The organism is Sedimentitalea arenosa (assembly GCF_016428585.1).
Classification (GTDB): Bacteria; Pseudomonadota; Alphaproteobacteria; order Rhodobacterales; family Rhodobacteraceae; genus Sedimentitalea; species Sedimentitalea arenosa.
The window spans coordinates 509,737-565,728 of record NZ_JAELVR010000001.1; the positions used below are offsets into that span (position 1 = coordinate 509,737).

Annotated in this window: 53 protein-coding genes (2 of these 53 cut by a window edge); 25 read left to right on the top strand and 28 right to left on the bottom strand. The window is 65.5% G+C overall.

The window, feature by feature from the left end:
• Positions 1-86: the 3' portion of a hypothetical protein gene (locus tag JF290_RS02435; RefSeq protein WP_233155082.1), read on the top strand. It extends 235 nt beyond the left edge of the window; only the last 86 of its 321 coding nucleotides appear in the window; its start codon lies beyond the left edge, outside the window; its stop codon occupies positions 84-86.
• A gap of 6 nt (positions 87-92) precedes the next feature.
• Here the strand turns inward: JF290_RS02435 and JF290_RS02440 are convergent, their stop codons facing one another.
• From JF290_RS02440 to JF290_RS02455, 4 genes are read right to left on the bottom strand one after another with little or no spacing between them, the layout of a single operon-like run.
• Positions 93-1,685: an ATP-dependent DNA ligase gene (locus JF290_RS02440; RefSeq protein ID WP_199023133.1), complete on the bottom strand. Its 1,593-nt coding sequence runs from the start codon at positions 1,683-1,685 to the stop codon at positions 93-95.
• Positions 1,682-2,695: a ligase-associated DNA damage response exonuclease gene (locus tag JF290_RS02445; protein ID WP_199023134.1), complete on the bottom strand. Its 1,014-nt coding sequence runs from the start codon at positions 2,693-2,695 to the stop codon at positions 1,682-1,684. The genes JF290_RS02440 and JF290_RS02445 overlap by 4 nt, the downstream gene beginning before the upstream one ends.
• A gap of 49 nt (positions 2,696-2,744) precedes the next feature.
• Entirely contained in the window at positions 2,745-3,719 is a 975-nt protein-coding gene (locus JF290_RS02450) for an alpha/beta hydrolase (protein WP_199023135.1), read from the bottom strand.
• Positions 3,719-4,009, bottom strand: coding sequence for an SCP2 sterol-binding domain-containing protein (locus JF290_RS02455; RefSeq protein ID WP_199023136.1), 291 nt, complete (start codon positions 4,007-4,009; stop codon positions 3,719-3,721). Before JF290_RS02455 ends, JF290_RS02450 begins: the two co-directional genes overlap by 1 nt.
• A 72-nt stretch (positions 4,010-4,081) precedes the next feature.
• Between JF290_RS02455 and JF290_RS02460 the strand changes: the two genes are divergently transcribed.
• The 6 genes from JF290_RS02460 (at position 4,082) to JF290_RS02485 (ending at position 11,049) form a co-directional block, all read left to right on the top strand.
• Positions 4,082-4,651, top strand: coding sequence for a tetratricopeptide repeat protein (locus tag JF290_RS02460; RefSeq protein WP_199023137.1), 570 nt, complete (start codon positions 4,082-4,084; stop codon positions 4,649-4,651).
• Positions 4,652-4,677: 26 nt separating this feature from the next.
• Positions 4,678-7,608: a helicase-related protein gene (locus JF290_RS02465; RefSeq protein WP_199023138.1), complete on the top strand. Its 2,931-nt coding sequence runs from the start codon at positions 4,678-4,680 to the stop codon at positions 7,606-7,608.
• A gap of 2 nt (positions 7,609-7,610) precedes the next feature.
• A complete protein-coding gene (locus JF290_RS02470; RefSeq protein WP_199023139.1) occupies positions 7,611-7,991 on the top strand; it encodes an RNA-binding S4 domain-containing protein in 381 nt (126 codons plus the stop codon).
• Positions 7,992-8,155: 164 nt separating this feature from the next.
• Entirely contained in the window at positions 8,156-8,494 is a 339-nt protein-coding gene (fdxA, locus tag JF290_RS02475) for a ferredoxin FdxA (RefSeq protein ID WP_199023140.1), read from the top strand.
• Positions 8,495-8,776: 282 nt separating this feature from the next.
• Positions 8,777-9,286 carry a CarD family transcriptional regulator gene (locus JF290_RS02480; RefSeq protein ID WP_199023141.1) on the top strand — a complete coding sequence of 170 codons (510 nt, stop codon included), beginning with the start codon at positions 8,777-8,779 and terminating at the stop codon, positions 9,284-9,286.
• A 131-nt stretch (positions 9,287-9,417) separates the two neighbouring features.
• Positions 9,418-11,049 (top strand): MFS transporter, encoded by a 1,632-nt coding sequence (locus JF290_RS02485; RefSeq protein ID WP_199023142.1) that lies wholly within the window; start codon positions 9,418-9,420, stop codon positions 11,047-11,049.
• Between the two features lie 6 nt (positions 11,050-11,055).
• Here JF290_RS02485 and cobS read toward each other — a convergent pair whose 3' ends face one another.
• Positions 11,056-11,823 (bottom strand): adenosylcobinamide-GDP ribazoletransferase, encoded by a 768-nt coding sequence (gene cobS, locus JF290_RS02490; protein ID WP_199023143.1) that lies wholly within the window; start codon positions 11,821-11,823, stop codon positions 11,056-11,058.
• A gap of 79 nt (positions 11,824-11,902) precedes the next feature.
• On the opposite strand from cobS, the gene cobT reads away from it, so the two are divergent.
• Positions 11,903-12,919 carry a nicotinate-nucleotide--dimethylbenzimidazole phosphoribosyltransferase gene (gene cobT, locus JF290_RS02495; RefSeq protein WP_199023144.1) on the top strand — a complete coding sequence of 339 codons (1,017 nt, stop codon included), beginning with the start codon at positions 11,903-11,905 and terminating at the stop codon, positions 12,917-12,919.
• 9 nt (positions 12,920-12,928) lie between these two features.
• Here cobT and JF290_RS02500 read toward each other — a convergent pair whose 3' ends face one another.
• Positions 12,929-14,806: a monovalent cation:proton antiporter-2 (CPA2) family protein gene (locus JF290_RS02500; RefSeq protein ID WP_199023145.1), complete on the bottom strand. Its 1,878-nt coding sequence runs from the start codon at positions 14,804-14,806 to the stop codon at positions 12,929-12,931.
• A gap of 33 nt (positions 14,807-14,839) precedes the next feature.
• Entirely contained in the window at positions 14,840-15,295 is a 456-nt protein-coding gene (locus tag JF290_RS02505; RefSeq protein ID WP_199023146.1) for an Lrp/AsnC family transcriptional regulator, read from the bottom strand.
• A gap of 144 nt (positions 15,296-15,439) precedes the next feature.
• On the opposite strand from JF290_RS02505, the gene hppD reads away from it, so the two are divergent.
• Positions 15,440-16,534, top strand: coding sequence for a 4-hydroxyphenylpyruvate dioxygenase (gene hppD, locus JF290_RS02510; protein ID WP_199023147.1), 1,095 nt, complete (start codon positions 15,440-15,442; stop codon positions 16,532-16,534).
• Positions 16,535-16,625: 91 nt separating this feature from the next.
• Here hppD and JF290_RS02515 read toward each other — a convergent pair whose 3' ends face one another.
• Complete coding sequence (locus tag JF290_RS02515) at positions 16,626-19,001, bottom strand: hypothetical protein (protein WP_199023148.1); 2,376 nt, start codon at positions 18,999-19,001, stop codon at positions 16,626-16,628.
• 144 nt (positions 19,002-19,145) lie between these two features.
• On the opposite strand from JF290_RS02515, the gene JF290_RS02520 reads away from it, so the two are divergent.
• Positions 19,146-19,853 (top strand): SIMPL domain-containing protein, encoded by a 708-nt coding sequence (locus tag JF290_RS02520; RefSeq protein ID WP_199023149.1) that lies wholly within the window; start codon positions 19,146-19,148, stop codon positions 19,851-19,853.
• Between the two features lie 38 nt (positions 19,854-19,891).
• On the opposite strand, the gene JF290_RS02525 is transcribed toward JF290_RS02520, so the two are convergent.
• A complete protein-coding gene (locus tag JF290_RS02525) occupies positions 19,892-21,184 on the bottom strand; it encodes an O-acetylhomoserine aminocarboxypropyltransferase/cysteine synthase family protein (protein ID WP_199023150.1) in 1,293 nt (430 codons plus the stop codon).
• A gap of 192 nt (positions 21,185-21,376) precedes the next feature.
• On the opposite strand from JF290_RS02525, the gene JF290_RS02530 reads away from it, so the two are divergent.
• A complete protein-coding gene (locus tag JF290_RS02530; protein WP_199023151.1) occupies positions 21,377-21,979 on the top strand; it encodes a hypothetical protein in 603 nt (200 codons plus the stop codon).
• Between the two features lie 73 nt (positions 21,980-22,052).
• Here JF290_RS02530 and JF290_RS02535 read toward each other — a convergent pair whose 3' ends face one another.
• From JF290_RS02535 to JF290_RS02545, 3 genes are all read right to left on the bottom strand, one after another.
• A complete protein-coding gene (locus tag JF290_RS02535) occupies positions 22,053-23,057 on the bottom strand; it encodes a hypothetical protein (protein WP_199023152.1) in 1,005 nt (334 codons plus the stop codon).
• A 150-nt stretch (positions 23,058-23,207) separates the two neighbouring features.
• On the bottom strand, positions 23,208-24,161 hold the full coding sequence (locus tag JF290_RS02540; protein WP_199023153.1) for a dihydrodipicolinate synthase family protein: 954 nt from the start codon (positions 24,159-24,161) through the stop codon (positions 23,208-23,210).
• Positions 24,158-26,272: a xanthine dehydrogenase family protein molybdopterin-binding subunit gene (locus JF290_RS02545; RefSeq protein WP_199023154.1), complete on the bottom strand. Its 2,115-nt coding sequence runs from the start codon at positions 26,270-26,272 to the stop codon at positions 24,158-24,160. The genes JF290_RS02540 and JF290_RS02545 overlap by 4 nt, the downstream gene beginning before the upstream one ends.
• Positions 26,273-26,373: 101 nt before the next feature.
• Between JF290_RS02545 and JF290_RS02550 the strand changes: the two genes are divergently transcribed.
• A complete protein-coding gene (locus JF290_RS02550) occupies positions 26,374-27,168 on the top strand; it encodes an aspartate dehydrogenase (RefSeq protein ID WP_199023155.1) in 795 nt (264 codons plus the stop codon).
• Positions 27,165-28,109 carry a LysR substrate-binding domain-containing protein gene (locus JF290_RS02555; protein ID WP_199023156.1) on the top strand — a complete coding sequence of 315 codons (945 nt, stop codon included), beginning with the start codon at positions 27,165-27,167 and terminating at the stop codon, positions 28,107-28,109. Before JF290_RS02550 ends, JF290_RS02555 begins: the two co-directional genes overlap by 4 nt.
• Here JF290_RS02555 and JF290_RS02560 read toward each other — a convergent pair.
• The 4 genes from JF290_RS02560 to JF290_RS02575 form a co-directional block, all read right to left on the bottom strand.
• On the bottom strand, positions 28,106-29,365 hold the full coding sequence (locus JF290_RS02560) for a TRAP transporter large permease (RefSeq protein WP_199023157.1): 1,260 nt from the start codon (positions 29,363-29,365) through the stop codon (positions 28,106-28,108). The genes JF290_RS02555 and JF290_RS02560 overlap by 4 nt on opposite strands.
• Positions 29,362-29,892: a TRAP transporter small permease gene (locus JF290_RS02565; RefSeq protein WP_199023158.1), complete on the bottom strand. Its 531-nt coding sequence runs from the start codon at positions 29,890-29,892 to the stop codon at positions 29,362-29,364. Before JF290_RS02565 ends, JF290_RS02560 begins: the two co-directional genes overlap by 4 nt.
• A gap of 67 nt (positions 29,893-29,959) precedes the next feature.
• Positions 29,960-30,940 (bottom strand): TRAP transporter substrate-binding protein, encoded by a 981-nt coding sequence (locus tag JF290_RS02570; RefSeq protein ID WP_199023159.1) that lies wholly within the window; start codon positions 30,938-30,940, stop codon positions 29,960-29,962.
• A gap of 46 nt (positions 30,941-30,986) precedes the next feature.
• Entirely contained in the window at positions 30,987-31,529 is a 543-nt protein-coding gene (locus tag JF290_RS02575) for a 3-hydroxyanthranilate 3,4-dioxygenase (protein ID WP_199023160.1), read from the bottom strand.
• 232 nt (positions 31,530-31,761) lie between these two features.
• Here JF290_RS02575 and JF290_RS02580 point away from each other — a divergent pair, with 232 nt between their 5' ends.
• The 3 genes from JF290_RS02580 to preA all read left to right on the top strand — a co-directional run bounded on the left by JF290_RS02580 (position 31,762) and on the right by preA (position 35,249).
• Positions 31,762-32,400, top strand: coding sequence for a cupin domain-containing protein (locus tag JF290_RS02580; RefSeq protein ID WP_199023161.1), 639 nt, complete (start codon positions 31,762-31,764; stop codon positions 32,398-32,400).
• 138 nt (positions 32,401-32,538) lie between these two features.
• Complete coding sequence (locus JF290_RS02585; protein WP_199023162.1) at positions 32,539-33,879, top strand: NAD(P)-dependent oxidoreductase; 1,341 nt, start codon at positions 32,539-32,541, stop codon at positions 33,877-33,879.
• Positions 33,880-33,944: 65 nt separating this feature from the next.
• On the top strand, positions 33,945-35,249 hold the full coding sequence (gene preA / locus JF290_RS02590) for an NAD-dependent dihydropyrimidine dehydrogenase subunit PreA (protein WP_199023163.1): 1,305 nt from the start codon (positions 33,945-33,947) through the stop codon (positions 35,247-35,249).
• Between the two features lie 37 nt (positions 35,250-35,286).
• On the opposite strand, the gene JF290_RS02595 is transcribed toward preA, so the two are convergent.
• The gene (locus tag JF290_RS02595; RefSeq protein WP_199023164.1) at positions 35,287-36,324 is read right to left on the bottom strand and encodes a hypothetical protein; all 1,038 of its coding nucleotides are present in this window, start codon (positions 36,322-36,324) and stop codon (positions 35,287-35,289) included.
• A gap of 123 nt (positions 36,325-36,447) precedes the next feature.
• Complete coding sequence (locus JF290_RS02600; RefSeq protein WP_199023165.1) at positions 36,448-37,059, bottom strand: TetR family transcriptional regulator C-terminal domain-containing protein; 612 nt, start codon at positions 37,057-37,059, stop codon at positions 36,448-36,450.
• 165 nt (positions 37,060-37,224) lie between these two features.
• Here JF290_RS02600 and JF290_RS02605 point away from each other — a divergent pair, with 165 nt between their 5' ends.
• The 6 genes from JF290_RS02605 to JF290_RS02630 all read left to right on the top strand — a co-directional run bounded on the left by JF290_RS02605 (position 37,225) and on the right by JF290_RS02630 (position 43,885).
• Positions 37,225-38,475: a Zn-dependent hydrolase gene (locus tag JF290_RS02605; protein WP_199023166.1), complete on the top strand. Its 1,251-nt coding sequence runs from the start codon at positions 37,225-37,227 to the stop codon at positions 38,473-38,475.
• Between the two features lie 86 nt (positions 38,476-38,561).
• Positions 38,562-40,016 (top strand): dihydropyrimidinase, encoded by a 1,455-nt coding sequence (gene hydA, locus JF290_RS02610; RefSeq protein WP_199023167.1) that lies wholly within the window; start codon positions 38,562-38,564, stop codon positions 40,014-40,016.
• An 80-nt stretch (positions 40,017-40,096) separates the two neighbouring features.
• Positions 40,097-40,882 (top strand): ABC transporter ATP-binding protein, encoded by a 786-nt coding sequence (locus JF290_RS02615; RefSeq protein ID WP_199023168.1) that lies wholly within the window; start codon positions 40,097-40,099, stop codon positions 40,880-40,882.
• 96 nt (positions 40,883-40,978) lie between these two features.
• Entirely contained in the window at positions 40,979-41,893 is a 915-nt protein-coding gene (locus JF290_RS02620) for an ABC transporter permease (protein WP_199023169.1), read from the top strand.
• Between the two features lie 91 nt (positions 41,894-41,984).
• Positions 41,985-42,830: an ABC transporter permease gene (locus JF290_RS02625; protein ID WP_199023170.1), complete on the top strand. Its 846-nt coding sequence runs from the start codon at positions 41,985-41,987 to the stop codon at positions 42,828-42,830.
• Positions 42,831-42,895: 65 nt separating this feature from the next.
• Positions 42,896-43,885, top strand: a complete 990-nt coding sequence (locus JF290_RS02630; protein ID WP_199023171.1) for an ABC transporter substrate-binding protein — start codon at positions 42,896-42,898, stop codon at positions 43,883-43,885.
• Positions 43,886-44,002: 117 nt separating this feature from the next.
• Here the strand turns inward: JF290_RS02630 and JF290_RS19675 are convergent, their stop codons facing one another.
• The 9 genes from JF290_RS19675 to JF290_RS02670 form a co-directional block, all read right to left on the bottom strand.
• Positions 44,003-44,131: a hypothetical protein gene (locus tag JF290_RS19675; protein ID WP_255625653.1), complete on the bottom strand. Its 129-nt coding sequence runs from the start codon at positions 44,129-44,131 to the stop codon at positions 44,003-44,005.
• Positions 44,128-45,408 (bottom strand): c-type cytochrome, encoded by a 1,281-nt coding sequence (locus tag JF290_RS02635; protein WP_199023172.1) that lies wholly within the window; start codon positions 45,406-45,408, stop codon positions 44,128-44,130. Before JF290_RS02635 ends, JF290_RS19675 begins: the two co-directional genes overlap by 4 nt.
• A 4-nt stretch (positions 45,409-45,412) precedes the next feature.
• Positions 45,413-46,627, bottom strand: coding sequence for a formate dehydrogenase subunit gamma (locus JF290_RS02640; protein ID WP_199023173.1), 1,215 nt, complete (start codon positions 46,625-46,627; stop codon positions 45,413-45,415).
• A gap of 79 nt (positions 46,628-46,706) precedes the next feature.
• Positions 46,707-47,300, bottom strand: coding sequence for a formate dehydrogenase FDH3 subunit beta (gene fdh3B, locus JF290_RS02645; RefSeq protein ID WP_199023174.1), 594 nt, complete (start codon positions 47,298-47,300; stop codon positions 46,707-46,709).
• A gap of 13 nt (positions 47,301-47,313) precedes the next feature.
• Positions 47,314-50,277: a formate dehydrogenase subunit alpha gene (locus tag JF290_RS02650; RefSeq protein ID WP_199023175.1), complete on the bottom strand. Its 2,964-nt coding sequence runs from the start codon at positions 50,275-50,277 to the stop codon at positions 47,314-47,316.
• A gap of 110 nt (positions 50,278-50,387) precedes the next feature.
• Positions 50,388-50,579 (bottom strand): twin-arginine translocation signal domain-containing protein, encoded by a 192-nt coding sequence (locus tag JF290_RS02655; protein ID WP_199023176.1) that lies wholly within the window; start codon positions 50,577-50,579, stop codon positions 50,388-50,390.
• A 62-nt stretch (positions 50,580-50,641) separates the two neighbouring features.
• Positions 50,642-51,253, bottom strand: a complete 612-nt coding sequence (locus JF290_RS02660) for a TorD/DmsD family molecular chaperone (protein WP_199023177.1) — start codon at positions 51,251-51,253, stop codon at positions 50,642-50,644.
• Positions 51,254-51,874, bottom strand: a complete 621-nt coding sequence (locus JF290_RS02665) for a DUF3306 domain-containing protein (RefSeq protein WP_199023178.1) — start codon at positions 51,872-51,874, stop codon at positions 51,254-51,256.
• Positions 51,871-52,398, bottom strand: a complete 528-nt coding sequence (locus JF290_RS02670) for a DUF3305 domain-containing protein (RefSeq protein ID WP_199023236.1) — start codon at positions 52,396-52,398, stop codon at positions 51,871-51,873. The genes JF290_RS02665 and JF290_RS02670 overlap by 4 nt, the downstream gene beginning before the upstream one ends.
• Positions 52,399-52,699: 301 nt before the next feature.
• Here JF290_RS02670 and JF290_RS02675 point away from each other — a divergent pair, with 301 nt between their 5' ends.
• Positions 52,700-54,655 carry a 4Fe-4S binding protein gene (locus tag JF290_RS02675; RefSeq protein ID WP_199023179.1) on the top strand — a complete coding sequence of 652 codons (1,956 nt, stop codon included), beginning with the start codon at positions 52,700-52,702 and terminating at the stop codon, positions 54,653-54,655.
• Here the strand turns inward: JF290_RS02675 and JF290_RS02680 are convergent.
• Positions 54,649-55,377 carry a hypothetical protein gene (locus JF290_RS02680; protein ID WP_199023180.1) on the bottom strand — a complete coding sequence of 243 codons (729 nt, stop codon included), beginning with the start codon at positions 55,375-55,377 and terminating at the stop codon, positions 54,649-54,651. The genes JF290_RS02675 and JF290_RS02680 overlap by 7 nt on opposite strands.
• A gap of 70 nt (positions 55,378-55,447) precedes the next feature.
• Here JF290_RS02680 and JF290_RS02685 point away from each other — a divergent pair, with 70 nt between their 5' ends.
• Together JF290_RS02685 and JF290_RS02690 are read left to right on the top strand one after the other, a co-directional pair.
• Positions 55,448-55,642, top strand: a complete 195-nt coding sequence (locus JF290_RS02685; RefSeq protein ID WP_199023181.1) for a DUF6494 family protein — start codon at positions 55,448-55,450, stop codon at positions 55,640-55,642.
• Positions 55,643-55,645: 3 nt separating this feature from the next.
• Positions 55,646-55,992: the beginning of an Mrp/NBP35 family ATP-binding protein gene (locus JF290_RS02690; protein ID WP_199023182.1), read on the top strand. Its footprint extends 715 nt past the window's final position; only the first 347 of its 1,062 coding nucleotides appear in the window; it begins with the start codon at positions 55,646-55,648; the stop codon falls past the right edge of the window.

Sequence of the window (55,992 nt, forward strand, 5' to 3'; positions counted from 1 at the left end):
CCGTCGAGGCGGGTGATCGGACCTGCACCGTCAGGGCGCGGGGGATCCGCGGCAAAGCCCTCGGCCTGACCGCCAGCTGCGGCTGACCGCTCTCAGCCGTAGAGGGCGAGCAGCGCTTTCAGGTCGTCCAGCGTGTTGGCCTCGCTCACCGGCTTGTCGCGCCGCCAGCGCGACATGCGTGGAAAACGCAGCGCGATGCCCGACTTGTGGCGCGGGCTGGCGTGGATGCCCTCGAAGGCGATCTCGAACACGTGCTCCGGCGTCACCTGCCGCACCGGTCCGAAGCGTTGCAACGTGTTGCGGCGCACCCAGGCCGTGATCTCGCGGAACTCGACGTCGGTCAGACCCGAATAGGCTTTGGTGAAGGGCACCAAGTCGTCGCCGTCACGCACAGCGAAGGTGAAATCGGTGAACAGGTTCGCCCGGCGGCCATGGCCGGATTGCGCATAGATCATCACCGCGTCCACCGTAAGCGGGTCAAGCTTCCACTTCCACCAATCGCCTTTCCGGCGGCCGGCAAGATAGGGGCTGTCCAAGCGCTTCAGCATCAATCCCTCGGCGCGGTTGTCCCGCGCCGTAGTGCGAATGCGGGCCAAGTCGGGCCAATCGTCGAACGCGATCAGGGGTGGCAGCCGCAGCGCGTGCTGCGTGGTCGCGGCGGCCAGCAACCGTTCGAGCTGCGCGCGTCGTGTGCTGTAGGGCTGGTCGCGCCGGTCGACCCCGTCCCATTCCAACGCGTCATAGGCCGCGAAGACGACCGGAGCCTGCCGCAACAGCGATTTCGGCAGGTTCTTGCGTCCGATGCGTTTCTGCAGGGCGTTGAAGGGCATCGGGCCATCTTCGTCCCAGGCCATGATCTCGCCGTCCAGAACCGTGCCGTCGGGCAACAGGTCGACCGCCCGTGCCAGTTCCGGGAACCGGTCGGTCATCAGTTCTTCGCCGCGCGACCATACGAAATGCTGCCGGTTGCGCACGATCAGCTGGCCGCGGATGCCGTCCCATTTCCACTCCGCGGACCACTCCTGCGGCGATCCGAGCGCATCCGGCGCACCCTCGATCGCATGGGCGAGGTAGAACGGGTAGGGGCGCGACAGGTCCCCGCCCAGGTCATCGCCCAGGATCAGGTCGTGAAAGCTGACCGTATCGGGTGTCCAGTTGCCCATCAGTCGGTGTGCCAGTTCCGAGGCTTCCTTGCCGGTCGCCTCGGCCAGCGCGCGGGTCATCAGTTTCTGGCTGACACCAATCCGGAACCCGCCTGTCATCAGCTTGTTGAACAGAAACCGTTCGGTCGGTGTCAGCTGCTCCCAGGCGGCGAGAACCAGCGGCTTGCGCTCGGGCTCCGGCCGGGCGGCGATCTCCTTTAGCACCGTGATCCAGTGGGTCAGGGGATGGTCGCTGGTGCGGGTCGGCGGGGGCAGGATCAGTGCGATGGTTTCGGCCAGATCCCCGACCACCGGATAGGCCTCCTCGACCAGCCAGAGTGGCAGCCCGGCTCGCTCGGCGGCCCATTCGCGCAGCCGGGTCGTGGTCACTGCACGTTTCGGCCGCCGACCCGAGAACAGCGCGATCGTCCAGAGCCTGTCCTGCTCGGGCGCGGTGGCGAAGTACTCCGCCAGTGCTGCGACCTTGACGGTGGTTCGCGTGGTCTGGTCGATGCGGTTGAAGAGGGTGGCGAAGGCCTTCATGACTCCTCGCTATCCTGCAGCGTTTCGCCTTCGTATTCCGTGGGAACCACGTCTGCATCCAGGCCGCCCTCGCGCAGCCATCGCGCGAAGATATCCGTGTAACCATGTGTCACGTATATTTTTTCCGCACCTGTCGCGGCGATGGCCTGGTTCAACCCGTCCCAATCCGCGTGATCCGAGATGACAAAGCCCCGGTCGGCGGCGCGCCGCCTGCGGACACCGCGCATCTGCATCCAGCCGCTTGCGAACCCGGTCGATACTGGGCCGAAGCGACGCATCCAGGCTCCTCCCAGGGCGCCCGGCGGAGCCAGCACAATGGCGCCCAGGTGATCCTTGGTTTTCGTGTCGGGCGTTACCTGCGCCGTCGGCGGCAGCCGCAAGCCCTGGTCGCGCAGGACCTGCGTCGTCGCTTCGATCGCACCGTGGGTCAGGATCGGTCCGATGTCCTCGGTCAGGAGCGACAGCACCCGTTGCGCCTTGCCCAGGGAGTAGGCCCCGAGCACTGGCGTCACGCCTCGATCGACCGAATTGCGCCACCAGTCCAGCAACTCGCGCGCCACAGCGTCCTGCGCAGGCCAGCGGAAGACCGGCAGACCGAAGGTGCTTTCGGTTATGAAAACATGGCAGGGCACCGGGCTGAACGGTTCCGACAGGCCATCTTCGATCGTCTTGTAGTCGCCCGATGCAACCCAGCATTCGCCGTCAACCTCGACCCTGATCTGGGCCGATCCGGGCACATGGCCCGCTGGGTGAAACGAAACCGTCGCATCGCCGATCCGCTGCGTCTGCTCATACGCCACGGTTTGGAGCCGGATCTTGCCCAGCCGGTGCCGGAGCACCGGTGCCGCGCTGCGGGTTGCCAGATAGGAGGCGTGCCCCGGGTGCGCATGATCTGCATGGCCGTGGGTCAGTAGCGCCCGTTTGACCGGACGCCAGGGATCGATGAAGAAATCGCCCGCGGGGCAGTAAATGCCCCTGTCGGTAAATGTCAGAACCGGATCGCGCGTCATGCCGGTCAGGGTAGCGCGCCGTGCGGCGCTGACCACATGGCGTCGTGGATCAGGCCGAAACGGCCGTATCGCGCTCTCGCACGTCGCCGGTGTTGAACAGGTGTTCGATCCGGTCGAAGACGTGGCCGCGGATTTCGGGCGTCTCCATCAGCACCTCGTGCCGGGCGCCGTCGATCACTTCAAGCTGGCCGCGCGGCCAACGATCCATGCGGCTGCGCACCGCGTCGCAATCGACGATCGATTCGCCCGCGCCGAGGAAGGTGATGCAGGGGATATCGGGGGACGCCCGGCGCGACAGGGCGCGGCATTCCATCAGGCTCTCGCGCAGCCAGACCAACGTCGGGCCGCCGATTCCCAGTTCGGGATGCGCCTTCATCTGGTCCTGCATCAGCCGGTACATCTCGGGGTCTGTTGTCAGGCTGTTGCCGTCGAATTCCTGCGCCAGCACATAGCTTTCATAGCGCGTCGTCGGCGGCAGGCGCGAGCCCATCCCGACCATCGGCGCCACATGCGAGAGAGCCCAGCCAAAGGGTTTCAGCGCTGGCGACATGTAGATGCCCCACATCGGTCCGGTAAAGACGCAGGATTGAACCGGGAGTCCTTCCATCACTGCGCGCAGGCCGATTCCGCCGCCCATCGAATGCCCGATCATGTGGAACGGGCGCGGCAGGTCCACGTCGCGCGCCAGCCGCATCGCCGCGGCGATGTCGCGGTGATAGTCGCTGAACACGTCCACATGGCCAAGTCGCACGTCGTCCAGAAGCCGGTCGGACAAGCCTTGTCCACGCCAGTCGATGATCAGCGTCGCAAACCCGCGCTCTGCGAAGGTCTCGGCCAGCATTCCGTATTTCTCGATGTATTCGGTACGGCCGGGAAACATCAGAACCGTGCCGCGGGCGGTGCCGTCCGGGCGCCAGATGGCGACCCGAATCCGCACGCCATCGGAGGCGCGCAACCAATAGGCGCGCCCACCTTTGGGCACGCCGACCATGTCGTCAAACAGCGGCGCCTCCGAGCGTGTCATCAGGCGAGAACGGCTGCCAGTTTCATCGCCATGCCCATGTCGCCGTCAACCGACAGCTTGCCGGACATGAAAGCGCTGGTGGGGTTCATGTCGCCTTCGAGGATGGCGCGGAACGTGTCGGCATCTGCGCTCAGGGTCACGTCCGCATCGTCGTCGGACACCCGCGCGCCCTCGCTGGTCATCACGATCGAGCCTTCGTCGGCGATCGCGAATTTGGCGACACCATCGAAATCGGCTGCGGACAGTTTGCTGTTCAATTCGGCCGCGGCCTGTTCAAGAAATTCGCTCATGTTCACTCTCGTTGCTATTTGACACGCTCGTGTCTGGAAATCACTGCGCATCGCGTTACACTACAAATCGATATGAGCGTTATCCATCCCATCCGCAAAGGTATCGTGGCGGCAATTGTCGCCATAGTAATGAATTCCATACCTTTGGCCGCCCAAAACGCCGATTCCCAAGACGAGGCCGAATTGCTCGCCGCCCTGTTGCAGGCGGATTCGGCCGAGGCCAAGCGGCTCGAGCGACAGTTGCAGCGGCTGTGGTCGCGCAGCGGATCGGCATCCATGGATCTTCTTCTGAAGCGCGGACAGGATGCGCTGGAAACCGAGGACTATACCGCCGCGATCGAACATCTGACGGCCCTCACGGATCACGCGCCCGATTTCGCGGAGGGCTGGAACGCGCGGGCATCGGCCTTTTTCCATTCAGAAAGATATGGCCTCGCGCTGTCCGATCTGGAAACCGCGCTGTCGCTGAACCCCAACAACTACACCGCGATCTTTGGACTCGGCACCATTCTCGAGGAACTGGGGCAGGACGACCTGGCCTTTCGTGCCTATGAACGGGCCAAGTCTATACATCCCCACTTCGAGGACGTAACCAAGGCGATGGACCGGCTGCGGTCGGATGTCGAAGGCGAGTCACTTTAGGTCCCGACAGGGGCGGGGGGCACATCGTGACCGGGTCACACAGGGTGGCGGCCGTTCTCGGGCCGACCAACACGGGCAAGACGCATTACGCCATCGAAAGGATGCTGGGCTACAGGAGCGGGGTGATCGGCCTGCCCCTGAGACTGCTCGCGCGCGAGGTCTATGATCGGATCGTGGCCATTCGCGGCCCCTCGGTGGTGGCGCTGGTCACCGGAGAGGAACGGATCGTGCCGCCGCGCACGCAGTACTGGGTGTGCACCGTCGAGGCGATGCCAGAGGGCATGGGCTGCGATTTTCTGGCGGTGGACGAGATTCAGCTCTGCGCCGATCCCGAGCGCGGCCATGTCTTCACCGACCGATTGCTGCGCGCCCGCGGCCGGCACGAGACCCTGTTCCTTGGCAGCGACACGATGCGCGGTCCGATCGCGGCGCTCGTGCCCGAGGCGCAGTTCCAGCGTCGCGAGCGGATGTCGCAGCTGACCTATGTCGGAGCGAAGAAGGTCAGCCGGATGCCGCCGCGCAGCGCCATCGTCGGGTTCTCGGTCGAAAACGTCTATGCGATCGCCGAATTGATCCGCCGCCAGAAGGGCGGCGCCGCGGTGGTGATGGGGGCGCTCAGCCCGCGCACCCGAAACGCTCAGGTCGATCTCTACCAGAATGGCGAAGTGGATTATCTCGTCGCCACGGATGCCATCGGCATGGGGCTGAACCTCGATATCGACCACGTGGCGTTTTCCGCCCTGACCAAGTTCGACGGACGGCGGATGCGACCGCTGGCGCCCAACGAGTTGGCCCAGATCGCCGGAAGGGCGGGTCGCGGCATGTCCAATGGCACCTTCGGCGTCACGGGCGAAGCCCGCCCGCTCGAGGAGCCGGTGGCGCAGGCGATCATGGAACATCGCTTCACACCGCTGAAAAAACTGAACTGGCGCAACGCGGCGCTTCAATTCGGCTCGGTCGCGGCGCTGATCCACGCGCTCGAAATTTCGCCGCAGGACGAAATACTGGTCAAGGCGCGCGAGGCCGACGACCTGTCAGCGCTGAAGTCGCTGGCCCAGGTCGCCGAGGTCGCGGCCCGGGCCTCGTCGCCCGCTGCCGTACGCCTGCTGTGGGATGTCTGCCGCATCCCCGACTTTCGCGGCATAAGTCACGCGGAACATGCAGGGCTTCTGGAAGTTATCTTCGGACATCTGCACGAGACCGGGCATGTGCCCGACGACTGGCTTGCGCGCCAGATCAAGCGGATCGACCGGGTGGACGGCGACATCGACGCGCTCAGCAAACGGCTCGCCTATATCCGTACGTGGACCTATGTGGCGCAACGCAAGGGCTGGACGCGTGACGAAAGCCATTGGCGCGGACTGACCCGCGCTGTAGAAGACAGGGTGTCGGACGCGCTGCACGACCGTCTGACGCAGAGATTTGTGGACCGGCGCACATCCGTGCTCCTGCGCCGGCTCAAGCAGAAGGAGGCCCTCTTGGCCGAAGTGAATGACAAGGGTGAAGTGACCGTCGAAGGCGAATTCGTCGGACGGCTTGAAGGGTTCCGCTTTCTCGCGGACAAGTCCGCCGCCGCCGGTGCCGAGGAAAAGGCCGTGAAATCCGCCGCGCTGCAGGCGTTGGCGCCGCACTTTCATCTGCGCGCCGACCGTTTCTACAACGCGCCGGACACCGAGATCGACTTCACCGAACAGGGTGGTCTGATGTGGGGCGACCAGGCGGTCGGAAAGCTGGTCGCGGGTTCCGATGCTCTGAAACCGCAGGTCGAGGTCTTCGTCGATGACGTGGCGGGACCGGAAGTTGCCCAGAAGGTGCAGCGCCGGTTGCAGCATTTCATCGACCGCAAGGTCGCGGCCCTGTTCGAGCCGCTGCTGACGCTGCAGCGCGACGAAGAGCTTTCAGGCATTGCGCGCGGCTTCGGTTTCCGGATGATCGAGGCAATGGGTATTCTTCCCCGGTCCGAGGTGGCGCAGGAGGTCAAGGATCTCGACCAGGATGCGCGCGGCGCGTTGCGCAAACACGGCATCCGCTTCGGCCAGTTCACGATCTTCATGCCGCTGCTGCTGAAACCCGCGCCGACGCGCCTGCGCCTTGTGCTCTGGTCCTTGATAAAGGGTCTGCAGGAGTTTCCGGAGGCGCCGCCGCCGGGTCTTGTGACCGTGCCGGCGATCCAAGACGCGCCCAGCGGCTATCACACGATGTGCGGCTATCGCGCGGCCGGGCAGCGGGCGGTGCGGATCGACATGCTGGAACGGCTCGCCGACCTTTTGCGCGCGCAGGACAGCAGGGCGGGGTTCGAGGCGAAGCCCGACATGCTGTCGATCACAGGGACGACGATGGAACAGTTCGCCGACCTGATGCAGGGGCTGGGCTACAAGGCGGAGCGAGGCGAGCGGATAAAGGCAAAGCCGGTCGATCAGCCCGCCACAGAGACCCCGGTGGTGTCCGATGACACGCCGGTGATGGATGTGGCCGATGCCGAGACGACCCCTCCTGTGGTCCCGGTTCCCAACGTCGAGACCCCGCCTGCAGTCGATACACCGGCCGAGGTGGAAGCGATTGCCGATCAGGGCGCGGCACCGGTGGCCGAAGACCCTGCCGAGACCGTCGCCCAGGAAGATTCGCTACCCGAAACCAGTGACGCGACCGAGCAGCCGATCGGCGCACCTGCCGATGCCGATGGGGCGACGCAAGCCGAAACCGAGGTGTTCTATACGTTCACCTGGGGTCGCACGGTGCAGGGCGGCCAGCGTGGCAAACCCGCACAGGGTCGTGGCAAGCCTCAAGGCAAGGGCAAGCCGCGTGGCAAGGCGGGCAGCCCGAAAGGTGGCAACCGGCAGGGCGAGCGGGGCCAGACCTCCAAATCGTTCTCCGCACGACCGCCGAAGCCCGAGAAGAAGATCGACCCCGACAATCCCTTTGCCGCCGCGCTCATGGGTTTGAAGGACGGCAAATAGGCGTGGCCGAGACGCCACCGGTCAAGCTGCGGCTGGACAAGTGGCTCTGGCAGGCGCGGTTTTTCAAGACCCGCAGCCTTGCCGCCCGCCTAATTTCGGATGGCCATGTGCGATTGAATGGCGCGCGCGTGACCAAGACCGCGCAGGCGGTGGCCGTCGGCGACGTTCTGACCTTTGCGCAGGCCCGCCGGATTCGTGTGATCCAGGTCGCTGCGATCGGCACGCGGCGTGGCCCGGCGAGCGAGGCGCAGGAACTTTATCTCGATCTTTCGCCGCCCGAGGACCGGGCCGAGACGCCTGACCGGGTCGGCGCACGCCCGACGAAGAAGGATCGCCGCGCGGTCGATGCCCTGCGTGCCACCGGTCCGGGCGAGGAGGGGTGAGCAGCCGAGGCGTTCGCGTTTCGCCCGCGATGTCGAAACCGCGTTCCACGCGACGCGCGCGGCAAGGACCGCGCGTCTGTTCTGCCCCTGAGGTCGATTGACGCCTTGAAGAACGGGGTTGGCTGAACTAGCTAATCCTCAACTTCTGACATCGAAAGCGGACCATGACCTATATCGTCAATGACAGCTGCATCGCCTGCAAATACACCGACTGCGTGGAAGTCTGCCCGGTGGATTGTTTTTATGAAGGCGAGAACATGCTGGTGATCCATCCGGACGAATGCATCGATTGCGGAGTCTGCGAACCGGAATGCCCCGCCGATGCTATCCGCCCGGACACAGAGCCCGACATGGACAAGTGGGTCGAATTCAACCGCAAGTATGCCGAGCTTTGGCCGGTGATCATCACCAAGAAGGATCCGCTGCCCGAGGCGGAGGAGCGCGACGGCGAAACCGGCAAGCTCGAGAAGTATTTTTCCGAAGCTCCCGGCGAGGGCGGTTGAGCGATTCGCTCCCGTGCGCGGATGCAGCCCTATTTGCAACGGGCTAAATGACAGGAAATTAACGGTTTTGCGAAGGTTGACCCTAGGTCAGCTTTCGGAAGGCCGTTTTTTGTGGTATGATCTTTTTCGCAAATGAGTTCTTAGACCGAAAACCTCCACGGATGTCGCCCATGCTGACTTGTATGGGGCGGCTCTTTGGTGCCGGACGTTAGCCTGACAGGGCCCAGACCAACCCCGTCGGGACGATTGCCGACTGATCCGGTCGCAAACAAGGAAAACGGAATGACCAAGACCAAGAAGCTCGATTTTCGGCCCAACGAATATGTCGTGTACCCGGCGCATGGCGTCGGACAGATCGTCTCGGTGGAAGAGCAGGAAGTCGCCGGCATCAAGCTCGAACTGTTCGTCATCTCCTTTGAAAAGGACAAGATGACCCTGCGAGTCCCGACCCACAAGGCAAGCGAGATCGGCATGCGGTCGCTCAGCTCTCCGGATGTCATCACGAAGGCGATGACCACGTTGAAGGGCAAGGCCAAGGTCAAGCGGGCCATGTGGTCGCGCCGGGCGCAGGAATACGAGCAGAAGATCAATTCCGGCGACCTGATTGCCATCGCCGAAGTTGTCCGCGACCTGCACCGCACCGACGATCAACGCGAGCAGAGCTACTCCGAGCGCCAGCTCTACGAAGCTGCGCTCGAGCGTCTGACTCGTGAAGTCGCTGCTGTGGGCGGTGGCGACGAGACCCTTGCTGCCCGGCAGGTTGACGACGTGCTGACCTCGCGCGCCGCCTGATCTTTCCGCCCCTCGATTCAGGATTTGGGCCGTGTCTGTACAGGGCGCGGCCTTTTCCGTTTTCTGTAAAGCCCTTTGCCGTTCACGAACTCCGCCTCTAGATTGCGTCGCAAGGACAGAGGATCGCGGACATGGAAGACGGCGTCGCACGGGGATGGTTCGACAGGGTGGTGCTCGATCTCGGGCGCCAGATGCGTTGGACGTTCCTGCCGCCCCTGATGGTCTATTTCTCCTACGGGATCTCGGGCCTCACCGCGATCGTGGGCACTTTCTTCGTCAAGGACTACCTCGGGCTTTCGGCCTCGTTTCTTGCCGGTCTCGCCTTCTGGGCCGGACTGCCCTGGGCGCTCAAGATGCCGCTCGGCCACTTGGTCGACCTGATCTGGCGCTACAAATCGCTGCTGATCTACATCGGCGCCGGACTGATCGGGGCGAGTCTCTTCATCATGTACCTTCTGATCACCGACCCGGTCGGGATGGAGGCGATCCTGCCGATCCCGGCCTGGTACGTGATCAGCGTGATGCTCGCCCCCTGCGGTTATGTTCTGCAGGACGCAGTCGCCGACGCCATGTCGGTCGAAGCGGTGCCGACGCTGGATTCGCATGGTGAAGCGATCCCGGAAGAGCGGTCCAAGGCGATGCACACCACGATGCAGACGCTGGGCCGGTTTGCGCTGATCAGCGGAACGGTCGCGGTGGCGGTTCTGAACATCGTGATGTTCTCCGGTGCCGACCAGTTGGCCGAGGCGGAAAAGGCCGAGGTCTATGCCCGGATCTACATGATCGCGCTGGCGATCCCGCTGATCTCGATCTCAGGCGTCGTTCTGGCGTCGTGGCAACGCCACGGTCTGCGCCGCCGCTTGCAGGATCTGGGAAAAACATCTGACGAGGTCGAAGCCGCGCTCGGCCGCCCGGAGGAGGAGGTCAAGCCGAACCATTGGTATTTCACCGGCGGTCTGATCTTCGTGGCGCTGAGCCTCACCATCGGTCTGTCCGACATCGCTTATGGGCAGGAGATCGTGTTTCTCGGCTCGATGGCGGTGGTGCTGTTCCTCATGCGGCAACTGATCGCGGTGCTCGACCGCGACAAGGCGCGGATGCTCGTGGGAACCGCGATCATCATCTTCGTCTTTCGCGCTGTGCCCTTGCCGGGGCCGGGGGCGACGTGGTTCGAAATCGACGTCTTGAAGTTCGACGAGCAGTTCCTGTCGGTGCTGTCGTTGATCACCGCGGTGCTCACGCTCGTGGGGATCATCCTTTTGCGCCCGATGATGGCGACTCGCCCGATCACCAGCATCGTCATCCTGTTGACCGTTGTCGGCGGGATCCTGTCGCTTCCCAATATCGGGCTCTACTACGGGTTGCACCACTGGACTTCGGCTATGACCGGCGGGGTCGTGGATGCCCGGTTCATCGCCATCATGGACACGATGGTTGAGTCGCCCCTGGGGCAGGTGGCGATGATCCCGATGTTGGCCTGGATCGCGCGCAACGCGCCGCCCCAGCTCAAGGCGACCTTCTTCGCGGTCATGGCCTCGTTCACCAATCTCGCGCTGTCGGCGAGTGCGCTCGGCACCAAGTATGTCAACGAAACCTACACGATCACCCGCGAGGTGCGCGATCGCGCGAGCGACGCCATCACGGTCCCGGCCGATTACTCCCAGTTGGGCTGGTTGTTGATCACTGTCGCGGCGCTCGGTGTGCTGCTGCCACTCGCCACCATTGGTATCGTGCAGCGCTCGCGGCTGCGTACGACCGATTGACTTTGCTCACTCGGGCAGAGCCGCCAGCAGCCCAAGCAGAACGGCGATCTCGGCGAGCTGCTGTGATGCGCCGAGGATGTCGCCAGTCTGTCCGCCGATGCGCGCCCGCGCCAGAAGCGCCAAACCGGCGACCAGTGCCGCGGCGCTCAGCACAGGCGCGATGATCGCCATACCCAGCAGCAGCGCGGCGCTGCCAAGCGCCAGCACGAGCCCTGCCAGAACAGCAGGGCGCGGTGGCGCTCCGACGCTGCGCGACAGCCCATCGGCGCGGGCGTGGGGCAGGGCCGCCATTATCACGGGCATTGCGGCGCGCGACAGCATCGCCGCCGCGATCACAGGGGCCGCGCCGAGCGGTAGAAGCAGCGTCAAGGCGCTCCACCGCAAACCAAGAGACAGGATCAGCGCCAGCACGCCATAGGTGCCGATTGCGCTGTCTTTCATGATTTCAAGCCGCCGTTCCCGGCTCCAGCCGCCCCAAAGCCCATCTGCCGTATCGGCAAGCCCGTCCTCGTGCATCGCTCCGGTCAGCAGGATCTGCACCGCCAGGCACAACCCGGCTGCCACCGTCGCGGGCAGGCCCAACGACAGTGTCCCAAGGCCGACGCTTGCCGCCAAGACACCCGTCACGGCCCCCACCGCCGGGAAGGCCCAGACCGCGCGGGCCTGACTGGCAAAGGCGCTCTGCGGCAGGGACGGCAGGGGCAGTCGTGTCAGCAGCGCCAGCGCCACGGCGACATCCATTGGCACCCGGCGGACAGGGTCGCTTTTTCCCATGACTTGGCTTCTCCGGGGCTTGTGGCGGGCGGTGCGTCGGTTAAACACCGGGGCCTGACGCGATGCAACGAGGCTTTCCATGCTCCCCGACCTGACCGATCTGACGACCCTGCGCCGCCTGCTGTCCGAAGCCCCCGCACCTGACGATGCTGCGCGGCAAGGCGCTTCCGAGCGCAACGGTCAATTGACCAAGCCGCCGGGCGCGCTCGGACGGCTGGAGGATCTGGCAATCTGGTATGCCGGCTGGCGCGGCGATGCCCGTCCCCAGATCGAGTCGCCGCAGGTCATCGTCTTCGCGGGCAATCACGGGGTCACGGCGCAGGGCGTGTCGGCCTTTCCAGCCGAAGTGACGGTGCAGATGGTCGCAAATTTCGAACAGGGCGGCGCGGCGATCAACCAGTTGGCCCGCGCGGCCGGCGCGCGGATGGACGTGCACGCGCTCGATCTCGACAACCCCACCGCCGATTTCACCCAGGCCCCTGCGATGAGCGAGTCCGAATGCCTTTCGGCCTTGCGCAAGGGATGGGAGGCGGTCGACCCCGATTGCGACCTGCTGGTCGTCGGAGAGATGGGGATCGGCAACACCACCTCCGCCGCCGCGATCTGCCATGCGCTGTTTGGTGGATCGGCATCGGACTGGACCGGACGCGGCACAGGGGTCGATGACGCGGGTTTGACGCTCAAGACCGACGTGGTCGCGCGGGGTGTCGCCCTGCATGCGCGCAATCACGCCGATGGGCTCGACATCCTGGCGCGGCTCGGCGGACGGGAACTGGCCGCCATGGCGGGCGCCATCGCGGCGGCTCGGGTGTTGCGCATTCCGGTCCTGCTGGACGGGTTCATCTGCAGCGCCGCTGCCGCCTGTCTCAACGCGGTGTCGCCATCAGCGCTGGATCACGCACTGGCGGGCCACCTGAGCGACGAAGCCGCCCATGCAGCGCTGTTGCAGCAGCTCGGCAAGGAGCCCCTGTTGGCTTTGGGGATGCGGCTCGGCGAAGGGTCGGGCGGGGCGCTTGCGATCAACATCCTGAAGAGTGCGGTCGCCTGCCACAGCGGCATGGCCACTTTTGCCGAGGCCGGTGTCGCCGGCGGCTGAGGCCGGGCTTCAGGCTGGCCGTTTGTCGTCCTCGCTTTCGCGGTTCAGGAGCGCAACTTCCAGCTCCTTTTCCAACTCGCGCGCGCGCGCGATGTAGGCTGCGTTCTCGCGCGCCGGAGTGTTGGGATCCCAGACCTGTGCCAGTTGCTGAACGGCATAGCGGTCATGGGCATAGAAGGTGCGCTCGGCGCTGTCGGCCTCGAATTCGCTCAGCCCGACATTCTCCAGCACGTAGCGCCCGGCGCGCAGGCTGGCGTCGAATGTCTCGCGTACGATGTCGTCGGCCCCGGCGCGGTAGAGGCGGTAGACATGGCTTCGGTCATAGGCACGCGCGATGATGTGCAGGTCAGGCCGTTCCCGCCGTGCATAAGTGACCAACCGTGTCACCGCGTCCGGGTCGTTCATCGCCGCGACCAGCACCCGCGCCTTGGCCAGCCCGGCGGCGTTCAGCAGTTCGGGCCGCGTCGGGTCACCGAGAAAGCTCTTGAAACCGAACCTGCGCATCAACTGGATCGTTTCCATGTTGCTGTCCAGAACCACCGTCTTGAACCCGCTGGCCTGTACCAGGCGATTGACGATCTGGCCGAAACGGCCGATGCCCGCGATGATGACCGGCCCCTGTTCGTCTATGTCATCGGCCTCGTGATGCGCCGCGCTGTCCTTCATCCGGCTCGAGATGAAATCGTAGATGATGAAGAGAAGCGGCGTGATCAGCATCGACAACGCGATGACCAACAGCAGTTTCTCGGACACAGCGGTGGGAATCACGCTCTGCTGCACGGAAAACGCGATCAGCACAAAGCCGAATTCCCCGGCCTGCGCCAAGCTCAGGGTGAACAGCCAGCGATTGCGGCCCTTCAACCCGAAAGCCCGGCCCAGAACGTAGAGGATCACGCCCTTGGCCAGGATCACCAGGAGCGCCAAGCCGATCAGGTCGCCCGGCTCGTCGAAGAACAGCGAGAAATTGATACCCGCGCCGACCGTGATGAAGAACAACCCGAGCAGCAGCCCCTTGAACGGTTCGAGGTCACTTTCCAGCTCGTGCCGGAATTCGCTGTTGGCCAGAACGACCCCGGCGAGGAAGGCACCGAGTGCCGGCGAGAGGCCGACCAGCGTCATCAGGAACGAGATGCCGACCACGATCATCAGTGCGAGCGCCGTGTACATCTCGCGCAGATGCGCGGCGTGGATATAGCGGAACACGGGCCGGGTCAGATAGATGCCGGCCAGCACCACGGCCGCGACCGCCGCGATGGTCACGAGCGTAACGCCCCAGCCCGGCAAGCCTTCGACCAGCGACATCGAGAGGCCGTGCCCGTCTCCATGCTCGCCGACACGGTTTATCGAGCCGTCGGTGTTGATCTTGGCGACCGGGGCCGTCGCCAACAGCGGCAGGAATGCAAGGATCGGGATCACCGCGATGTCCTGTGTGAGCAGGACCGAAAACGCGGAGCGCCCGCCGCTGGTTTGCATCAGGCCCTTCTCGGACAGGGTTTGCAGGACGATCGCGGTCGAGGAGAGCGACAGCGACAGACCGATGGCCAGCGACACAGACCAGCTCTGCCCGGTTGCCATGGCCGCCCCCATCAGCGCGATCGTGCTGACCGCGATCTGAAGCCCGCCAAGCCCGATCAACCGGTGCCGCATGTCCCAGAGTGCCCGCGGGTCCAGTTCCAGACCGATCAGGAACAGCATCATCACGACGCCGAACTCGGCGAAGTGTTGCAGGTCCTGGGTCTCGCTTCCGACCAGTCCCAGCACCGGACCGATTATGATCCCTGCCGCCAGGTAGCCGAGCACCGAGCCCAGCCCCAGCCGTGCCGCGAGCGGCACGGCGATCACCGCGGCGGCAAGATAGATCGAGGCCTGGTAGAGGAATGTTTCCATTCTGGACAATCCTTGTGGAGCGGAGAGAAGGGCTCAGGTCGGCAGCGGCGCGTCGCGTTTCAGTTGATCCATGACGATCTGGCTTTGAACCCGCGCAACCGCAGGGTGGGGCAAGAGCACGTCATGGATCAAGGCATTGAGTGCCGGAAGGTCCTCGCAATAGACGCGGAGAAGGTAGTCTGCCTCTCCCGTCATCGTCCAGACGCTGGTGATTTCGTCCCGCGTGCGCATCAGCCGTGCAAAGCTGCTGGATTGTTCCGGCCCGTGTGTTCCGAGTTGCACCTGGATGAATCCCTGCACCGTCAGGCCCAGGCGCAGCGGGTCGAGCCGAGCAGAATAGCCCTGGATATAGCCATCGGCTTCCAGGCGCTGCCGCCGCCGCCCGGCCTGGCTGGCCGACAGGTTCAGCATCTCGCCGAGCTGTTGCGCGGTCAGGTGCGCGTCCTTCTGCAGGGCGGCCAGCAACCGGGTGTCGATCGAATCCAGCATCCGCGGGAAACTTCCTCATATTCTCTTCCGTGCGCGCGAAACGCGCGTCAACCCGACAGATTTCCAGAAAGAATGCGCAGAAATCGCGCCGAACCACGTCTATATGTAACAGAGCGAACAGTATCGGCAACAGGAGACGTGACCATGGGCCCATTTCCGCATAACGCACCGAAATCCGTCATCAGCGACGAGAATCCGGCGGGGACCGACGGGTTTGAATTCGTGGAATTTGCCCATCCTGAGCCCGAGGAACTGCGCACGCTGTTTGCCCGCATGGGCTATGCGCTGGTCGGGCGGCACAAGACCAAGGCCATCGAATTGTGGCAGCAGGGCGACATCACATATATCCTGAACGCCGAGCCGGACAGCTTTGCCGCGCGCTTCGTGGAGGAGCATGGCCCGTGCGCGCCCGCGATGGGTTGGCGCGTGGTCGACGCACAGCACGCTTTCGAACATGCGGTGTCCAAGGGGGCGGAGCCCTACGAGGGCGACGACAAGACGATGGATGTGCCTGCGATCAAGGGCATCGGCGGGTCGCTTATCTATTTCATCGACCAGTATTACGAGACCAGCCCCTATAACGAGGAATTCGACTGGCTGGAACAGTCCAAGCCGCGCGGCGTGGGATTCTATTACCTCGATCACCTGACCCACAACGTGTTCAAGGGCAACATGGACAAGTGGTTCCGGTTCTACGGCGACCTGTTCAACTTCAGGGAAATCCGCTTCTTCGATATCGAGGGCAAGTTCACCGGTCTGTTCAGCCGCGCGCTGACCTCTCCCTGCGGTCGGATCCGCATCCCGATCAACGAGGACCGTGGCGAGACCGGTCAGATCGTCGCCTATCTCAAGAAGTACAATGGCGAGGGTATCCAGCACATCGCCGTCGGAACCGATGACATCTACGACAGCACCGATGCGATTTCCGAAAAGGGCATCAAGTTCATGCCTGGACCGCCCGACGCCTATTACGCGCTCAGCAAGGAGCGGGTCGCCGGCCATGACGAACCGTTGGACCGGATGAAGAAGCACGGCATCCTGATCGATGGAGAGGGCGTAGTCGATGGGGGCGAGACCAAGATCTTGTTGCAGATCTTCAGCAAGACGGTGATCGGTCCGATCTTCTTCGAATTCATCCAGCGAAAGGGCGATGACGGGTTCGGCGAGGGCAACTTCAAGGCGCTGTTTGAGAGCATCGAGCAGGAGCAGATCGACTCCGGTGAGCTGAAGGCCAGCTGATTCCGAGGTAGGGAGGGCAGGGCCGAACAGGCCCTGCAAGGGAGAGCGCCGCGGAGCCATCGGGCTGCCGCGGCGTTTTTCCGTTGTGGATCTAGCTGCTGGGTATCTTCAGCGTCATGTTGCGCCCGCCCTTCTGGTAGCGCAGTTCGCTGTCGCCGATCGCGACGATACGGCCGCCATCCACGTTGTCGCCGACCTGCACTTTCTTGTAGCGGCCGCTGGGCAAGCGTATCAGCGCGCGGCGGTTCGACGGCGTGCCATAGACGCCGATCAGGTTGATCTGGCGCAGGTTGATCGCGTTGTTCACCGTGGCCTGGCGCGCGACCGAGGCCGATGACGGGATGCGCGGTGCGACGGTGCGCGGTGCCACCGTCGCCGTTGCGGCGCTGGCGACCTGTTCGGACGGGCCCGAGCTACGCTGACGGGCCTGTGCCACCTTGGCCCCGAAATTGGAGGGCCGTCCTTTCGGAGTACGTGAGACGACGATGGCTTGCGCCGTCGGGGTTTCGTCCTGCTCGGCCTCACGTTTGACGGTTTCCGGACGCAGCTTGGGGCGAAGCCCGGCCAGTTCGGAGCGGGTCAATCCGCCGAGCTGGCTGCGTTCGGTCAATTCGGCCAGGTTCTCCGGGCGCGTTTGCGGGCGGAACGCCGCGAGGCGGTCACGCTGCGCATCGATCTCGGCCTCGGGGTTGGTTTCGAAACGCGTCGGCGTTTCGGGGGGCACGACCGGCGGGCGCCCGAGAAACACCAGCACCCCGTCCGGGTTCAGCGCGCCTTCGGTGCTGGGGCGGACCAGCCCGCGCTCGTCGAGGTCGAAGGCGGTGCCCGCTTCGGCGGGAGACGCGACCGATGCGGGCGACTGGTCTGTGTCGAGCTGTGCGACCGGGGGCAGGGCGACCGCGTCGGTCGAAAGATCGCGGCGGTCGATCGACACGTCGTAGAGCTCGTTCAACTCGGCACCCTCATGGGGCTGAGGCGCCTCGGGAGCACGCGACCAGATTCCCGTCGCGGCATAGAGCGACTCCTCGTCCATCGCGGCCTGGGACTCGGGCGCGTCGATCTCCGCGTCGGGCTCTGGCGCGATCTCGGTTTCGGCTCCGGGCAGCAGCGCCGTACGGTCGTCCGCGTCGTCGGGGGCCGCCACACCGGGCGCAACGTCCGCTTCCGATCCGGCATCGGTCATGTCGGGTGCAGTGGTCAGAACTTCGGGGGCCTGGATCGTCGGGGGCGCGACGGTGGCTGTCTCTTCGGGCGCGCCACCGAACAAGGCCGAGATGCGGTCATCCATGAACAGGGCCGACCAGGCGGCGACCGCGGCGAGGAAGATCAGCAGCCCGATGGTCAGGTAGAGCCCGAGATGACGTGGTTTGCCGCCGACCTCGGGCTTTTCCCGCGCCCCGAAAATCGTCATCCGGTCGCTTTCGGTCTCCGTTTCGAATGTCTGCGGCGGCGGTGCGGGCACAACGTTCTTCGTCGCGCGCGCGCTTTTTGGGGCACTGGTTTCGCGCGGCTTGCGGCGGCTGAGGAACCTCGCAGCAAAGGACGGTTCCGGGTCTGTCTGCTTGTCGACCTTGGGACTGTCCGCGACCGGGCTCGCCAGGGGAGAGCCTGGCGTGGTCTTTGCGGTTTCGGCGTCGTCCGGCTCCTGCGGCGTCAGGGTCTTCAGCACCGGGGGCGGATCGTCGCGCCGTGCTCCGGCTAGGGGCGGCGCGATGCCGGAGTCGTCTGGCTTGCGTCGGCGGCTTGCAAATCCGGCCGAAGGTTCGGGTGTCACCTCCTGTTCCGGATCGGGCGCGTCGGAAAGCGGAGCTTCCTCGGGTTGATCGGGCGTGTTATCGGCGATCGCCGAGTCCGGGTCGGACTTGTCGTCTGTGAGGGTCTCCTGTGTTTCGACCGGCGGTTCCGAGGCGGGCCCATCCGGCGCAGGCGCGGTCTCCGTCGCTGGGCCGATGATCTCGATCGGGTCGTCGCCGCGGTCGATCAAAGCGGCATCGCCAATGACGTCGAAGACCGGCTCGCCCTTGAACATCGCTTCTTCGGGCATGGCGACGAAGCTGACCGGTTCGAATCCGTGGGTGCGCGCGAAGGACTCGGCTTCTTGCAGCGTCTCGCGTGCGACTGCGGCGATATGGGTGTCGCCGTCCGCGTGCGACAGGTCGAAGGCTAGGTCGGCCACATCATAGGGGGTCGCGCCCTCCAGGGCCGCGCGGGCCATTTCGCGCCGAGTCTCGCCGAGGAACGACCCCGTCTGGATGGTGAGATAGCGAATCTGATCGTTCGGGATCACGATCTTGCAGCGCACCGGCTCGCCCGCCAGATCGACGGCATGCGCGCGCAGGGCCTCGATTTCGGCGGTCAGATCCGCGACGTCCAGGGTGACCTCGCCGATAATGCGCCAGCCGTCCACTGCGCGATGCAGCAGGGTGATGCCTTGAAAGGACAGGGACAGCGCGAAATTTGGTTTCATTCAGCCGGGTTCGAAACAGAGCGCAAACATGCGCGAAGTCTAATGCAGCCGTTCACCAAGGGAAAGCGAAAGACAAATTCATGCCTTGCCGATCTGGGTCGCCGACGAGCACAGTGCAGAGACATGATCGAGAGGAGCAGGAATATGGGTCTGAAACCACGTGATTTGCTGGCCAGTGCACTGATAAGTCTGGCCCTTGCGGCCCCGGCATGGGCCGATTCCGATGAGCGGCGTATTGCCGTTACGGGCGAGGGCCGCGTCGAAGCGGTGCCCGACATGGCGAGCGTGACGTTGGGTGTGACCAACGAGGCGGAGGAGGCCGGGGATGCGATGCAGGCCACGTCCGACGCGGTGTGGCGAATCCTCGATCGCCTGACAGAAATGGGACTGGAATCGCGCGACGTTCAGACCAGCCGCTTCGCGCTCTCCCCGGTCTGGTCGAGACGGACGGAGTCAGACAGCGATCGACCGCGCATCACCGGCTTTACTGCCAGCAACATGGTCATGGTTCGGGTTCGGGATCTCGACCGACTGGGCGCGCTGCTGGATGCGGTCGTTTCCGATGGGGCCAACGATTTCAATGGCCTGTCCTTTGGAGTTCAGGAGTCGGATGCACTCCAAGACGAGGCGCTGGCCGCTGCGGTCGCCGACGCGACGAAGAAAGCGCGACTGCTGACGGACGCCGCTGGTGTGACGCTTGGTCCGGTGGTCTCGATCACCGAGCAGGGCAGCGGCGCACCGCGCCCGATGATGATGGAGATGGCTGCCGCGCGCGACTCAGGTGCACCGGTCGCCGCCGGCGAGGTCACTCTGTCGGCCTCGGTCTCGATGGTTTTCGCCATCGAAGACTGACGGTCGGGGGCCGCGAGGAAGCGGCCCCATCCATTGGGTCAGCTGCTGGCCTTGGCCAGCGCCTGGTCGAGATCGGCGATAAGATCATACGCGTCCTCGATCCCGATCGAGATTCGCACCATGTTCGGTCCCGCGCCAGCGGCTTCCTGCTGCTCGGGCGTCAACTGACGGTGCGTGGTGCTGGCGGAATGGATCACCAGCGACCGCGTGTCGCCCAGGTTGGCGACGTGGCTGAAGATTTCCAGCGCATTCACCAGTTTGACGCAGGCATCATAGCCGCCCTTGACCGCGAAGGTGAACAGACCGCCCGCGCCCTTGGGGCAGATCGTCTTGACGCGGTCGAAATAGGGAGAGGACTCCAGCCCGGCATACGTCACGGACTCGACTCGCGGATCGCTTTCGAGCCAGGTCGCCACCTTTTCGGCGTTCTCGACATGGCGCTGCATCCGCAGGCTCAGCGTTTCGATACCCATCAGCGTGTAGTGCGCCGCCTGCGGATTCATGGTCATCCCGAGGTCACGCAGGCCGATGGCGATCCCGTGGAATGTGAAGGCGAGGGGGCCGAAAGTCTCGTGGAATTTCAGACCGTGATAGGCGGGTTCCGGCGCGCTCAGAGAGGGAAACTTGTCGTTCGCGGACCAGTCGAACTTGCCCGAATCCACGATGCAGCCGCCGGTGACGGTTCCGTTTCCGGTCAGGTACTTGGTGGTCGAATGCACGACCAGGGTCGCGCCGTGTTCAATCGGGCGGCAGAGGTAAGGGGTGGCGCTCGTGTTGTCGACGATCAGCGGAATGCCGGCGGCATCCGCGATGCCCGCAATCGCGTCCAGATCGGTGATGTAACCGCCGGGATTGGCGATGGATTCACAGAACACGGCGCGCGTGTTGTCGTCGATCGCCGCCTTGACCGCATCGAGATCGTCGAAATCGACGAACTTGGCTGACCAACCGAACCGCTTGATGGTCTGGCTGAACTGCGTGACGGTGCCGCCATAGAGCCGTGTCGAGGCGACGATGTTCATGCCGGGCTGCATCAGCGCGAACAGCGCCATGATCTGAGCGGCATGGCCCGACGAACAGCAAACCGCGCCGACGCCACCTTCGAGCGTCGCAAGTCTTTCCTGCAGCACGGCGACCGTCGGGTTGGTCAGACGCGAATAGATATAGCCGACTTCCTGCAGGTTGAAGAGTGCGGCGGCGTGATCGGCATCCCGGAACACGTAGGCCGTCGTCTGGTAGATCGGCGTTTGCCGCGCGCCGGTCGCCGGATCGGGGCGGGCCCCGGCATGGATCTGAAGCGTGTCAAAGCCGTAGGTGGGGCCATCGGTCATGGTTTGTCTCTCCCAAAGGTTATCGGTTTCGCCAAGACCTATGCGATTGGCCCGTGGCTGACAACTGCGTGCATCATCGGCGGCGCGTTGACACGAAATCTAAACGTTTTGCTCGCATGCATTGTTTGCAACTATGTTGACAGATAGTCGTGATCAACATACAAGAAACCTATGTTATAAAAGGAGGCCAACATGGCCAGAAAGCCAAAGAAAACAGGTTCCGCAGCACCTGAAGTCGCGGACGAACAGGGCGGCGCGGCGGCACCGAGCCGTCGGCAGGAGAAGCGTCAGCGGATCGCCGAAGCCAACAAGATGACGTTCATCTTGGAAACCGAAGTGCGCAAGTTCATGGCCGCGGAAGCCAAGGCCGCCGGCATGGACCTGGCGCCCTATCTGCAGAAGGTGGTCGAAAACCACGTCATGGCCAATGCCCCGGCGGGCGACCCGCTGGCCGAGCGGCTGCGCGCAAAACGGGCGGTGCTGGACTATGCTGTCGACCTGGCGCGCAAGACCGATGAAGAGGGTGCGTTCGATGAGCATTTCATCGGCAATGTCTTGAAAAAGGCGGCGCAGGACGAGACCTTCACACGGCTTTACGCGCAGGCCACCAGCACAAATGACGAGAATCCCAAGCGTGCCGCCCGTGCACGGGCACCGTTGAATCAGCAGCTGGGACGCCTGATCAAGCGTGCCGCCGGCGCGAGGAGCAAGCGCGACGAAAGCGGCAAGATCATGCGGGCGCAGGTGCAGGGCGAAATCCTCAGCACCTATACGCTGCTCGACAAGGCCGCCTGAGGCCGACCTGTAGTCATCGAACTCGGAAAGGGGTCGCCGTCACTCGGCGACCCATTCTTTCTTCGGGGCGGTTTCAGCGGATCCAGTAGCCCGCCGCCTTGATCCGGTTGCGGATCGCCTGCTCGCGTCTCGGCAGGGCCGAGCGGTCGAACATCGCCCGCAGTTTCGCGCCGCGTCCCTGATAGACCAACCGCCGGATCGGCTCGTGCTGCTTCAGCACCTTCTTGATCCAGTTCGGCGCCGCGACGGTTTCGAGCGTCTGCACGACATGATCGCTCTCGCGCGCATAGAGCAAAGGGAAGAGTCGGTAATGACAGGTTGTCTCGCCGTCGATCCATCCCGGCGGCATCGCGTCGCGTCCGCCGCCCATCGCCTGAACGACCAGCGGCAGGGCGATCTGGTCGAGCCAGGGGTAGAGCGTCTGCCCCACAAGTTCCGGCGGTGGATCGTCACGGATCGACGTGGCATAGTCGTGGAACAGCCGCCCGAACTTGCGCGGGCAGGGCCCGTGGAAGTAACCGGCGTTGAAATAGAGATAGCGCCGCCAATGCCCCTCGGGCTGGGTGAGGTCGAGGCTGGCGTTGAAGTCCAGGCCGAACCGATCGTAGAGCGCCTTCCAGATCTGCCCATACCCAGGGCCGTAGAGCGTCGGTTGCGGCCAGGTGCCCTCGCAGCGGGCCGAAGCGCAGGGCCTGTCGAAATCGAAGGGCACGCGCATCAGATCGCCGGTCACCAGCGTGTCCGTGTCGAAGAACACGAAGGGTTCACCCTCGGGCAGCAGGGTCAACGCCTCGATCTTGTTGCCTTGCGGATAGGACTCGCCAAAGACACGAGAGTCGAAGGGAAGAACCTCGGCCTGAAGTCTGGCGAGCGCGGCCAGCACCTCTTGATTGTGTATGGTGGGGTCCTTGGTCCAGAGCGGGCCGTGCGCCGGCATCGCCACGATCAGCCGTCCCTTGAAGTCTGGTGACATGTGGCGCAGCGACGCCGCGAACAGAAGTGCTTCGTATTGCAGCCGTCCAGTCTGCGCGACGATCAGGACGTTGAACGGTTGGCGCGCGGCCGGGTTGTCTGCCATGGTCTCCCCAGATCGGGCTTGCCTGCAGCTCTACTATAGGCTGCGCTTGCGATCCCCAAAACCCGTGAAATGCAGGGGGCGCTCGATGATCGGTGCAGGTCAGGCGGGCCCACTTTCGAAAATGGACCCAAAGGCAGGCTCCCTGCTTTCCTAGATCTTCAGGCCGCAGTTCTCGAACGCCTCGCGGGTACGCTCCTTTTCCGCATCGGTCAATTGCAGAAGCGGCGGGCGAACCGGGCCGCCGACTTGCCCCAATAGCTCCTGCCAGTACTTGCCATGTGCCTGCGGCTTGCCGCCGGGACGCGAGGCCTTGAAGGCGTCGCGCACCGGCTGCAGGCTGGCCGACACGGCGCGTGCCTCGTCGAAACGGCCCTCGAAGGCCAGGCGGGTGTATTCGTTCATCCGCTGGTCGACCTTGCTCTGGATCTGGTAGGGCGGCGAGGAACACAGATAGAGTTTCCAGCCCAGTTCGACGATGTTGTCGAGCCATTCGGCCTCGGCCGCGGTCGAGACATGGATCTTGTCGCCGACAAGATGGGTCAGGCGCACATACATGTCGCGCGGGACCGAATACTTGATCGCAACGATGTTGGGCAATTCCGCCACCCGCGCGCAAAGCTCGGGCGACATCAGGTAGCCGCTGTCCGGATGGCTCCACATCGCGATGCCGATGTCGACCTGGTCGCAGATCGTCTTGTAGTAATTGTAGACGGTGTCGTCCGGGTCGGTGACGAAGTGCAGCATCGGAGCATGGACCACGATATAGTCCGCGCCGCACGCTTGCGCATGCTTCGCCAGTTCGATCACGGTGTCGAAATTCTGGTCCGAGCAGGACATGATCGTACCGGCCTTGCCGTCGCATTCCTCGACCGCGATCTCGAAATTGCGTTTCCGCTCGGTCACCGACATCGAGAAGAACTCGCCCTGCTTGCCGGCAATGAACAGGCCCTGGATGGCCAGGTCATCGATCCAGTGGCGAATGTTGGCCCGCAGGCCGGCCTCGTTCAGCGAGAAATCGGCGTTGAACGGGTTGAGGGCGGCGGCCCAGATGCCGCGCATGTGATCGCGGGCGTGGTCCTTGGCGTCGAGTCGGCTGTACTTCATGATGTCTGTCCTGTTCCGGCGGTCTGCATGGCCTGCCAGACCTTGCAGGGGGTGAGTGGCATGGTCAAATCGGTCACGCCCACGGGGCGCAGGGCGTCGATTGCCGCGTTCAGCAGCGCTGCGGGGGCCACAATCGTGCCGGCCTCGCCGACACCCTTGGCCCCCAGCAGGTTCATTGGCGAAGCTGACTGGCGGCTCTGCAGGTCGATGGGTGGCAGGTCAGTGGCGCGCGGCATGGCGTAGTCCATGAACGAACCGGTCAAAAGTTGTCCGTCGGCGTCGAAATGCACCTCCTCCAGCAGCGCCTCGCCCAGACCCTGCGCGAGCCCGCCGAAGATCTGACCGCGCACCAGGGCAGGATTGATCACGGTGCCGGTATCATCGAGGACGGAGATCCGGTGGGGCGTGATCCGCCCGGTGTCGCGGTCCACGGTGAGCGCGGCGAGACACAGACCAAAGCCCCAAGCCTGGCCTTCGGCCTCGTAGCGGGTGTCGACCGTGATTGGATAAGGCGCGCCCTTTGCGCGCAAGGCCAGTGCCTTGGCGCAGGCCTCCTGCACCGCGCTGCCGCCGATGGCGGTGCTGCGGCTGGCCAGCGCCCCGATCCCTTCGGGGCAGGTGCCGGTGTCGCCGTATCGCACGGTGATCGCCGACACCGGCAGGTCGAGCGCATCAGCCGCGATCTGGGCGAACGCGGTGCGGCGCCACTGGCCCTGCGCGCTGGACCCGCTGTCAATGGCGGCGCGATCTTCATGCAGCGTCACGCGCGCGCTTTCCCACCCTTCACCCGAGGGTTCGACATAGAAGGCGACACCGACGCCGGCCAGATCACCGTCCGCGCGCCGGGCATCGCGCCATGCGCGCATCTCGTTTGCCGTGCCGCTGTCCAGAAGATCCTGCACGGCGGCGGGATAGTCACCGCTGTCCAGCAGGTTGCCGGTGCCTGTGCGATGCGGCAGTCGATCGGGCGCAAGCAGGTTCCGGCGGCGCAACTCCAAAGGGTCGATCCCGGTGACGCGCGCGGCTTCGTCCACCAGCCGTTCCATCAGGGCATTGGCCTCGGGCCGACCGGCTCCGCGATAGATGCCGCGTGGCGGTTGGGCGGTCAGCCGGGCCGTGGTCGCGACGTCGAGATCCGCGATGTCATAGGCGCAGGGCAGCACCCGGGCGGCGTTCCAGGCCGGAATCAGGCCACTGTTGGGCACCCAGTGTCCGAGAGGGGCTTCGATCTCGGCCTTCAGCCCGAGAAATCGCCCGGTGTCGCTCACCGCCAACTCGCCCCGGCTGGTCAGGCCGCGCCCGTGGGTGGCCGACAGAAACTCTTCCGACCGGGTGGCGCACCACGTCACGTTGCGCTGGTGCCGGAAGGCGGCCCAGACCGCCAGCACCTCTTCGGGATAGATCGAGCCCTTCATGCCGAAGGCGCCACCGACATCCGGTGCGATCACGCGCAGCCGGTCGGGGGACAGGTCGAGAATTTTGGCCAACGCGCTGCGGGTACGGTGTGGGGTCTGGGTGGATTGCCAGATCGTGACCGATTCCGTCTCGGGCGCATAGCGTACGGCGATGCTGCGGGGTTCGAGCGGCGAGGGTGCAAGCACCGGATGCGTGATCGTCACGGACACCACATGGCAGGCTGCTGCAAAGGCGGCGTCGGGGTCGCCGGCGCGCCAGCGGCGTTCTGCGAGCGGGCCGGCCTCTGCGGCGGGCGAGTCTTCATGATCAAGCGGGATCAGATCGGCGGCGTCCAATGCCTGATCTGCTGTATCCGCGAGGATCGCCGCGACGGGCTGACCCACGGCATCGATCCGATCGTGGGCCAGAACGGGGAAATCGGGCATTCGATCCAGCGGCAGAACCGGGTTGATCGGCAGGCGGCCCAGTTCGGCAACGTCCGCGCCGGTGTGGATCGCGGCGATGCCCGGCATCGCGCGCGCGCCCGAAAGATCGCCGATGGAAAGGCGAGAGGCCGCGACCGGGCTGCGCAGGATGTGCAGCACCAGTGCGTCCGGCAGGGCGATGTCGCCGGTGAACTGACCGGCACCGCGCAGCAGTGCAGTGCCTTCGCGGCTGGGCACCGATTGCCCTATGTTGGGTGTCCTGTCTGACATGAAGCCCCCGTTCAGCACCAGGCAGCTTGACCATGGCAGGGATATAATCGCAAATACAAGCCTGTGATCTGGATATAGTCTTGGGGAATAGCAGGGGCGACATGCAACGTATCGGAATGATCGGCTATGGTGCCGTTGCGGGCTACGTGGCGCGCGAGGCCGAAAGAAACGGTTTCGAGGTCGCGGCGGTGATCGCGCGGCCGGGACGTGAGGCGGCGGCGCGCGCGGCCTTGGGAGGAGTGACTGTGGTCAACGCTGCGGCCGACCTGCCCGAGGCGCTCGACGTGGTCGTGGATTGCGCGGGTCATGACGGTGTGCGCGCTCATGGGGCGGATACTCTAGCGCGGGGCCTGCCGCTGGTCACCGTGTCGGTCGGCGCGCTTGCGGACAACGAGTTGTATGCGGGCCTTACGGCAGCGGCCAAGCGCGGCGGCACTCGGCTGCACCTTGCGACGGGGGCGATCGGGGCGCTGGACGCGCTGTCTGCAGCCGCGGCCGGCGATCTGCAAGAGGTCAGCTATACCGGGCGCAAGCCGCCCGCAGGCTGGCGTGGCTCGGCCGCCGAGGAAGTGCTGGATCTCGACCGGCTCGACGCGCCGGCGGTTCATTTCGAGGGGTCTGCGCGGGACTGCGCGCTGGCTTATCCCAAGAACGCCAACGTCGCTGCCAGCGTGGCGCTGGCGGGGCTCGGGCTCGATGCGACGAAGGCACGGCTGATCGCCGACCCCACCATCGCGCGCAACATCCACGAGATCACGGCGTCGGGCGATTTCGGCAGGTTCCGCTTCACGATCGAAGGCATGGGGATGCCGGATAATCCGAAATCCTCGGCGCTCACCGCGATGAGCGTGGTGCGCGCGATCCGCAACCGCACCGAGGCGTTGGTGATCGGATGAGCCGCGGCGCCTCGCGCAGGGTCGAGCGGGTTCTGACGCGGCTCAAGCTCAAGCAGTTGCGCCTGCTGGTGGCGGTGGCGCGCCACGGAAGCATCCTGCACGCCGCGCGGGAGATGAACCTGAGCCAGCCCGCCGCCACCAAGATGATCAAGGATCTGGAAACCGATTTCGAGGTGCAGCTGTTCACTCGCACCAATCGCGGCGTCCTGCCCACGGTGTTCGGCGACTCTCTGATCCGGCATGGCAAGCTCGTCTTCGCCCAGATCGCACACGCGGCGCAGGAACTGGACGACCTGGCACAAGGCACGGCTGGGCGCGTCGTCGTGGGCACCTTGCTGGCGGCTTCGGCGCGCGTGCTGCCAATGGCGATCGACGCGATGCTGCGCGAGCGCCCCGACCTTGTGGTGAAGGTCGTGGAGGGCACGAACGAAGTGCTGATGCCGGCGTTGCGCTCGGGCGAACTCGACCTTGTCGTCGGGCGGTTGCCGACGCACCGCCACCGCGACGACGTGGAGCAGCGAACGCTCTACCAGGAGCGGATCGTCGCCGTCGTGCGTGCCGGGCATCCCCTTGACGGGCGCACGGACCTGACCTTGGACGATCTGGCCGAGCTGAGTTGGATCCTGCCACCGGCGGAAACCACCTTGCGCCGGCAACTGGATCAGCTGTTCGCGACGCGGCCCGAAAGCAGTCCGCGGCGAGTGGTGGATTCCGTGTCCTACCTGACCAACCGCGCGCTGCTGCTGCGCAGCGAACTGGTGTCGGTGATGCCCAGTCACGTGGCGGCAGCGGATCTCGACAGCGGGGCATTCGCTCGGCTCGACTGGACGGTTCCGGTCGGGACCGGGCCGGTCGGAGTTTCCTATCGACGACGCGGCGCGCTGTCGCCGGCCGCCGACGCCTTCATTCGCACTCTGGGCGAGATCGGCGCGACGCTCTAGATCAGCGCCGTGCTGAGGATCGGGAAGTAGCTCAGCAGGATCAGAACCACCGAAACCGCCAGCAGGAACGGCCAGAGGGCTGCGAAGATCGTGAACGGACGCACGCCGGACATGGCCGAAGCGATGTAGAGTCCGACCCCGACCGGCGGTGTCAGCAGGCCGAGCACGAGGTTCAGGCTGATCACCACGCCGAACTGGTAGGGGTCGATGTCATAGGTGTTCATCGCGATAGGCAGCAGGATCGGCGTGACGAGGATCAACGCAGCGATGCCGTCGATAAGCATGCCGACCACAAGCAGGCACAGGTTGACGATCAACAGGAAGGTGAAGGGATCGGAGGTGACTGTCGAGATGAAGGCCGCGAGCTTCTGCGGCAGTTCCTCGTAGATCACGACCCAGCCGAACACGTTGGCAGCGGCGATCATGAAGATGACCAGCGACGAATTGGTCGCCGTACGCACGAACATCGCGCCGAGATCGCGCGGCCTGATCTCGCGATAGACCAGCCAGCCGATGGCGAAGGCGATGAGCGAGGCGACCGCCGCGCTTTCGGTCGGGGTGGCGATGCCGAAAAGGATGCCGCCGACGATGGCGAGCGGGATCAGGAAGGCGGGCAGGGCATTGCGAAGGGCGCGCGCGGCCTCGGGAAAGGTCATCCACTCTCCCTTGGGATATTGCCGCGCCAGGCCGATCAGCGATATCACCACGAAGAAGGAAAACGCCAGGATCAGGCCGGGAATGATCCCGGCGATGAACAGGTCGCCGATCGGCAGTTGCGCCAGAACGCCATAGATCACGAAGAGCATCGACGGCGGGATGACCGGGGCCAGCAACCCGCCCGCCGCCGTGGTGGCGGCGGCAAATCCGGGGTCGTAGCCCTCCTTGGTCATCGCGGGCACCATCGCGCGCGACATCACCGCGATCTGGCTGGCGGCCGAGCCGATGATCGCGGCCATGAACATGTTGGCGAGCAGGTTGATATAGGCCAGCCCGCCGCGAAATCCGCCGACGAAGACCCGCGCCGCCTGAACGAGGCGCTTCGTCATTCCGCCCTCGTTCATCAACTCTCCGGTCAGGATGAAGAGCGGGATGGCAAGCAGGCCATAGTTTTCGACTCCCGAGAACATCTGCTGGGCGAAACTGTCGTACAGAACCGTGTTGCCGCTTTCGTAAATGTACCAGAGCGCCGTCAGCGCGAGGACCAGCGCGATTGGAACCGAGGCGAACATCAGGATCAGGAACAGAACCGGCGTCATTCGGAAGCACCCCGCCTCGGCGTGAACAGGTTCGCGGTGGCATGCAGCAGGGTTCCGGCGGCGAACAGCACCATGACCAGCCAGACCCAGACCTTGCGGATGCCCAGCGTATTGGTCGGCTCCGCATAGATGAAGTTGAAGGTCGCGCCCTGAAATGTCTTCACGTCCCATCCGGCGCGCGCGAGGTCCAGCGGCATGAACCATCGCAGACAGACCCAGACCAGCAGGCAGGCGAAGACGAAGGTGACTGCATCGACCACACGCTCCAGCAGGCGGCGTGTGCGCTCGCCTGCCAGTTCAGGCACCACCGTCACCGAAACCGCGCTGCGGTAATGGATGGCGGCGGAGCCGGCGAGGAAGGTCATCCACACCATCGCGTAGATCGCGGCTTCATCGACCCAGTAGATTGCGTTGCCCGCCGCGCGCGTGACCACGTTCAGCAGGATCAGGCCGGTGACGGCGGCGGCCAGCGCGGCGGCGCAGGCGATTTCGACCCGCGCCCAGAAATGGGATGCCCGTTGCAGCATGAAGAAAGGGTCCGATACGCGGCAACGGGCCGGCGGGACCGGCCCGTTGCCATTCGCCTTGCAGCGGTTACTTCAAAGAGGCCGCGGTTTCGCGCAGCGCGGGGAGCGAGGGTGCCTTGTCAGACCAGATGCCTTCCCAGGTGGCGATGGCGTCGCCGAAGAACTCGGCTCCGACGGTCTTGGTCGTCTTACCGACGCCCATCAGGTTCTCGGTCCAGACCGGCTCCTTGGCGGTGTAGGTGTCCAGCGTGGTATCGACATGCTTGGCCATGAGTTCGGTGATCATCGCCTTGTCCTCGTCCGACAGACCGGCATAGACGCGCGCCGAGATGAGCCCGACCATCGGAAACATCATGTGGTTGGAGAACAGGATCGTGTCGGCGTGCTCGTAGTACTTCAGCACGTCGATCAGTTCCACATCCATGTCGATCGCGTCGACCTGGCCGTTGGCCAGCGCGTCATAAACGGCGGGCAATGGCATTGGTGTCGGCGCCGCGCCGAGCGCGTTGTAGAAATCGAGGATCGGGTCGAACGGCGTGATCCGCAGCTTTAGCCCAGCGAGGTCTTCGGCCGAGTTGATCTCGCCACGGCTGACGATCTGGCGCAGCCCGGCGCTGCCATAACCGACACCGACGACGCCGGCCTCCTGCGGCAGCACGGCCAGCATGTCGCGCGCGGTGTCCGAGCGCAGGATCGCGGCGGCATGGCCGATGTCGTCCGCCAGGTAGGGGGCGTAGAAGGCGCCCATGTTGGGCACGCGGTTGCTGACTTCGGCGACGGTCATGAAGGCCATGTCGAGCGCACCTGTCTGCAACTGCTGCAACATCTGCGCCTCGTTGCCCAGCTGCCGCGCCGGGAAGACGGTGACGGAATGCGCGCCTCCGGATTCCTCGGCCAACTCGGCGCCGAAGGCTTCGGCGGCCTTGGTCCAGACATGCGGCGGCGGCGTGATGAGCCCCAGCCGAAAGTCCTTGGCCATCGCCGGTGCGGCCGCCAGCACCACCGCCGCGGCAACACCGGCGGCGAAGTCCCTGATCGTCAGTTTCATTCCGTTCTCCCTGATAGAATCGTTTTTTTGCGAGATTACGCCATGATCACAACTTGACCCAGCCCTCCGGCGGTTCCTTTCCCGGATGCACGCTGCCGCAGTCGGGGCAGGTGCGCGCCTCTGTCGACGCGTAGAAGCTTTCATAGACCGGCGGCAGGTCGCGCACGATGCTCTGCAGCAGCAGTTCCGCCCGATGCACCAGCGCGCCGCAGTCAAAGCAATACCATTCGATGGCGTCCTTGGCCCCCTCGGGGCGCTTGGGTTCGATCACCAGCCCGATCGACCCGGCCTGCGGACGTTGCGGCGAGTGGCGCACATGGGGCGGCAGCAGGAAGATGTCGCCCTGCCGGATCGGCACGTCATAGAAGTCGGAACCATCATAGAGCTTGAGCAGCATGTCGCCCTCGAGCTGGTAGAAGAACTCCTCGACCGGATCGTCATGGTAGTCCGTGCGCTTGTTGGGCCCGCCCACCACCGTCACCATCAGGTCCGCGTCTTCCCAGACCTGCTGGTTGCCGACCGGCGGTTTCAGAAGATGACGGTGTTCGTCGATCCATTTCTGAAAATTGAACGCGGACAATCGTGACATCGCTTTTCCTCCTGAAATGGTGCGGTGAAGGGTCGGGCCAAGGTCGGTGTCAGGACAAGGTGATAGTCCGAAATCAGGTATCATTTTTGGCGATAGCAGTCGGGTTTGCCATTTATTCCCGAGGGGTCGATGCGTCTGGTTGCGGAACATTCCTGTGAGGTCCGTTCCCTTGTTCGCGGAAATCGGCTTCTGTGCCGCATATTGCGAACGGACAAGGGAGAGGAGAGACGCGATGAGACTCAATGCCGATTTCAGCAAGCGCGCGGCGGTGCATTTCGAGGATACGCCCTGGGTCCAGTCGCCATCGGCGGGAGTCGAACGCAAGATGCTCGACCGGATCGGCGAGGAAGTCGCTCGCGCCACCTCCATCGTGCGCTTCGCGCCGGGCAGCGCGTTTGCAGCCCACACGCATGGCGGGGGCGAGGAATATCTTGTCCTGGACGGCGTGTTCCAGGACGAAAGCGGCGATTTTCCGGTGGGCAGCTATGTGCGCAACCCGCCGACTTCGCGGCATACGCCCGCTGCCGCGGAGGGTGCTACCATCCTCGTGAAGCTGCACCAGTTCGATCCGGCGGATCGCACGCAGGTTCATGTGGATACGACAGGCCTGACAGGACCGGCCGCGCAGGTCTTCGAGGATGTGCGCGAAAAGGTGCAGATGATGGTGCTTGCGCCGGGCGCATCGCTCGAACTCGACACCTCGGGTGGCTGCGAAGTCTTCGTCATCGAGGGCAGCTTCGAGGAATCGGGCGAAACTTTCGGGCGTTGGGACTGGCTGCGCTTGCCGCCGGGTGCCGAACTGACGGCGCGCGCCGGGGTGCAGGGCGCCCGGCTGTGGACCAAGACGGGACATCTGGCAGACCAGGTCTGATCCGTCCTTGCTGCTGGCTCTTCGGGCGCTGCGGGGAGCGCGCGAACCGAATTTGACCATCCGGTAAAAAAATCATTGATAATGTGCCCGATTGTGGCAGTCTGATTTCAAAGGACGGCAACAACCAGGGAGATCGAGATGGCGAAAGGCCAGATGGCATCGGGGATCGTCGCGGGGCGATTGCCCGCGGACAGGCTCGCCGAGAATTTCAGCGACCTGCATCCTCCGTTCGCGCCGCATGAGGCCGCTGTGGCGGCGGACCGCTGCTATTTCTGCTATGACGCGCCCTGCGTGACGGCCTGCCCGACAGCGATCGATATCCCGCTGTTCATCAGGCAGATCCAGACCGGTCATCCAGAGGGCGCCGCGCGTACGATCTTCGAGCAGAACATTCTGGGCGGGATGTGCGCGCGGGTCTGCCCGACCGAGACGCTGTGCGAGGAAGCCTGCGTGCGCGAGGCCGCAGAGGGCAAGCCGGTCGAGATCGGGCGCCTGCAACGCTATGCGACGGACACACTGATGCAAGCGGGGGTGCACCCGTTCGAGCGGGCGGCGCCGACGGGCAAGACCGTTGCCGTGGTCGGGGCGGGGCCGGCGGGGTTGGCTTGTGCACATCGCCTTGCCATGCTGGGACATGATGTGGTGATCCATGAGGCGCGCGAGAAATCCGGCGGGCTGAACGAGTTCGGTATTGCCGCCTACAAATCGACCAACGACTTCGCCGAGGCCGAGGTCGACTGGCTGTTGCAGATCGGTGGAATCCGGATCGAGACGGGCTCCGCCCTCGGGCGGTCGGTCACGCTTGAGGATCTGCGCGCATCGCATGACGCGGTTTTCCTTTCGATGGGCCTGGCGGGGGTCAACGCCCTGCGCGCCCCGGGCGAGGACAAGGACGGTGTGCGCGACGCGGTGGACTTCATCGCCGATCTGCGCCAGGTCGAGGACCTGACCGCCTTGCCGGTCGGCCGCGACGTCGTGGTGATCGGCGGCGGCATGACCGCAATCGATGCGGCCGTGCAGAGCAAGCTGCTTGGCGCGCAGAACGTGACCATCGCCTATCGCCGTGACCGCGACGCGATGGGCGCGAGCCGCTATGAGCAGGATCTCGCGGCCTCCAAGGGAGTGCGCATTCTGACCAACGTGCAGCCGGTGGCCGTGCATGGCAACGGCGCCGTGCGCGAGATCGAAATCGAATACACCGAGAGCTCGGGCGGCGGGCTGACGCCGACCGGCGAAACGATCCGGCTGAAGGCGGACCAGGTGTTCAAGGCAATCGGGCAAGTGCTGGACGGCGCGCCCGATGGGGTCGAACTGACCGGCGGCAAGATCGTGGTGACCGGCGCGGGACGCACCTCGCTTGACCGGGTGTGGGCCGGGGGCGATTGCGCCAACGGTGGCGACGACCTGACCGTGACCGCGGTGGCCGAGGGCCGGGATGCGGCGATGGACATTCATGCCCGCCTGAGCAGCAGCGGCTGAGGTTGGGGCATGGGGATTTTCGAACTGAGAAAAGCGACCTTCACACGGATGGGAGAGGCAGCGACATGGCGGATCTGAAGAGCGATTTCCTGGGGATATCCTCCCCGAACCCGTTCTGGCTGGCCTCTGCGCCACCGACGGACAAGGAATACAACGTCCGCCGGGCGTTCGAGGCCGGCTGGGGCGGCGTGGTCTGGAAGACGCTGGGCGAGGCGGGACCGCCGGTGGTCAACGTGAACGGCCCGCGCTACGGTGCGGTCTACGGTGCGGACAGGCGGTTGCTGGGTCTGAACAACATCGAATTGATCACCGACCGGCCGCTTGAAACCAACCTCGAGGAGATCGCACGGGTCAAGGCCGACTACCCGGACCGGGCCTTGATCGTGTCGATCATGGTGCCGTGCGAGGAAGAGGCCTGGAAAGCCATCCTGCCCAGGGTCGAGGAGACCAATGCCGACGGGATCGAGTTGAACTTCGGCTGTCCGCACGGGATGAGCGAACGCGGCATGGGCAGCGCCGTGGGGCAGGTGCCGGAATATATCGAAATGGTCACGCGCTGGTGCAAGCAGCATTACAAACGCCCGGTGATCGTGAAGCTGACGCCGAACATCACCAATATTCGGTATCCGGCGCGCGCGGCCCATAATGGCGGGGCGGACGCCGTCAGCCTGATCAACACGGTGAGTTCGATCACCTCGGTCAATCTCGACACGATGAGCCCTGAACCCTCGATCGACGGCAAGGGCAGCCATGGCGGATATTGCGGACCGGCGGTCAAGCCGATCGCGCTGAACATGGTCGCCGAGATCGCGCGTGATCCCGAGATGCGCGGCCTGAAGATCAGCGGCATCGGCGGCGTTACCACCTGGCGCGATGCGGCGGAGTTCATGGCGCTCGGCTGCGGCAACGTGCAGGTCTGCACCGCGGCGATGACCTATGGCTTCCGCGTGGTCGAGGAGATGAAGGCGGGCCTGTCGCAATGGATGGATGAGAAGGGCCATTCCGGAACCGCCGATTTCATCGGTAGTGCGGTCCCCAACGTGACCGACTGGCAGTACCTGAACCTGAACTATGTCGCCAAGGCGAAGATCGACCAGGACGCCTGCATCAAGTGCGGCCGCTGCTATGCGGCCTGCGAGGATACCAGCCACCAGGCGATCTCGATGAGCCCGGAGCGTATTTTCGAGGTGATCGACGCGGAATGCGTCGCCTGCAATCTCTGCGTGGATGTCTGCCCGGTCGAGGATTGCATCAGCATGGTGCCGATGCAGCCCGGCGAGGTGGATCCGCGCACCGGCAAGGTGGTGCAGGCCGAGTACGCCAACTGGACCATGCATCCGAACAACCCGGCCGCGCGTGCGGCCGAGTGAGCCTGCGTCAACTTGGATTGCGTGGTTTGGCGCGCGGTCAGCCGAGCAGGAACAGGGACAGGTCGAGCGTGGCCAGAGACGTGTCTTGCAGGACGATGACGTTCTGCCCGTCCCCGAGGTGGTCGTAGATCACGGCGTTGCCGGATTGTTCGAGGGCCGCGGTCACCTGTGCGAGATCGCTGGCTTCACCGGGCGCAGCGATCCGGATCCGGTCGCCATCGAAATCCGTGATCGTGTCGGTCCCGAAATCTGCAGCGCGGAACACGAAGGTGTCGATCCCCTTGCCGCCGGTCAGGGTGTCGTCGCCCCGGCCGCCGTCGATCCGGTCGCGCCCGTTCTGCCCCAGCAGCGTGTCGCGCCCGTTGCCGCCGAACAGCCTGTCGGGGCCTGAGCCCCCTTCGATCCGGTCGGCACCGCCATTGCCCATGAGCCTGTCGCGGCCCGCGTCGCCCATCAGCTTGTCGTTGCCGGATCGGCCATGAATCCGGTCGTCAAAGGCGGTCCCTTCGATCGTCTCGGCGGCGTTCGTCCCCTCGATGTCACCGGCCCCGTCCGGATCGGCCTCGCGCCCGAACCAAACGTGGTAGATGCGACCGCCATAGGTGCCGACCGTCGGGTCTATCTCGACACCTATGCCGATGGCGTTCCAGGTCTGGCTGGCCCAACCGCCAAGATTAAGGATGACGGCATCATGCCCGGGCGAACCCTGCCAGCCGGCCAGCGCGTCCCCGATATCGCCGTAGCCGGCGGCGGAGATCTCGAAGCCGTAGCCGGGGTAGTCGGTGCCGATCCGCTGCGGCGCGGTCCACATCACCGCGGGCTGACTGTGATCCGTGAAATAGGGGGCGTCGGACCAGCTGTGCAGGTTGGCGCCCTCGGGCAAGTCGAGATTCGGTTGCCAGATGTTGTAGAGCGTGTCCGCCGCGTGGCGTCCGGCCGTGGTCGTCAGGTTAAGTGACAAGGGGATCGGATCGAGTCCGTTGGCGGCGCGATAGTCCATCAGCCGGTGATAGAGATCGAGCTCGGTCAGGCTGAGCGCGTCGGAGGCGGTGGGGCGGGTGTTGTCAAATGTCATGGCGTTGCATCTTCTGCTGTCGGGCTGAACCGCCATAGCAGGGGATCAGGCGGAGGTGGCGGAAATGTGGCCGGTGCGCTCAACACGGCACCAAACCGCCGATTCCCGGCGGAGCGTCGCGCTTCAACCGGGCGTGAGAAGGCGGGTATAAAGTGTTTCGATGAAGTCGGAAGCGCCCTTGAACGGATCTTCGTGGTCCAGAACGGCGCGCACCTGGACGTCGAAATCGGCGTAGTGCTGGGTCAGCGACCAGATCGAGAAGATCAGGTGATACGGATGCACGCGGGCGATCCGCCCCTCGTCCATCCAGCGCTGGATCACCGCTGCTTTCCCGTCGACCAGCGTCTTGAGATCGGTCGAGAGGGCCTGGTGGATCCGCGGTGCGCCTTGTACGATTTCGTTGGCGAACAGGCGGCTTTCGCGCGGGTAGTCTCGGCTCATCTCGAGCTTGCGGCGCACATAGCCGAGCAGTTCGGGAAGCGGGTCGCCATCGTCCTTCATCGCGCGCAACGGGTCGAGCCAGGTATCCAGAAGCTGTTCGAGAAGCGTGTCGTGAATCGCCTCCTTGGACGGAAAGTAATACAGCAGGTTGGGTTTGCTCAGACCCGCCGCCTCGGCGATCTGGTCGACCGTGGCGCCGCGAAAGCCCTGCGCCGAAAAGACGTCGAGTGCTGCGTCCATGATCGCGGCACGGTTGCGCGCCTGAATGCGGGTCGTCCGCGAAGTGCTGGTCATCGGCTCTCCCCGACGGTGGTTGCCCGCTTTGTGACCGTCTTGACCGGTTCCGACCGCGCAAGGTCCGGCGGCTTCTTGACTGCACACCCTGCCGTGATAGCGTCGGTTTGACCAGATGGTCAAATCAAAGCGAAACAGCGGACCGAACCGCGGGGGAGAACAGGGATGACGGCACCGGCGCAGAACCTCAGGATCAACGGCGAACGGCTGTGGGACAGCCTGATGGAGATGGCCAAGATCGGCCCCGGTGTCGCCGGCGGGAACAACCGGCAAACGTTGACCGACGCGGATGCGGAGGGGCGCGCGCTGTTTCAGTCCTGGTGCGAGGCGGCGGGCTGCACGATGGGGCTCGACCAGATGGGCAACATGTTCGCACGCCGTGAAGGAACCGACCCTGACGCGCTGCCGGTCTATGTGGGCAGTCATCTCGACACCCAGCCGACCGGCGGGAAGTATGACGGTGTGCTGGGCGTTCTGGGCGGACTCGAGATTCTGCGGACGTTGAACGACACGGGGATCAAGACGAAACATCCGATCGTGGTCACCAACTGGACCAACGAGGAAGGCACGAGGTTCGCACCGGCGATGCTCTCCTCGGGGGTTTTCGCGGGCATCCACGACCAAGACTGGGCCTATGGGCGCGAGGATGCGGAGGGCAAGACGTTCGGCGACGAGTTGCAGCGCATCGGTTGGCGTGGCGATGAGGAGGTCGGCGCGCGCAAGATGCATGCGTTCTTCGAACTGCATATCGAACAGGGGCCGATCCTCGAGGCCGAGAAAAAGGATATCGGCGTTGTCACGCATGGGCAGGGCCTGAGTTGGACGCAGGTGACGATCACCGGCAAGGACAGCCATACCGGCTCGACCCCGATGCCGATGCGCAGGAATGCCGGGCTGGGCATGGCGCGGGTGCTGGAGAAAGTCGAGGAGATCGCGCTGTCGCACGCCCCGCACGCGGTCGGGGCGGCAGGCCATATCGATGTCTATCCGAACTCGCGCAACGTGATTCCGGGCAAGGCGGTCTTCACGGTCGATTTCCGCAGCCCGGACCTTTCCGTGATCGAGGACATGGAGGCGCAGTTGCGCGTCGAGGCACAGGCGATCTGTGATGGGATGGGCCTCGAAGTCGCCTTCGAGAAGGTCGGTGGATTCGACCCGGTGGCCTTTGACGAGGGGTGTGTCGCGGCGGTCCGAAATGCGGCCGAACGGCTGGGCTACAGCCACATGAACCTGATTTCCGGCGCCGGGCATGATGCCTGCTGGATCAATCGCGTGGCGCCGACCGCGATGGTGATGTGTCCCTGCGTGGACGGTTTGAGCCACAACGAAGCCGAGGAGATTTCACCGGAATGGGCCGAGGCCGGGGCGAACGTGCTGTTTCACGCGGTGGTGGAAACGGCGGAAATCGTGGCGTAGCGCCGGGGGCCTTGCCCCCGGACCCCCAGAGTATTTCCGCGAAAATGAAGAGGGCGGCTGGCCCCGTTGCAGAGAGGGAGAACGACATGTCGACAGTGATCAGGAACGGCACCGTGGTGACGGCGGATCTAAGCTATGATGCGGATGTGCTGGTCGAGAACGGGGTGATCGTGGAGATCGGCAAGAGGCTGACGGGTGACGAGGAACTGGACGCCACGGGCTGCTACGTGATGCCGGGCGGGATCGATCCGCATACGCATCTTGAGATGCCGTTCATGGGCACCTATTCCAGCGACGATTTCGAGAGCGGCACGCGGGCGGCGCTGGCGGGTGGAACCACGATGGTGGTGGATTTCGCGCTGCCCAACCCTGGCGAGAGCCTGCTGGATGCGCTGAAGCGGTGGGACAACAAGTCGACGCGGGCCAATTGCGACTATTCCTTTCACATGGCGGTGACCTGGTGGGGCGAGCAGGTCTTTGACGAGATGAAGACCGTCGTGCAGGAGCGGGGCATCAACACCTTCAAGCATTTCATGGCCTACAAGGGCGCGCTGATGGTGAATGATGACGAACTTTACGCGTCTTTCCAGCGGCTTGCGGAGCTGGGTGGCATTGCGATGGTGCATGCCGAGAACGGCGACGTGGTGGCGGAACTGTCGGCCAGGTTGCTGGCCGAGGGCAATACGGGACCCGAGGCGCATGCCTATTCGCGCCCGCCGCAGGTCGAGGGCGAGGCCACCAACCGGGCGATCATGATCGCCGACATGGCGGGCGTGCCGCTCTACGTCGTGCATACCAGTTGCGAGGACAGCCACGAGGCGATCCGGCGGGCGCGGATGCTGGGCAAGCGGGTCTGGGGCGAGCCGCTGATCCAGCACCTGACGCTGGATGAGAGCGAGTATTTCAACCAGGATTGGGATCATGCGGCGCGGCGGGTGATGAGCCCTCCGTTTCGCAACAAGCAGCACCAGGACAGCCTGTGGAACGGGTTGCAGGCGGGCAGCCTGAGCGTGGTGGCGACCGATCACTGTGCCTTCACCACCGAGCAGAAACGCTATGGGGTGGGCGATTTCACCAAGATCCCCAACGGCACCGGCGGGCTGGAGGATCGGATGCCGATGCTCTGGACCCACGGGGTCGCCACGGGCCGGCTGACACCGAACGAGTTCGTCGCCGTTACCTCGACGAACATCGCCAAGATATTGAATTGCTATCCGAAAAAGGGCGCGGTTCTGGTCGGGGCCGATGCCGATCTGGTGGTGTGGGACCCGGAAAAGGAAAAGACCATCACGGCGGCCTCGCAGCAATCGGCGATCGACTACAACGTGTTCGAAGGCAAGCATGTGAAAGGGCTGCCGCGGTTCACCCTGACGCGGGGCAAGGTCGTGGTGCATGACGGCGAGATCCGCACCGAGGAGGGGCATGGCAAGTTCGTGGCCCGCGAGGCGAACACGCCGGTGAACCGGGCCCTGTCGACCTGGAAGGATTTGACCGCGCCGCGCCCGGTGGCGCGCAGCGGCATCCCCGCGACGGGGGTCTGATCGGTGGGGAGTGGAAGAATTTTATGTTGTAAAACAATCAACTCTGGCGTGAAGCTCTTCTTTGGAACGGTTCTGGCGGGATGAGCGGCGCGGTCGCCGTGGAGGCGCGGAATCTTGACCTGACGTTTCAGACCGGGGACGGTCCGGTGCAGGCGTTGAAGGATGTCAGCCTGACCATTCGCAAGGGGGAATTCGTCAGCTTCATCGGGCCCTCGGGCTGTGGCAAGACGACTTTCCTGAGGGTGATGGCGGCGCTCGAGCAGCCGACCGGGGGCAGCATCACGGTGAACGGGACGAGCCCTGAAGAGGCCCGCAAGGCCCGCGCCTATGGCTACGTGTTCCAGGCCGCGGGGCTTTATCCCTGGCGCACCATCGCGGGCAATATCAGGCTGCCTCTGGAGATCATGGGGTTCTCTCGCGAGGAGCAGGAACGGCGCGTGAAGGACGTTCTGCAACTTGTTGATCTGGAAGGGTTTGGCGGCAAGTATTCCTGGCAACTGTCGGGCGGGATGCAGCAGCGGGCGAGCATTGCGCGGGCGCTGGGGTTCGACGCCGACATCCTGCTGATGGACGAGCCGTTCGGCGCGCTGGACGAGATCGTGCGCGATCACCTGAACGAGCAGCTGCTGGCGCTCTGGGCGCGGACCGGCAAGACCATCGGGTTCGTCACCCATTCCATTCCCGAGGCGGTTTATCTGAGCACCACGATCGTGGTGATGAGCCCGCGGCCGGGGCGGATCACAGACGTGATCCAGAGCCCGCTGCCGGCCGAGCGCCCACTGGATATTCGCGACACGCCGGAGTTCATCGAGGTCGCGCACCGGGTGCGCGAGGGTCTGAGGGCGGGGCATGGCGCGGAGGCTTGATCGGACCCTCCGGGAGGGTGTGCCAGGCGTGCATACCGCGTGCATACCGCGTGCAGACGCGGATGCAGCCGGTGACCGGGCGATGGGAGCCACGCCGTGAGGTCGGTGCTGCCGATCCTGGCGGTGGTCGCGGTGATCCTCGTTTCGTGGTACGCGGCTTGCGTTCCGATGAACATCAAGGGCGTGCTGACCGAAGCCGAGCGCGCCGGGGCGGAGGTGGTGCCGCCCGGGGCGGCGGAGCGGCGGGACATGTCCGAGATCGGGCTGGTCGCGCAGAACGGGTTCGCGATTCCGGCCACCTGGGCGCAGGAGCGGCCGCGGCTGCCGGCGCCGCACCAGGTCGCCGTGGAATTGTGGGACACCACGGTGATGAAGAAGATCACCAGCAAGCGCAGCCTGGTGCATCACGCCTGGATCACCCTGAGCGCCACCCTGCTGGGGTTTGCCATCGGCACCGGGCTGGGTATCCTGCTGGCGGTGGGGATCGTGCAGTCGCGGGTGATGGACATGAGCGTGATGCCCTGGGCGATCGTCAGCCAGACCATTCCGATCATCGCGCTGGCGCCGATGATCATCGTGGTGCTGTATTCGATCGGGGTGCAGGGGATCCTGCCCAAGGCGGTGATCTCGGCCTATCTGAGCTTCTTCCCGGTGGTGGTCGGGATGGTGAAGGGGCTGCGCAGTCCGGACGCGATGCAGCTGGACCTGTTGCGCACCTACAATGCCAGCACCGGGCAGATCCTGTGGAAGCTGAGGTTGCCGGCCTCGATGCCCTATCTCTTTGCCTCGCTGAAGATCGGTATCGCCGCCTCGCTGGTCGGTGCCATCGTCGGCGAGTTGCCGACCGGGGCCGTTGCGGGGCTGGGGGCGCGGCTGCTGGCGGGCAGTTATTACGGGCAGACGGTGCAGATCTGGGCGGCGCTGTTCGCCGCGGCGATCCTGGCGGCGGTTCTGGTCGGGCTGCTGGGCCTGCTGGAGCGGCTGGTGCTGAAGCGGATGGGCATGGCATGAGGCGGGCCTGGGACATGCGGGGGCCAGCCCCCGTCGCTGCGCGACTCCCCCGGAGTATTTCGCCGAAGATGAAGCCGGGGGGGCGGGCAGGATGAGCCTCGTGGCGTTGGCCGTCCTGGCCTGGGGGCTGGGCTGGTGGATCAACGTGCGCCTGGCGGAGGGGCCATGGGCGCAGACCCGGGCGGTGGGCCTGGCGGTGCCGCTGATCTTCGGCGCGACGATCCTGGTGGTGTGGGAACTGCTGGTGCGGGGGCTGGAGGTGCCGATGGTCATCCTGCCCGCGCCGAGCGTGATCGCGGCGCGGTTCGCGACCAGCCTGCCGGTGCTCTGGGCGGATTTCGTGCAGACCATCGTGAAGGGCGCGTTGAGCGGCTACGTGATCGGCTGCTCGGCCGCGTTCGTGACGGCGGTGCTGGTGGACCGCAGCGATTTCCTGCGTCGGGGGCTGCTGCCGGTGGGCAATTTCGTCGCCGCGCTGCCGATCGTGGGGACCGCGCCGATCCTGGTGATGTGGTTCGGGTTCGACTGGCAGAGCAAGGCGGCGGTCGTGGTGGTGATGGTGTTCTTCCCGGTGCTGGTCAACACGGTGGCGGGCCTGCGCGAGACCACGGCGATGCAGCGCGACCTGATGGACACCTACGCGGCGAGCTACTGGCAGGCCTTCTGGAAGCTGCGGCTGCCGGCGGCGATGCCCTTCGTGTTCAACGGGCTGAAGATCGCCACCACGCTGGCGCTGGTCGGGGCGATCGTTGCCGAATTCTTCGGCTCTCCGACCGTGGGCATGGGGTTTCGCATCTCGACCAGCGTCGGGCAGCTTGCGCTGGACATGGTCTGGGCCGAGATTGTCGTGGCGGCGGTGGCCGGGTCGGTGTTCTATGGCGGCGTGGCGCTTGTCGAGAAGGCGGTGACCTTCTGGCACCCGTCGCAGCGGAGTTGAGGGATGGATCCCGGCGTGGCCGGGCAACAACAAACGACACACAGCAACCAACAAGGAGTGATGCAATGAAGAAGGTGATGACGGGAGCCGCGCTGGCCCTTACGCTGGGGGCGCTGCCGGCGCTGGCGGCGGACGAGGTGAAGCTGCAGCTGAAATGGGTGACCCAGGCGCAGTTCGGTGGCTATTACGTGGCGCTGGACAAGGGGTTCTACGAGGAAGAGGGGCTGGACGTGACGATCCTGCCCGGCGGGCCCGATATTGCGCCGACGCAGGTGATCGCGGGCGGGGGCGCCGATGTCACGGTCGAATGGATGCCCGCGGCGCTGGCGGCGCGCGAGAAGGGGTTGCCGCTGGTCAACATCGCGCAGCCGTTCAAGAGTTCGGGCATGATGCTGACCTGCTGGGCGGATGTCGGGATCGAGGCGCCCGCCGACCTGGCCAACCGGACGCTGGGGGTCTGGTTCTTCGGCAACGAGTTTCCTTTCATGAGCTGGATGAGCCAGTTGGGGATTTCGACCGACGGCAAGAGCGAGACCGGTGTCGAGGTGCTGAAGCAGGGCTTCAACGTCGATCCTCTGTTGCAGCGCCAGTCGGATTGCATCTCGACCATGACCTACAACGAGTATGGCCAGGTTCTGGATGCCGGCGTGGCACCCGAGGAGCTGATCACCTTCAAATACGAGGACCAGGGGGTGGCGACGCTGGAGGACGGGCTCTACGTGCTGGAGGAGAAGCTCGAGGACCCGGCCTTCGTGGACAAGATGACCCGCTTCGTGCGCGCCAGCATGAAGGGCTGGAAATACGCCGAGGAGAATCCGGAGGAAGCGGCCGGGATCGTGCTGGACAACGACGCCAGCGGGGCGCAGACCGAGGCGCACCAGGTCCGCATGATGGGCGAGATCGCCAAGCTGACCTCGGGCAGCAACGGGGCGCTGGACCCGGCGGATTACCAGCGCACGGTGGACACGCTGCTGGCCGGTGGTTCCGACCCGGTGATCACCAAGGAGCCGGAAGGCGCCTGGACCCATGTGATCACGGATGCGGCGCTGAACTGAGCCTGATCGCGATGTGACATGGCGGCGCGGTCCCTTCGGGGGGTCGCGCCGTTTTTCCGTCTGGAGGTCAGGGATGGCCCGGTGGAGCGGGCAGGTGCGGAGGCGCGGCGGGCGCGATCAGTCCAGCCGGACCGAGGCGGGGCTGCTGGCGCGGTCCGCGGCGGTGAAGCCGAGCGCGCCGAGCCCGTACCAGGCCATGACGGAGATGACGATCATGGCGGCGAAGGCGGTCCACATGGCTTTCATTCGGTCGGCTCCTTGGCGGCGGTGGCCTGGCGCAGGAATGCGATCAGGTCGGCGCGGTCTTGCGGGTCGGTGATGCGCTGCATCGGCATCTTGCTGCCGGGAATGTAGTGGTCCGGGCCGAGATCGAAAAGCGCGTTTATGCTGGTTTCGGTCCAGACGATGTCGGCGTTGGTAAGCGTGTCGGAGTAGAGGTAGTCGGTTTCGGCCCCGGCGGGGCGGCCGAAGATGCCATGCAGGCTGGGCCCGGCGCGCCGTGCGCTGCCGGGGGTCAGGCTGTGGCAGATCGAGCACTTGCGCTGGAACTGGCGTTCGCCGTTCTCCATCTCTTCGGGGGCGCGCAGGAAGCTGCGTTCGCCGGTGGTCATCTGGCCGTGTTCGTCCAGCGTCGCCACCGGCCAGCTGTACATCGCGTCATCGAGACCGCCGGCGTGGATGTTCTGCCCGTTCGGCGAGAAGGCCAGCGCCCAGACCGGGCCGCGCAGGGTGGCGCGGAAATCGCGGGCGATGGACCAGGTGGCGGTGTCGATCACCATGATGTAGCCCTCGCCGTCGCCGACCGCGAGCAGGTCGCCATCGGGCGAGAGGGCAAGCGCCAGGATGGGGCGGCGTTCGAGGGTGAAATCGGTGAGCGGGGCGCCGGTTTCGACATCGATGACCCGGGTGACCCCGTCGACCGCGCCATAGGCGAGCCAGCCGGCGTCGGGATGCAGGGCGATGCGGTTGATGCCGAAGCCGTGGCGCAGGAGCATCCGGGACTCGGCTCCGCTGGCCACGTCCCAGACGCGCAGGGTGCCGTCGCTGCTGGCGGAGTAGAGCGTCGCGTGATCGGCGGAGAAGGCGACGGCATTGACGCCCGATTCGTGCCCCTCGAGCAGGCGCGGCGGCCCGCCGTCGAGCGGCCAGAGCCCGATCGTGCCGTCCCAGCTGGCCGAGGCGATGAGGCCGGGTGCGACGGCAAGGCCCATGACCTTGCCCTTGTGGGCGCCGATCACCGCGCCGCCGGGCCAGCGGCGGATGGTGTAGTCGTCGCCTGCCGAGACCAGCCCGGACCCGGTGAAGAGCACCGCGTTGACGGCGGCCTCGTGGCCCTCCTGCCATGCGGGGGTTCCGTCGCTCCACAGCCCGACCGAGTTGTCGAAGCTGGCGGTGGCGATCTGCCCGTCCGGTGCGACGCCGATGCCCATGATCGGGCCGCCGTGGCCCTTGAGGGTGAAGAACTCCTGCGCGTCCGGAACCGCCGGGGCGAGCAGGAGGCAGAGAAGCAGGGCGTGGCGCATGGCTTTATTCGGCGGGACTCGTCGCGGTGCCGGCGCGGGCGGCTTCCTTCTGCTTGATCTCCTCGACCCAGAGGCCGTGGTGCTCGCGCGCCCATTGTTCCTCGACCTCGCCGCTGCCCATGGCGTCGAAGGCGCCCTCCATGCCAACACTGCCGAGATAGATATGGGCGAAGATCATCGCCATGAAGATGAAGGCGACGATGGTGTGCCAGAGCTGGGAGAACTGCATTTCCTCGTGCGGGGCGAGCTGTTCGGGCAGGGGGGCGAGCCCGACCCAGCCCGGCGCGCCGATGTCGTTGAGCAGGGTGAAGGTCTTGGCGAACATCGGCAGCTCGAAGGGGAACAGCAGCGACAGGCCCGAGGCGCTGATCGACAGCCCCAGCACGACGCAGCCCCAGAAGATCATCTTCTGCCCCGCGTTGAACTTCTTGGCCGGGGGGTGGACGTTCTTGGAGAACAGCCCGCCGCCGACGGCGAGCCATTTCAGGTCGTGCCGGTTGGGAATGTTGTGAACGGTCCAGTTGACGATGATGATCACGAGGCCGACCATGAAGGCCCAGGCGACGTTGTTGTGCACCCACTTGGAGGCGACGGCCATCGTCGAGAAGGCCTGCGGCCCCAGCAGCGGGATCAGGACCATGCGCCCGAAGAGCACGATCAGGCCGGTCACCCCGAGCACGAGGAAGCTGCCGGCGAAGAGCCAGTGGCCGAAACGTTCAAAGGAGGTGAAGCGCAGGATGGTTCGGCCGGTCTTGGGGCCGTCGATGCGGATCCTGCCGCGCAGCAGGTAGAACAGCGCCAACGCGATCAGAGTGCCGCCCAGCAGCCAGGCGCCGTAGGTGGCCAGCGGGCCCTTGCGGAATTCGAGCCACCACATGCCGCGATCCTGGATCAGCACCTCGGAGGCGGGGCTGCGGCTGGAGGTGGTGACATCGGCGGTGCCGTAGCGCAGGGCGCGGAAGACTTCGCTGTCGGACGCCCCGCCCAGGGTGCCCAGCTGCGCTGCGATGGCGGCGGCCCCGTCCCCGGTATTGCCTTGCGCGCGGTGCGACATGTCGACCTTTTCGCCGCGCTGGCGGGCCATGATGTCTTCGAGCGTGGTCGCGCCGCCGGTGGCCGCGCGGGGGTCGCCGGGCGCTGCCGGAGCGGCGGCCTCCTGCGCCAGCGCGGCGGTCGTGAAGGTCAACGTGAGGAGAAGTGCAAGCAAGGCACGCAGCATGTCGTGAAGCCCCGTCTGGAATAGAGAAGGGGGGCGGCCCGATGGGTCGGGCCGCCCCGGTCAGGGTGGTCAGGCGGCGTCAGCCGTCCTGTTTGCCGTAGGCGCTGCCCCAGCCCCAGGCGCCCGAGCCGAAGCCCCGGGCGACGACGCGTTCGCGGTAGATCGCGGACACCACGTCGCCGTCACCGGCCAGAAGCGCCTTGGTCGAGCACATCTCGGCGCAGATCGGCAGCTTGCCTTCGGCGATGCGGTTGCGCCCGTACTTGGCGAACTCGGCCGTGGAGTGGTTTTCCTCGGGGCCGCCGGCGCAGAAGGTGCACTTGTCCATCTTGCCGCGGCTGCCGAAGTTGCCCGCCTGCGGAAACTGCGGCGCACCGAAGGGGCACGCGTAGAAGCAGTAGCCGCAGCCGATGCACAGGTCCTTGCTGTGCAGCACCACGCCTTCCTCGTTCTGGTAGAAACAGTCCGTCGGACAGACCGCCATGCACGGCGCATCGGAACAATGCATGCAGGCAACGGAAATCGACCGTTCGCCGGGGCTGCCATCGTTGATGGTCACCACGCGGCGGCGGTTGATGCCCCATGGCACCTCATGTTCGTTCTTGCAGGCCGTCACGCAGGCATTGCATTCGATGCAGCGCTCTGCGTCGCAAAGAAACTTTGCTCTTGCCATTGATCGTGCTCCCTTATGCGGCCCAGATCTTGCAGAGAGTGGCTTTGGTCTCCTGCATCTGGGTTACTGAGTCATAGCCATAGGTCTGGGCGGTGTTGGTGCTTTCGCCCAGCACGTAGGGGTCGGCCCCGGCGGGATACTTGCTCCGCTGGTCCTGGCCCTCGAAATGGCCGCCGAAGTGGAAGGGCATGAAGGCCACCCCCGCGCCGACCCGTTCGGTGACCATGGCCATCACCTTGACCTTGCCGCCTTCGGGTCCTTCGACCCAGACCTGCGCGCCGTCCCGGATGCCGAGGTTGTTGGCATCGCGGGTGTTGATCTCGACGAACATGTCCTGCTGAAGTTCGGCCAGCCAGGGGTTGGAGCGGGTCTCGTCGCCGCCGCCCTCGTATTCCACAAGGCGCCCCGAGGTCAGGATGATCGGGTAGTCCTTGGAGAAGTCGTTCTTCTGGATCGAGGCATACATGGTCGGCAGGCGATAGGCGTGCCGGTCCTCGTATGTGGGATAGTCCGCGACCAGATCGCGACGGTTGGTGTAGAGCGGTTCGCGATGGATAGGCACCGGGTCGGGGAAGGTCCAGACCACGGCGCGGGCCTTGGCGTTGCCGAAGGGCGCGCAGCCATGCTTGATCGCGACGCGCTGGATGCCGCCCGAGAGGTCGGTCTTCCAGTTCACCGCGGCCACCCGGTCGTCATAGTCCGAGGGGAAGGGCGACATGCCCGCCTCGCCGACTTCCTTGAACCCTTCGAGCGACGCACCGCGGGCGATGCCGCGTTTCTCCTCGTCCGTCAGGTCGGTGTGCCAGCCCAGGTCCTTGAGCATCTGGTAGGTGAATTCCGGGTATCCGTCCTGGATCTCGGAGCCTACCGAATAGACGCCCTCGGCCAGCAGGTTGTCGCCATCGCGTTCCACGCCGAAACGGGCGCGGAAGGTCAGACCGCCTTCGGCCACCGGCTTGGACATGTCATAGAGGTTCGGCGTGCCCGGGTGGTTCATCTCGGGCGTGCCCCAGCAGGGCCACGGCAGGCCGTAATAGTCGCCATCCGCGGGACCGCCCACCGCCTGCAGCGTCGTCCTGTCGAACGTGTGCTGGTTGGCCATGTGCAGCTTGAGCCGCTCGGGGCTCTGGCCGGTATAGCCCACCGTCCACATGCCGCTGTTGAATTCGCGGGTCACGCTTTCGATGTTGGGGGTGTTCTCGTCCTCCATCTCGATGTTGCGGAAGAACCTGTCGGCGAATCCGAACTTGTTGGCGAAGAGGCCGATGATCTCGTGGTCGGTCTTGGACTCAAACAGCGGGTCCATGATCTTGTCACGCCACTGGAGCGACCGGTTCGACGCCGTGACCGAGCCGCGGGTTTCGAACTGGGTGGCCGCCGGCAGCAGGTAGACGCCGTCGGTGCGGTCGTGCAGCACCGCCGAGACCGTCGGGAAGGGATCGATCACGACGAGCATGTCGAGCTTCTCCATCGCGGTCTTCATCTCCTTCATCCGCGTCTGCGAATTCGGAGCGTGCCCCCAGAGCACCATCGCCCGGACCTTGTTGGGCTGGTCCATGTTCTCCGGGTCTTCCAGGACGCCGTCGATCCAGCGGCTGACCGGGATGCCGGTCAGGTTCTGCAGCGGCTTGTCCTTGCCATCCTTGTCCTTGATGGTGTCGAACTGGCCGGCGAGCCATTCCGGGTCTTCGCCCCAGACGCGCGACCAGTGGCCCCAGGCGCCCTTGGACAGGCCGTAGTAGCCGGGCAGGGTGTGGGACAGCACGCCGAGGTCGGTGGCGCCCTGCACGTTGTCATGGCCGCGGAAGATGTTGGTGCCGCCGCCGGACGTGCCCATGTTGCCCAGCGCGAGCTGCAGGATGCAGTAGGCGCGGGTGTTGTTGTTGCCGTTGGTGTGCTGGGTGCCGCCCATGCACCAGATCACGGTGCCGGGACGGTTGTTGGCCAGCGTGCGCGCCACGCGCTTGAGCTGGCTGCCCGGCGCGCCGGTGACGCGCTCGACTTCCTCGGGGGTCCACTTGGCGACCTCGTCCCGGATCTGGTCCATGCCCCAGACGCGGGTGCGGATGAACTCCTGGTCCTCCCAGCCGTTGTCGAAGATGTGCCAGAGGATGCCCCAGACCAGCGCCACGTCGGTGCCGGGCCGGAAGCGGACGTATTCGTCGGCATGGGCCGCGGTGCGGGTGAAGCGCGGGTCGCACACGATCACCGGGGCGTTGTTCTGCTCCTTGGCCTTCAACAGGTGCAGCAGCGAGACCGGGTGCGCCTCGGCGGGGTTGCCGCCGATGATGAACACGGCCTTGGAGTTGTGGATGTCGTTGTAGCTGTTGGTCATGGCGCCGTAGCCCCATGTGTTCGCAACGCCCGCAACGGTGGTCGAGTGACAGATCCGCGCCTGGTGGTCGACGTTGTTGGTGCCCCAGTAGGCGGCGAACTTGCGGAACAGGTAGGCCTGTTCGTTGTTGTGCTTGGCCGAGCCGAGCCAGTAGACGCTGTCAGGTCCGCTTTCCTCGCGGATCTGCATCATGCCTTCGCCGATCTCGTTGATCGCCTGTTCCCAGCTGATGCGCTTCCACTCGCCGCCCTCTTTCTTCATCGGGTACTTGAGGCGGCGTTCGCCATGGGCGTGTTCGCGCACCGCGGCGCCCTTGGCGCAATGGGCGCCGAGGTTGAACGGGCTGTCCCAGCCGGGTTCCTGCCCGGTCCAGACGCCGTTCTGCACTTCGGCGATGACGGTACAGCCGACCGAGCAGTGGGTGCAGACCGACTTGACGGTCTGAACGGCGCTGTCGGCCGCGGTCTGGGCGTTGGCGGGGGCGACGGTGCCGCCCGTGGCGCTGATTGCGGCGAGGCCACCGATGGCCAGGCCAGAGCCGCGCAGGAACGCGCGGCGATCGACGGATTTCCCGGCGATGTCAGACAGGATACTGGTCCGCTGGGGGCGTCGCGCAACCCCGTTGGTCTTTTTCCTAAGCATGTTTCGTTTCCTTCCGTGCTGGCCGGCATGCACCGGCTGGCGAGGTGGGTTATGGCAACCGGGGTCAGGGCGTCACGCAACCGTCATCCGGGGGGTGACTGCGTCCGGGGTCAGAACCGGGCGGAGTCGAGATAGGCGCGGGTGTGCGCGGTGTCCTGGATGCGGGTCTCGTCGACCGGAAGCGCTGCCGCCTCGGCCTTGGTCCCGCCCAGGGCGGCTGCGGCTATCGCGGCGGGGGCCGCGGTCGTCGCAAGCTTCAGGAAATTGCGGCGCGAAGGGCCGTCTTCCTGGGGTGTGCTCATCGGATGTCTCCTTTGTCCGTTTCGCAGTTTGCCCTGATATAACAGGGCGGTGAGGGGCGGAGTTAATCCGCCGTCATCCGAAAGCCGTCGCGTTCGATGTCCATGAAGATCCGGCCGGCGGTGCCGACCGAGGCATAGAGCACCGAGTTTTCGGCGGCTTCCAAATCCGAGAAGAAGTGACCGGCCCAGGGGCCGATATGGCGCGACCAGAACAGCTTCTGGTCTGTCAGCGTCGCCGGTTTGCCGAAGCGGCCGGCGATCATGCCGCCCATCATTTCCATCAGCGAGGCGATGTTGTCTTCGGGTTCATAGACATTGGCGGCGCGGGTGATGCCGCGCGCGGCCATGTCGCTGCGCAGCTGCGCCAGCGGCTTTTCGTTCAGGAAGCCGGTCAGGTAGTAGCTGGCATAGGGCAGCAATTCGCCGCGCCCGAGCCCGATGAAGAGCGCGTTGAACTCGCGTTCGGCGGCGGCGGGCTTGGTCACCTTCGCGACCCGCGCCATGCCCTTGACCGCTTCGCCCAGCGGGCTGTCGTCACCGGAGAGGCCGGCGATCTGGTCGAGCGCCATCTGGGTCGGCGGCCCGGCCAGCGTCAGGCCGAGGAAGTTGTAGAAATCGGCGCGCATCCGGTCTTCGGGCGTCACGTCCTGGTCGATTTCGGCGGTCTGGGTCATTCAGGCGCTCCGGGGGGTGTCGGTGTCGAAGGCGAAGCGCATCCGGCGCGGCATCGGCAGGGCCGGGGCATCGTCTTGCGGATCGGCGGTATCTGGGCTGAAGGCGGGGTCGGGATCGGGCGTGGCGGTGTCTTGCGGCGCCAGCTCGGCGATCTCGGGCGGGTCCTCGGCGTCTTCGGGGGCGTCCTCGACGGGCTCGGGGGCGTCGCGGGCCTCGGCCTGGCGCGCCATCTCCTCGACATGGGCCAGCATGCCCTTGCCGACCTGGTAGGCGGTCTGCAGGTTCTCGATCACGGTGGCGCTGTCGGTGAAATCCTCGCCATAGTCGACCAGCCCGTCGACATTGGCCAGCACCGGGTTGAGCCGCCACAGGCGGCGCAGCGCGCGGCGGCGCAGGCGGTCGGGCACGGCCTTGGACATGAAGGCACGGATGTCGTCGCCCGGTTGCAGCTGATCGGGGTCAGGCAGGTCGAGCTCGGCCAGGATTTCGGCATCGTCGCGGGCCTCGATCTCGGCCCGTTCGGCCTCGGCGGCGCTGGCGGCGGCAGCGGCCCGCGCGGCCTCCTCCTCGGCGCGCACCGCAGCGCGGCGGCTGGACCAGAAATCGCGGCCCCCGCTCATTGCAGCACCCGTCCGGGCGCGCGGTAGACGTCGGATGGCTGGCGGATGCGCGCGTCGCCCTTGCCGTCCTCCTGCAGGTCGACGCGTTTCTTGTCGCGGCGGCGCTTGATGAAATCCTCGATCTCGTGATGGGCGAGGGTGAAGTCGCGCACCCAGGCGATCAGCCCCTCGGGCATCGGCACCTTCTCGACGATGTCCTCGCCGTTGTCGGCGTAGTCCTGGCCTTCGTAGGGCGAGGCGGTCACGAGATGGACGGAGAGCGGGTTCGGATCGTCGGGCTCGTCCCGCAGGATGACGTAGATCGACGGCACCCGGTCGGACAGGTTGGCGCGGTAGGCCTCGGCATCGGCGGCGTAGAGCGTGAGGGGCAGGGTCGCGGCGTGGTATTCGACCGCATCGGCCTCGCAGCGCAGTTCGGACCAGTCGACGGGGCCGGCACCGGGCAGAACCGCGACGGCCGTCCAGTTCCAGCGCGCCCAGCGGGTCACGCCGGGCGTCTTTCTCACCACCACCCCGAGGGGCATGTAGATTTCAGTACCCTTGGATTGGGCCACGTGTCCTCCCCAGTCGAGCGTGCCCGGATTGTCAGGAGTATGAGACAGTTTCCGCGAGCCGCCAAGGGTGTACCGGGGTGAATTGTATGCTTTCGTCTACCAAAGTCGTAGAAAACCGGATTTTGACAGGCGCGCGCGGAGTAATTATGTGACCCAGATGTATCTTTGTTCCGGTGTCGATCCGTGCCGCCGGGCTTGATTCGCCACGCTGGCCGGCTTTACCTCGCCCCGGGGGCCGCCTAGGGTGCGCCACCAATCGGGAGGAGCGGTCATGTCCAAAGCCTTGATTCTGTGTGATTGCATGGGCAGCCAGACGCTCGATCCGGCGCGGATATCGGAGGCGTCGGGCCTGGCGTGTTCGCGCGTGCATTCGGCGCTCTGCACCAGCCAGATCGAATCCGCCGTCAAGGCGCTCGGCGCGGGCGAGGCGATCATCGCCTGCCAGCAGGAGCGCGCGATCTTCACCGATCTGGCAGAGGAGCTGGGGGTCGAGGCGCCGGGCTTCGTCGATCTGCGCGACCGGGCGGGCTGGACCGAGGCGGGCGTCGATGCCACGCCCAAGATGGCGGCGCTGGCCGCCGAGGCGCTGGTGCAGGTGCGCCCGGCGCAGGCGGTGGACGTGGTGTCCGAGGGCGTGTGCCTGATCTTCGGGCCGGGCGCGGCGGTGCTGCCGCTGGCCGCACAGCTGTCCGGGGATCTGGCGGTGACGGCGCTGATCACCGACGGGGCCGACCTGCCGACGGACCGTGGCTTTGACGCCCTGCGCGGGCGCCTGAAGCGGGTCTCGGGGGCGCTTGGCGGGTTCGAGGTGACGATCGACGCGCTGGAGCAGGTGCAGCCGGGTGGGCGGGGCGCGTTCACCACCCAGCCGCCGCGCGATGGCGGTCAGTCGGCCTGCGATATCGTGATCGACCTGTCGGGGCAGCCGGCGCTGGTGCCCGCGCCGCAGAAGCGCGAGGGCTACCTGCGGGCCGATCCGCGCGATCCCCTGGCGGTGGCGCGGCTGGCCTTCGAGGCGGTCCGGCTGGTCGGGACGTTCGAGAAACCGCTCTATGTGCGGCTGGAAGAGAGCCTTTGCGCCCATTCCCGCGCCGACCAGGTCGGCTGCAGTAATTGCCTGGACATCTGCCCGACCGGGGCGATCACGCCGGCCGGCGATCACGTGGCGATCGACCCGATGGTCTGCGCCGGCTGCGGCGCCTGCGCGGCGCTGTGCCCGTCGACCGCGATCACCTATGACGATCCGCCGGTGGCGCAGCTGCTGCGGCGGATGGAGGTTCTGGCGCGCAGCTTCCGCGCGGCGGGCGGCGCGGCACCGCGCCTGCTGGTGCATGACGCGCACGGGGCCGAGATGATCCGGCTGGCGGCGCGGTTCGGGCGCGGCCTGCCGGGGGACGTGATCCCGCTCGAACTCGACGTGATCTCGGGCTTCGGCCATGCGGAGATGCTGGCGGGGCTGGCGCATGGGTTCGCCGCTGTCACGGTGCTGCTGGCGCCGACGACCGAGCGCGAGGCGCTGGAGCGGGAACTGGCGCTGGCGACGGCGATCGCCGGTCCGGGCAAGCTGGCGCTGCTGGAGGAAACCGACCCGGACCTGATGAGCGACAGGCTCTATGATGCGCACGCCGACGCTCCCTTGTCCGACCCGGTCCTGCCGATGGGCAACCGGCGTCAGATCGCGCGGCTGTCGGCCCAGGCGCTGAACCCGCAGGCGGAGGTGCCGCTGCCCTTGCCCGAGGGCGCGCCCTATGGCGCGGTGCTGGTGGATACCGACGCCTGCACCCTGTGCCTGTCCTGCGTGTCGCTCTGCCCGTCCGGGGCTTTGATCGACAACCCGGACATGCCGCAGCTGCGGTTCCAGGAGGATGCCTGCTTGCAATGCGGCATCTGCGCGACGATCTGCCCGGAGACCGCGATCACGCTGAAGCCGCAGTTCGACCTGAGCGACGCGGCGCTCGGCCAGCGGGTGCTGAACGAGGAGGAGCCTTTCGCCTGCATCGAATGCGGTGCGCTCTTCGGGGTGAAATCGACCGTCGAGCGGATCATGGAGAAGCTGGCGGGAAGTCACCCGATGTTTGCAAGTTCCGACCAGGCGCGGATGATCCAGATGTGCGACAATTGCCGCGTCAACGCGCAGTTCGCCCGGACCGACAACCCGTTCCAGGGCGGCGACCGTCCGCGGGTGCGCACGAGCGAGGACTATTTCTCCAAGCGCCGGGATCACTGAGTTTGCAGCGGCGCTCCGAGATCGGCGGCGGCGGTGGTCGACACGAAGGCGATGATCGCATCGAGATCGGCCAGCGTCATCTCGATCGGGACGATCGGCGAGGGCCGTTCGGGATCGAAGGGCGGCGTCACCTCGGCGACCTGGGTGAAGGCCCCGTGCGGCTTGCGCACGTAGAATTCCCGGAACCGCGCGAGCCAGTCGCCGAGGCTGCGCAGCACAGCGAAGGACGGGGTGGAGCCCAGCCCCTTCATCCGGTTCTGCGGCCCGATCACGTGGCAGCGCCCGCAGAGCGTCAGCGACAGGTCCGCGCCGCGCCGTGCGTTGCCCTCGATGGCCGCCGTGTCGGCCTCGGGCGTGGGATCGAACCGCGCGATGAAGGGCGCGGCCCCGTCGGGCTGGAAGCTTTCGATCGTGGTCTTGCCGATCTCCGACAGCATCCAGTCGCGGAACCGGACCTGTTCGGGGCTGTCGTCGGTTTCGAGCCGGTAGGTGACACCGTCGCGGCGGAACACCGGAATGCCGTCGCCGTCCGCGCCGAGCCGCATCGGACCGTCCGGATCGGACAAGACGCGGATCGCGGTCTTGAGAGAGAAGCGCGGCAGGATATGGTCGAGCAGGCCGCTGTCGCGCACCTTTTCGGGCGCGGCCAGTCCGACCGCGTCGCGAGCGGTCGCGGGGCTGGCGTTCAGCACGAGAAAGATGCAAACAAGCAACGCGCGCATGTGGCCAGAGTAGAAGGCGCATCCGCGCGGCGTCAATTGGATTGAACGGTCAAGGACCAGGGAGAGACAGATGAGCGATGATTACAACATGTCGATGCGCAAGTTCCTGAAGCAGGTCGGCGTGACCAGCCAGCAGGCCATCGAGGATGCGCTGCGCGAGGCCGGCGATACCGGCGGCAAACCCTTCGAGGTCAAGGCGGTGCTGACCATTCCGGGGCTCGATCTGGAACATGTGGTGACCGGGACCATCAAAGGATCCGACTGAGCCATGGCGACACGGGATGCGGTTCTGGCGGAACTGAAGCAGGTCGTTGACCCGGCCAGCGGGCAGGACATCGTGGCCGCCGGCATGGTGCGCGCCCTGTCCGTCGAGGACGGCGCGGTGCGCTTCGTGCTGGAGGTCGATCCGGCGCGGGCCAAGGCGATGGAGCCGGTGCGTGCCGACGCGGAGGCCCGCGTAAAGGCGCTGGCGGGCATTCAGAACGTCTCGGCGCTGATGACGGCGCACTCCCAGAAGGCGCCGCCGGAGTTGAAGCCTGCGCGCAAGGCGGAACCGCAGGGCCCGCAGAGCGTGCCCGGTGTCGACCGGATCATCGCCATCGCCAGCGGCAAGGG

Coding starts and splice junctions, on each gene's coding strand:
- JF290_RS02440 (WP_199023133.1), bottom strand. CDS start 1,685: ATGAAGGCCTTCGCCACCCTCTTCAACCGCATCGACCAGACCACGCGA.
- JF290_RS02445 (WP_199023134.1), bottom strand. CDS start 2,695: ATGACGCGCGATCCGGTTCTGACATTTACCGACAGGGGCATTTACTGC.
- JF290_RS02450 (WP_199023135.1), bottom strand. CDS start 3,719: ATGACACGCTCGGAGGCGCCGCTGTTTGACGACATGGTCGGCGTGCCC.
- JF290_RS02455 (WP_199023136.1), bottom strand. CDS start 4,009: ATGAGCGAATTTCTTGAACAGGCCGCGGCCGAATTGAACAGCAAACTG.
- JF290_RS02460 (WP_199023137.1), top strand. CDS start 4,082: ATGAGCGTTATCCATCCCATCCGCAAAGGTATCGTGGCGGCAATTGTC.
- fdxA (WP_199023140.1), top strand. CDS start 8,156: ATGACCTATATCGTCAATGACAGCTGCATCGCCTGCAAATACACCGAC.
- JF290_RS02480 (WP_199023141.1), top strand. CDS start 8,777: ATGACCAAGACCAAGAAGCTCGATTTTCGGCCCAACGAATATGTCGTG.
- JF290_RS02485 (WP_199023142.1), top strand. CDS start 9,418: ATGGAAGACGGCGTCGCACGGGGATGGTTCGACAGGGTGGTGCTCGAT.
- cobS (WP_199023143.1), bottom strand. CDS start 11,823: ATGGGAAAAAGCGACCCTGTCCGCCGGGTGCCAATGGATGTCGCCGTG.
- cobT (WP_199023144.1), top strand. CDS start 11,903: ATGCTCCCCGACCTGACCGATCTGACGACCCTGCGCCGCCTGCTGTCC.
- JF290_RS02500 (WP_199023145.1), bottom strand. CDS start 14,806: ATGGAAACATTCCTCTACCAGGCCTCGATCTATCTTGCCGCCGCGGTG.
- JF290_RS02505 (WP_199023146.1), bottom strand. CDS start 15,295: ATGCTGGATTCGATCGACACCCGGTTGCTGGCCGCCCTGCAGAAGGAC.
- hppD (WP_199023147.1), top strand. CDS start 15,440: ATGGGCCCATTTCCGCATAACGCACCGAAATCCGTCATCAGCGACGAG.
- JF290_RS02515 (WP_199023148.1), bottom strand. CDS start 19,001: ATGAAACCAAATTTCGCGCTGTCCCTGTCCTTTCAAGGCATCACCCTG.
- JF290_RS02520 (WP_199023149.1), top strand. CDS start 19,146: ATGGGTCTGAAACCACGTGATTTGCTGGCCAGTGCACTGATAAGTCTG.
- JF290_RS02525 (WP_199023150.1), bottom strand. CDS start 21,184: ATGACCGATGGCCCCACCTACGGCTTTGACACGCTTCAGATCCATGCC.
- JF290_RS02530 (WP_199023151.1), top strand. CDS start 21,377: ATGGCCAGAAAGCCAAAGAAAACAGGTTCCGCAGCACCTGAAGTCGCG.
- JF290_RS02535 (WP_199023152.1), bottom strand. CDS start 23,057: ATGGCAGACAACCCGGCCGCGCGCCAACCGTTCAACGTCCTGATCGTC.
- JF290_RS02540 (WP_199023153.1), bottom strand. CDS start 24,161: ATGAAGTACAGCCGACTCGACGCCAAGGACCACGCCCGCGATCACATG.
- JF290_RS02545 (WP_199023154.1), bottom strand. CDS start 26,272: ATGTCAGACAGGACACCCAACATAGGGCAATCGGTGCCCAGCCGCGAA.
- JF290_RS02550 (WP_199023155.1), top strand. CDS start 26,374: ATGCAACGTATCGGAATGATCGGCTATGGTGCCGTTGCGGGCTACGTG.
- JF290_RS02555 (WP_199023156.1), top strand. CDS start 27,165: ATGAGCCGCGGCGCCTCGCGCAGGGTCGAGCGGGTTCTGACGCGGCTC.
- JF290_RS02560 (WP_199023157.1), bottom strand. CDS start 29,365: ATGACGCCGGTTCTGTTCCTGATCCTGATGTTCGCCTCGGTTCCAATC.
- JF290_RS02565 (WP_199023158.1), bottom strand. CDS start 29,892: ATGCTGCAACGGGCATCCCATTTCTGGGCGCGGGTCGAAATCGCCTGC.
- JF290_RS02570 (WP_199023159.1), bottom strand. CDS start 30,940: ATGAAACTGACGATCAGGGACTTCGCCGCCGGTGTTGCCGCGGCGGTG.
- JF290_RS02575 (WP_199023160.1), bottom strand. CDS start 31,529: ATGTCACGATTGTCCGCGTTCAATTTTCAGAAATGGATCGACGAACAC.
- JF290_RS02580 (WP_199023161.1), top strand. CDS start 31,762: ATGAGACTCAATGCCGATTTCAGCAAGCGCGCGGCGGTGCATTTCGAG.
- JF290_RS02585 (WP_199023162.1), top strand. CDS start 32,539: ATGGCGAAAGGCCAGATGGCATCGGGGATCGTCGCGGGGCGATTGCCC.
- preA (WP_199023163.1), top strand. CDS start 33,945: ATGGCGGATCTGAAGAGCGATTTCCTGGGGATATCCTCCCCGAACCCG.
- JF290_RS02595 (WP_199023164.1), bottom strand. CDS start 36,324: ATGACATTTGACAACACCCGCCCCACCGCCTCCGACGCGCTCAGCCTG.
- JF290_RS02600 (WP_199023165.1), bottom strand. CDS start 37,059: ATGACCAGCACTTCGCGGACGACCCGCATTCAGGCGCGCAACCGTGCC.
- JF290_RS02605 (WP_199023166.1), top strand. CDS start 37,225: ATGACGGCACCGGCGCAGAACCTCAGGATCAACGGCGAACGGCTGTGG.
- hydA (WP_199023167.1), top strand. CDS start 38,562: ATGTCGACAGTGATCAGGAACGGCACCGTGGTGACGGCGGATCTAAGC.
- JF290_RS02615 (WP_199023168.1), top strand. CDS start 40,097: ATGAGCGGCGCGGTCGCCGTGGAGGCGCGGAATCTTGACCTGACGTTT.
- JF290_RS02625 (WP_199023170.1), top strand. CDS start 41,985: ATGAGCCTCGTGGCGTTGGCCGTCCTGGCCTGGGGGCTGGGCTGGTGG.
- JF290_RS02630 (WP_199023171.1), top strand. CDS start 42,896: ATGAAGAAGGTGATGACGGGAGCCGCGCTGGCCCTTACGCTGGGGGCG.
- JF290_RS19675 (WP_255625653.1), bottom strand. CDS start 44,131: ATGAAAGCCATGTGGACCGCCTTCGCCGCCATGATCGTCATCTCCGTC.
- JF290_RS02635 (WP_199023172.1), bottom strand. CDS start 45,408: ATGCGCCACGCCCTGCTTCTCTGCCTCCTGCTCGCCCCGGCGGTTCCG.
- JF290_RS02640 (WP_199023173.1), bottom strand. CDS start 46,627: ATGCTGCGTGCCTTGCTTGCACTTCTCCTCACGTTGACCTTCACGACC.
- fdh3B (WP_199023174.1), bottom strand. CDS start 47,300: ATGGCAAGAGCAAAGTTTCTTTGCGACGCAGAGCGCTGCATCGAATGC.
- JF290_RS02650 (WP_199023175.1), bottom strand. CDS start 50,277: ATGCTTAGGAAAAAGACCAACGGGGTTGCGCGACGCCCCCAGCGGACC.
- JF290_RS02655 (WP_199023176.1), bottom strand. CDS start 50,579: ATGAGCACACCCCAGGAAGACGGCCCTTCGCGCCGCAATTTCCTGAAG.
- JF290_RS02660 (WP_199023177.1), bottom strand. CDS start 51,253: ATGACCCAGACCGCCGAAATCGACCAGGACGTGACGCCCGAAGACCGG.
- JF290_RS02665 (WP_199023178.1), bottom strand. CDS start 51,874: ATGAGCGGGGGCCGCGATTTCTGGTCCAGCCGCCGCGCTGCGGTGCGC.
- JF290_RS02670 (WP_199023236.1), bottom strand. CDS start 52,398: ATGCCCCTCGGGGTGGTGGTGAGAAAGACGCCCGGCGTGACCCGCTGG.
- JF290_RS02675 (WP_199023179.1), top strand. CDS start 52,700: ATGTCCAAAGCCTTGATTCTGTGTGATTGCATGGGCAGCCAGACGCTC.
- JF290_RS02680 (WP_199023180.1), bottom strand. CDS start 55,377: ATGCGCGCGTTGCTTGTTTGCATCTTTCTCGTGCTGAACGCCAGCCCC.
- JF290_RS02685 (WP_199023181.1), top strand. CDS start 55,448: ATGAGCGATGATTACAACATGTCGATGCGCAAGTTCCTGAAGCAGGTC.